This is a genomic window from Cognatundibacterium oligocarboniphilum (assembly GCF_013377855.1).
In the GTDB taxonomy this organism is placed as follows: domain Bacteria; phylum Pseudomonadota; class Gammaproteobacteria; order Burkholderiales; family Burkholderiaceae_D; genus Undibacterium; species Undibacterium oligocarboniphilum.
Genome location: NZ_JABXYJ010000008.1, coordinates 52,645 through 110,315, shown reverse-complemented (window position 1 = coordinate 110,315; position 57,671 = coordinate 52,645). Strand labels below are relative to the sequence as shown.

The 57,671-nt window shown below is 45.5% G+C and carries 54 protein-coding genes (2 of these 54 only partly in view); 44 read left to right on the top strand and 10 right to left on the bottom strand.

The features are described 5' to 3' along the window. On the top strand, positions 1 to 1,907 hold the 3' portion of the coding sequence (locus HV832_RS17520) for a phage integrase family protein (protein ID WP_176804559.1). Its footprint begins 145 nt before the window's first position; the window shows 1,907 of its 2,052 coding nt (coding positions 146-2,052); the start codon falls outside the window, past its left edge; its stop codon occupies positions 1,905 to 1,907. Between the two features lie 94 nt (positions 1,908 to 2,001). On the opposite strand, the gene HV832_RS14425 is transcribed toward HV832_RS17520, so the two are convergent. Next, on the bottom strand, positions 2,002 to 2,415 hold the full coding sequence (locus tag HV832_RS14425) for a hypothetical protein (protein ID WP_176804558.1): 414 nt from the start codon (positions 2,413 to 2,415) through the stop codon (positions 2,002 to 2,004). Positions 2,416 to 2,452: 37 nt separating this feature from the next. Continuing rightward, positions 2,453 to 3,538 (bottom strand): ParM/StbA family protein, encoded by a 1,086-nt coding sequence (gene parM, locus HV832_RS14420; RefSeq protein ID WP_176804557.1) that lies wholly within the window; start codon positions 3,536 to 3,538, stop codon positions 2,453 to 2,455. Between the two features lie 544 nt (positions 3,539 to 4,082). Between parM and HV832_RS14415 the strand changes: the two genes are divergently transcribed. Both HV832_RS14415 and HV832_RS14410 read left to right on the top strand, forming a co-directional pair. After that, positions 4,083 to 4,766: a ParA family protein gene (locus HV832_RS14415; RefSeq protein WP_176804556.1), complete on the top strand. Its 684-nt coding sequence runs from the start codon at positions 4,083 to 4,085 to the stop codon at positions 4,764 to 4,766. A gap of 12 nt (positions 4,767 to 4,778) precedes the next feature. Then, complete coding sequence (locus HV832_RS14410) at positions 4,779 to 5,801, top strand: ParB/RepB/Spo0J family partition protein (RefSeq protein ID WP_176804555.1); 1,023 nt, start codon at positions 4,779 to 4,781, stop codon at positions 5,799 to 5,801. 92 nt (positions 5,802 to 5,893) lie between these two features. On the opposite strand, the gene HV832_RS14405 is transcribed toward HV832_RS14410, so the two are convergent. Further along, positions 5,894 to 7,228 (bottom strand): replication initiation protein, encoded by a 1,335-nt coding sequence (locus tag HV832_RS14405; RefSeq protein WP_176804554.1) that lies wholly within the window; start codon positions 7,226 to 7,228, stop codon positions 5,894 to 5,896. Positions 7,229 to 8,695: 1,467 nt separating this feature from the next. On the opposite strand from HV832_RS14405, the gene HV832_RS14400 reads away from it, so the two are divergent. The 20 genes from HV832_RS14400 to HV832_RS14305 all read left to right on the top strand — a co-directional run bounded on the left by HV832_RS14400 (position 8,696) and on the right by HV832_RS14305 (position 28,496). Then, complete coding sequence (locus HV832_RS14400) at positions 8,696 to 9,817, top strand: ATP-binding protein (RefSeq protein WP_176804553.1); 1,122 nt, start codon at positions 8,696 to 8,698, stop codon at positions 9,815 to 9,817. Between the two features lie 92 nt (positions 9,818 to 9,909). Then, positions 9,910 to 10,131 carry a hypothetical protein gene (locus HV832_RS14395; protein ID WP_176804552.1) on the top strand — a complete coding sequence of 74 codons (222 nt, stop codon included), beginning with the start codon at positions 9,910 to 9,912 and terminating at the stop codon, positions 10,129 to 10,131. A 155-nt stretch (positions 10,132 to 10,286) separates the two neighbouring features. Then, positions 10,287 to 11,198, top strand: a complete 912-nt coding sequence (locus HV832_RS14390) for a hypothetical protein (RefSeq protein WP_176804551.1) — start codon at positions 10,287 to 10,289, stop codon at positions 11,196 to 11,198. A gap of 59 nt (positions 11,199 to 11,257) precedes the next feature. Further along, entirely contained in the window at positions 11,258 to 12,526 is a 1,269-nt protein-coding gene (locus tag HV832_RS14385) for a vWA domain-containing protein (protein WP_176804550.1), read from the top strand. A 224-nt stretch (positions 12,527 to 12,750) separates the two neighbouring features. Further along, entirely contained in the window at positions 12,751 to 13,797 is a 1,047-nt protein-coding gene (locus tag HV832_RS14380) for a TadA family conjugal transfer-associated ATPase (protein ID WP_176804549.1), read from the top strand. Between the two features lie 17 nt (positions 13,798 to 13,814). After that, complete coding sequence (locus tag HV832_RS14375) at positions 13,815 to 14,060, top strand: hypothetical protein (protein ID WP_176804548.1); 246 nt, start codon at positions 13,815 to 13,817, stop codon at positions 14,058 to 14,060. A gap of 315 nt (positions 14,061 to 14,375) precedes the next feature. Further along, positions 14,376 to 16,832: a VirB4 family type IV secretion system protein gene (locus HV832_RS14370; RefSeq protein WP_176804547.1), complete on the top strand. Its 2,457-nt coding sequence runs from the start codon at positions 14,376 to 14,378 to the stop codon at positions 16,830 to 16,832. After that, complete coding sequence (locus tag HV832_RS14365) at positions 16,829 to 17,578, top strand: hypothetical protein (RefSeq protein ID WP_176804546.1); 750 nt, start codon at positions 16,829 to 16,831, stop codon at positions 17,576 to 17,578. Before HV832_RS14370 ends, HV832_RS14365 begins: the two co-directional genes overlap by 4 nt. A 12-nt stretch (positions 17,579 to 17,590) precedes the next feature. Next, positions 17,591 to 18,679, top strand: coding sequence for a TrbL/VirB6 family protein (locus tag HV832_RS14360; RefSeq protein ID WP_176804545.1), 1,089 nt, complete (start codon positions 17,591 to 17,593; stop codon positions 18,677 to 18,679). Between the two features lie 9 nt (positions 18,680 to 18,688). Next, entirely contained in the window at positions 18,689 to 19,813 is a 1,125-nt protein-coding gene (locus tag HV832_RS14355) for a TraI domain-containing protein (RefSeq protein WP_176804544.1), read from the top strand. Further along, on the top strand, positions 19,810 to 21,666 hold the full coding sequence (gene traD / locus HV832_RS14350; protein WP_176804543.1) for a conjugative transfer system coupling protein TraD: 1,857 nt from the start codon (positions 19,810 to 19,812) through the stop codon (positions 21,664 to 21,666). Before HV832_RS14355 ends, traD begins: the two co-directional genes overlap by 4 nt. A 5-nt stretch (positions 21,667 to 21,671) precedes the next feature. Beyond that, complete coding sequence (locus HV832_RS14345; protein WP_176804542.1) at positions 21,672 to 22,145, top strand: hypothetical protein; 474 nt, start codon at positions 21,672 to 21,674, stop codon at positions 22,143 to 22,145. After that, positions 22,129 to 22,422: a hypothetical protein gene (locus HV832_RS14340; RefSeq protein WP_176804541.1), complete on the top strand. Its 294-nt coding sequence runs from the start codon at positions 22,129 to 22,131 to the stop codon at positions 22,420 to 22,422. The genes HV832_RS14345 and HV832_RS14340 overlap by 17 nt, the downstream gene beginning before the upstream one ends. A gap of 55 nt (positions 22,423 to 22,477) precedes the next feature. Further along, the gene (locus HV832_RS14335) at positions 22,478 to 23,059 is read left to right on the top strand and encodes an IS607 family transposase (protein WP_176804540.1); all 582 of its coding nucleotides are present in this window, start codon (positions 22,478 to 22,480) and stop codon (positions 23,057 to 23,059) included. A gap of 1 nt (position 23,060) precedes the next feature. Then, on the top strand, positions 23,061 to 23,318 hold the full coding sequence (locus HV832_RS14330) for a hypothetical protein (protein WP_176804539.1): 258 nt from the start codon (positions 23,061 to 23,063) through the stop codon (positions 23,316 to 23,318). Then, positions 23,315 to 24,706: a transposase gene (locus tag HV832_RS14325; protein ID WP_176804538.1), complete on the top strand. Its 1,392-nt coding sequence runs from the start codon at positions 23,315 to 23,317 to the stop codon at positions 24,704 to 24,706. Before HV832_RS14330 ends, HV832_RS14325 begins: the two co-directional genes overlap by 4 nt. Positions 24,707 to 24,718: 12 nt before the next feature. Next, positions 24,719 to 25,339 (top strand): IncC plasmid conjugative DNA transfer DtrJ family protein, encoded by a 621-nt coding sequence (locus HV832_RS14320; RefSeq protein WP_176804537.1) that lies wholly within the window; start codon positions 24,719 to 24,721, stop codon positions 25,337 to 25,339. A 149-nt stretch (positions 25,340 to 25,488) separates the two neighbouring features. Next, on the top strand, positions 25,489 to 26,358 hold the full coding sequence (locus HV832_RS14315; protein WP_176804536.1) for a hypothetical protein: 870 nt from the start codon (positions 25,489 to 25,491) through the stop codon (positions 26,356 to 26,358). Between the two features lie 58 nt (positions 26,359 to 26,416). Then, complete coding sequence (locus HV832_RS14310) at positions 26,417 to 28,141, top strand: ATP-dependent helicase (RefSeq protein ID WP_176804535.1); 1,725 nt, start codon at positions 26,417 to 26,419, stop codon at positions 28,139 to 28,141. Between the two features lie 31 nt (positions 28,142 to 28,172). After that, complete coding sequence (locus tag HV832_RS14305; protein ID WP_223827345.1) at positions 28,173 to 28,496, top strand: hypothetical protein; 324 nt, start codon at positions 28,173 to 28,175, stop codon at positions 28,494 to 28,496. 236 nt (positions 28,497 to 28,732) lie between these two features. Here the strand turns inward: HV832_RS14305 and tnpA are convergent, their stop codons facing one another. Next, positions 28,733 to 29,149 (bottom strand): IS200/IS605 family transposase, encoded by a 417-nt coding sequence (gene tnpA, locus HV832_RS14300; protein ID WP_176804534.1) that lies wholly within the window; start codon positions 29,147 to 29,149, stop codon positions 28,733 to 28,735. A gap of 21 nt (positions 29,150 to 29,170) precedes the next feature. Here tnpA and HV832_RS14295 point away from each other — a divergent pair, with 21 nt between their 5' ends. Next, the gene (locus HV832_RS14295; protein ID WP_176804533.1) at positions 29,171 to 30,412 is read left to right on the top strand and encodes an RNA-guided endonuclease InsQ/TnpB family protein; all 1,242 of its coding nucleotides are present in this window, start codon (positions 29,171 to 29,173) and stop codon (positions 30,410 to 30,412) included. A 32-nt stretch (positions 30,413 to 30,444) separates the two neighbouring features. On the opposite strand, the gene HV832_RS14290 is transcribed toward HV832_RS14295, so the two are convergent. Genes HV832_RS14290 through HV832_RS14280 form a run of 3 tightly spaced genes read right to left on the bottom strand, consistent with a single transcriptional unit; the run spans position 30,445 to position 32,335 of the window. Beyond that, positions 30,445 to 30,927 (bottom strand): bactofilin family protein, encoded by a 483-nt coding sequence (locus tag HV832_RS14290; protein WP_176804532.1) that lies wholly within the window; start codon positions 30,925 to 30,927, stop codon positions 30,445 to 30,447. 8 nt (positions 30,928 to 30,935) lie between these two features. Then, a complete protein-coding gene (locus tag HV832_RS14285; RefSeq protein ID WP_176804531.1) occupies positions 30,936 to 31,790 on the bottom strand; it encodes a hypothetical protein in 855 nt (284 codons plus the stop codon). Between the two features lie 29 nt (positions 31,791 to 31,819). Continuing rightward, positions 31,820 to 32,335, bottom strand: coding sequence for a hypothetical protein (locus tag HV832_RS14280; protein WP_176804530.1), 516 nt, complete (start codon positions 32,333 to 32,335; stop codon positions 31,820 to 31,822). A 622-nt stretch (positions 32,336 to 32,957) separates the two neighbouring features. Here HV832_RS14280 and HV832_RS14275 point away from each other — a divergent pair. The 10 genes from HV832_RS14275 (at position 32,958) to HV832_RS14230 (ending at position 44,240) form a co-directional block, all read left to right on the top strand. Next, a complete protein-coding gene (locus HV832_RS14275) occupies positions 32,958 to 33,272 on the top strand; it encodes a hypothetical protein (protein WP_176804529.1) in 315 nt (104 codons plus the stop codon). 234 nt (positions 33,273 to 33,506) lie between these two features. Further along, a complete protein-coding gene (locus HV832_RS14270; protein ID WP_176804528.1) occupies positions 33,507 to 34,775 on the top strand; it encodes a recombination directionality factor in 1,269 nt (422 codons plus the stop codon). A 41-nt stretch (positions 34,776 to 34,816) separates the two neighbouring features. After that, complete coding sequence (locus HV832_RS14265) at positions 34,817 to 36,070, top strand: metallophosphoesterase family protein (protein ID WP_176804527.1); 1,254 nt, start codon at positions 34,817 to 34,819, stop codon at positions 36,068 to 36,070. Between the two features lie 232 nt (positions 36,071 to 36,302). Next, positions 36,303 to 36,773, top strand: coding sequence for a hypothetical protein (locus tag HV832_RS14260; RefSeq protein ID WP_176804526.1), 471 nt, complete (start codon positions 36,303 to 36,305; stop codon positions 36,771 to 36,773). Continuing rightward, complete coding sequence (locus HV832_RS14255; RefSeq protein ID WP_176804525.1) at positions 36,770 to 39,130, top strand: hypothetical protein; 2,361 nt, start codon at positions 36,770 to 36,772, stop codon at positions 39,128 to 39,130. Before HV832_RS14260 ends, HV832_RS14255 begins: the two co-directional genes overlap by 4 nt. Positions 39,131 to 39,380: 250 nt before the next feature. Then, positions 39,381 to 40,064 carry a VirB8/TrbF family protein gene (locus tag HV832_RS14250; RefSeq protein WP_342354545.1) on the top strand — a complete coding sequence of 228 codons (684 nt, stop codon included), beginning with the start codon at positions 39,381 to 39,383 and terminating at the stop codon, positions 40,062 to 40,064. A 7-nt stretch (positions 40,065 to 40,071) separates the two neighbouring features. Beyond that, positions 40,072 to 40,842 carry a TrbG/VirB9 family P-type conjugative transfer protein gene (locus tag HV832_RS14245; protein ID WP_176804523.1) on the top strand — a complete coding sequence of 257 codons (771 nt, stop codon included), beginning with the start codon at positions 40,072 to 40,074 and terminating at the stop codon, positions 40,840 to 40,842. Positions 40,843 to 40,848: 6 nt separating this feature from the next. After that, on the top strand, positions 40,849 to 42,123 hold the full coding sequence (locus tag HV832_RS14240; protein WP_176804522.1) for a TraB/TrbI/VirB10 family type IV secretion system protein: 1,275 nt from the start codon (positions 40,849 to 40,851) through the stop codon (positions 42,121 to 42,123). A 40-nt stretch (positions 42,124 to 42,163) separates the two neighbouring features. Next, on the top strand, positions 42,164 to 42,925 hold the full coding sequence (locus HV832_RS14235) for a lysozyme family protein (RefSeq protein WP_176804521.1): 762 nt from the start codon (positions 42,164 to 42,166) through the stop codon (positions 42,923 to 42,925). Continuing rightward, the gene (locus tag HV832_RS14230; RefSeq protein ID WP_176804520.1) at positions 42,900 to 44,240 is read left to right on the top strand and encodes a TrbG/VirB9 family P-type conjugative transfer protein; all 1,341 of its coding nucleotides are present in this window, start codon (positions 42,900 to 42,902) and stop codon (positions 44,238 to 44,240) included. Before HV832_RS14235 ends, HV832_RS14230 begins: the two co-directional genes overlap by 26 nt. On the opposite strand, the gene HV832_RS14225 is transcribed toward HV832_RS14230, so the two are convergent. Continuing rightward, on the bottom strand, positions 44,206 to 44,499 hold the full coding sequence (locus tag HV832_RS14225; protein ID WP_176804519.1) for a hypothetical protein: 294 nt from the start codon (positions 44,497 to 44,499) through the stop codon (positions 44,206 to 44,208). The two genes, HV832_RS14230 and HV832_RS14225, sit on opposite strands and share 35 nt — an antisense overlap. A 285-nt stretch (positions 44,500 to 44,784) precedes the next feature. On the opposite strand from HV832_RS14225, the gene HV832_RS14220 reads away from it, so the two are divergent. The 10 genes from HV832_RS14220 (at position 44,785) to HV832_RS14175 (ending at position 56,568) form a co-directional block, all read left to right on the top strand. After that, a complete protein-coding gene (locus HV832_RS14220) occupies positions 44,785 to 45,327 on the top strand; it encodes a TcpQ domain-containing protein (RefSeq protein ID WP_176804518.1) in 543 nt (180 codons plus the stop codon). A 14-nt stretch (positions 45,328 to 45,341) separates the two neighbouring features. Next, a complete protein-coding gene (locus HV832_RS14215) occupies positions 45,342 to 47,090 on the top strand; it encodes a hypothetical protein (RefSeq protein ID WP_176804517.1) in 1,749 nt (582 codons plus the stop codon). Then, positions 47,087 to 48,376, top strand: coding sequence for a hypothetical protein (locus HV832_RS14210; RefSeq protein ID WP_176804516.1), 1,290 nt, complete (start codon positions 47,087 to 47,089; stop codon positions 48,374 to 48,376). The genes HV832_RS14215 and HV832_RS14210 overlap by 4 nt, the downstream gene beginning before the upstream one ends. A 17-nt stretch (positions 48,377 to 48,393) precedes the next feature. Beyond that, on the top strand, positions 48,394 to 48,870 hold the full coding sequence (locus HV832_RS14205) for a hypothetical protein (protein WP_176804515.1): 477 nt from the start codon (positions 48,394 to 48,396) through the stop codon (positions 48,868 to 48,870). A gap of 5 nt (positions 48,871 to 48,875) precedes the next feature. Continuing rightward, positions 48,876 to 50,633, top strand: a complete 1,758-nt coding sequence (locus HV832_RS14200) for a GspE/PulE family protein (RefSeq protein ID WP_176804514.1) — start codon at positions 48,876 to 48,878, stop codon at positions 50,631 to 50,633. 2 nt (positions 50,634 to 50,635) lie between these two features. Next, positions 50,636 to 51,724 carry a type II secretion system F family protein gene (locus HV832_RS14195; protein ID WP_176804513.1) on the top strand — a complete coding sequence of 363 codons (1,089 nt, stop codon included), beginning with the start codon at positions 50,636 to 50,638 and terminating at the stop codon, positions 51,722 to 51,724. Between the two features lie 64 nt (positions 51,725 to 51,788). Next, a complete protein-coding gene (locus tag HV832_RS14190; RefSeq protein ID WP_176804512.1) occupies positions 51,789 to 52,334 on the top strand; it encodes a type II secretion system protein in 546 nt (181 codons plus the stop codon). Between the two features lie 4 nt (positions 52,335 to 52,338). Continuing rightward, the gene (locus tag HV832_RS14185) at positions 52,339 to 53,292 is read left to right on the top strand and encodes an ATPase, T2SS/T4P/T4SS family (protein WP_176804511.1); all 954 of its coding nucleotides are present in this window, start codon (positions 52,339 to 52,341) and stop codon (positions 53,290 to 53,292) included. After that, entirely contained in the window at positions 53,289 to 54,743 is a 1,455-nt protein-coding gene (locus tag HV832_RS14180; RefSeq protein ID WP_176804510.1) for a hypothetical protein, read from the top strand. Before HV832_RS14185 ends, HV832_RS14180 begins: the two co-directional genes overlap by 4 nt. Before the next feature lie 190 nt (positions 54,744 to 54,933). Continuing rightward, entirely contained in the window at positions 54,934 to 56,568 is a 1,635-nt protein-coding gene (locus HV832_RS14175; RefSeq protein WP_176804509.1) for a hypothetical protein, read from the top strand. A 759-nt stretch (positions 56,569 to 57,327) separates the two neighbouring features. On the opposite strand, the gene HV832_RS14170 is transcribed toward HV832_RS14175, so the two are convergent. Together HV832_RS14170 and HV832_RS14165 are read right to left on the bottom strand one after the other, a co-directional pair. Further along, positions 57,328 to 57,474, bottom strand: coding sequence for a hypothetical protein (locus tag HV832_RS14170; protein WP_176804508.1), 147 nt, complete (start codon positions 57,472 to 57,474; stop codon positions 57,328 to 57,330). 6 nt (positions 57,475 to 57,480) lie between these two features. Continuing rightward, a protein-coding gene (locus HV832_RS14165) for a hypothetical protein (protein WP_176804507.1) crosses the window boundary here: on the bottom strand, positions 57,481 to 57,671 show its 3' end. The gene runs 301 nt beyond the window's last position; the window shows 191 of its 492 coding nt (coding positions 302-492); its start codon lies beyond the right edge, outside the window — the gene reads right to left on this strand; the stop codon is at positions 57,481 to 57,483.

Genomic DNA, 57,671 nt, shown 5'->3' with positions numbered 1-57,671 from the left:
ATCTGAGAATAGCGAAAACAACCCTGAAGTGGATTCGTGATCAATTGATGGTTGTGGCCAAGCGATCCTCGAAAGTCCCAAACCCCAGGGTAATTCTGATCAACCCGGATAAATTGGTCGTGGCAAATCAAAAACATTTGCCGACGCTGGAGGAATTCCGTGAAGAACGTGATCCCTATGAAATGTACGGAGAATCAGAACTTATCGAAATGTTCCAGGAGGAATTTGGAGGAATATCAGGCAAGGTTGATCGGAAAAGCACACGAAATGAACGGCTCAGGAAAAAGCAAATCGACGCCCTATTCTATTTTGAAAAATTGCTCGGCGTTGCTCCCACTGAAAGTGATTCATTACACGGCTGGTTAGACCCTGTACTGGCCGATCGCCTTCAAGTGGCTCAGATAGAGAACATTGGCCAGCTGATCGCCTTTGTCAATTCTCACGGATACCGCTGGTGGCGCTTGGTTCCTCGAATCGGCGAAAAGGCAGCTGCGCAAATCATTGCATGGCTCAATACAGAGTCTGTGCAAGAGTCAATCAAGATCCGTGTTGGTAAACGATCATCAGTTAAAAGTTCAGCTTTGAAAACGCTTGAGCCTGCTGAAGTGCGCGCAAAACAATTTGGTATGGTGCCAATTGAATATTTAATGCTTCCGGACCAGTTTTCAGGCGTTGCCGGCAAAAATCGCAATCCCAGCAATTGGACGAATATTGTTGACGATTACGATGCCATTCACAAATGGTTGAAAATCCGCACAAAACCCAATAGCCACACCTGGCGCAATTATAGAAAAGAAGCTGAACGATTTCTGCTTTGGGCTATCCTTGAAAAGCAAATCCCTCTGTCATCTGTCACCGGGGACGAATGTAGCGACTACATACTCTTTCTGAGCCTATTAGATTCAGACCCAAGCTCTCCCCCCGGCTGGCCATTTAAAATGCCCTGCAGCGCATGGACGGCCCCCCGGTTCCTGGAACGCTCAGATCCCAAATGGCGTCCCTTTGAAGGCAAACTTACCAATGCAAGCATTCATCAAGCAGTAACGATCGTGCGCTCTTTATTTTCATGGCTTCTCGATGTTGGGTATCTTCAACACAATCCATGGAAAAGTGTTCCCTTGACAAAGAAATCTTCACGTCAAACCGTTACACGTGCATTCTCGTTTTATGAATGGAATTATTTGCTAAATTTCTTAGAGAACCAGGAGCGTGACAGTAAGTACGACCGCATGAGATTCATTCTGATTTTTTTGCATGGCACCGGCCTCCGTTTAAGTGAGATTGTGAACGCTCGCATTTCTGATATCAAACGGGTTCAGTACGTGCAATCTGGTCTTAAACCTGATTATGAGTTAGTCGTAGTTGGCAAGGGAAATATAGAAGGGAACGTCACTCTCAGTGATAAATGCCTGAATGAATTAGATCGATATTTGCATAAGCGTGGACTTGAAAACCGCTTTCAGTGTCCGGAAAATACCTACCTCATTGGCAGACATCGTGAATCGGCCATGCGCAAAGGCAAATCAATTCTCGATGAGGACACTGAGGTTGTTGTGGATATTGCCGATGACAAATTGCAAAGTAGTGCAATCTACCAGTCGCTAAAGCAATTTTTCAAAAAGGCTATCTTACCGCTCAAGGAAGACATTCGAGTAGCCGAAGAGAATCAAAATTTTGAATATGCGTTTAGCCTTCGTGAGATGGCAAAACGAATTGAAAGTGGCTCTACGCACTGGTTAAGACATACATGTGCTACACATATGCTTGCATCTGGCGTGAGTATACAGACGATGCAGAGTAATTTACGTCATAAATCTGTGGACACCACAAGCGTTTATATCAATCAAGAATCATCCGTAAAAAATGCTGAAATCAATGCTGCAATGGATCTTCTGTACAAGCGTTAGTCCGGCATCTTTTTTCTCGATTTCGGCGCTCAATAAAAAGTAAGAGGGGAGGATTAAATCCTCCCCTGAACGATGGGCTTTGAAGCGCAGCTGCTCAATCGGCTAATTTTCTCAATTTATCTCTCAATGTCCCCTGCCCTTTAGCCACTGAACTTGCTGAATTTTCCTGATTAGCAATTGCTTGAGAATGTTTTTCAAATCCATTCATCATTCCTTCTTCATACACCGTTGAATCTATACTGCTTGGCATTTGATATTTTGGTTTTTGGAATGAACTTCCACCGCTATGATAGAAACAATTCTCTTGCGTGATCGCGAAAGACTTGTGCAATAACTGTCCATTCAGTGCGCCATAACCTAACTGCCGGGCAATATATCCAATATCGAAAATTTCTCTAATAAAATTTTGCCTTGAATATCCTTTCAAGCCTTCAATTTCTGCGATAATTTTCTGATGGATGGGGTCCAGCGAATCCAAATAAACTGTAAATTGCTTTTTAGTTTTCATAATCTTGAAAATCTAGTCTTTCGCGTTTTCGAAATTTTCAATCAACGGTTGCTGCCTCAGCCTCATGTGTGGACTTCACAGATTCAACGGCAACAAATGTAGCGTATTTCCACATACCAATGGCGTTTGAAAATTGCGGATGATTCGGGATAATGCATCGACCTTGGTAAATTTCAGAAAAAATTGCTGACCCAAATACCGACTGAAGCAATGCGGCCCCTCCACCAACGAACACTACAGCCCCCAGATCGGAGCCGTCACCAATCCGTTTAAGCATCGCATTTTGAATTGCAACCACATACTCTCTGCATACCGATTCAATCAGCTCTGAAATATCATGCAATTCACCAAACACCTCATATTGTTTTGTTCTAATTGCTTCCTCCACGTACTTAGACGGAGGTTCATTGTTTAAAGTGAAGTTGTTTTTCAGTTTGCTTGCAACTTCCTCTTTCAAACGGAGAACACCAATATTTTCGGTACCCGACCGGTCATAATAAATACCGTCAATGTTTTCCATGATCGTTGCAATGTCCAGTGTTTTACCACCCATATCAACGACAGCAATCGGCCTGCGAGAAATCAACTCGAAAGTTTCAATATTTTCTGAGCCATCACCATTGAAAACAATGTCAAAAACTGCTGCAATTGCCTCACTCATAACCCTGTTTTCGACAATATTAGCCAGCGAAATGTTTTTGGTAATGACATTTACTGGTTTGGAAATATTGGCTATTTTTGCGTTAATTAATTCAATGTTTTTCTTCCCGCCTTTGTAGTATTGATCTACGGGCAAGCCGGTTACCACATTCACCGCCCTCCCCCCCATACCTGATTCAACCAAGGCGTGATGAACAAGAACGCGATTCAAAGCAGATTTTGGATATTCAATGAACCTGGTATCCAAGTGTCGCCCAAGCGCGTTATCAGGAACCATAGTGAAAGTCTCGCCATCTGCAGCATAAACAGGGGCCTCTTTGTTCAAACTCGCAATTTGTTGCATCCCTCTTATGGCCAGAGACTTCACACTGACACATTGGTATTCATTATTTGCTTCATCAAATCCAAAACATACTTTCATAGTGTCGTGACCATCATCGATTGCAATCTTAACTTGATCCATTGTAGCTCCCTGTTGAAAGTTATGTAAATTACGTGAATCACTTATTATATAAGTCTCACATTTGCTAATATAGTCTATGAAACCTCTTATTGCAACTCTCTCACCTTCTCACTTTCAAGCTTGAAAGTGAACACCCTTCCAATCACACCTCAGCTGAACCACTCACAGTCAATCACCATTAACTGCGGCTTTCTGCGCAAACAATGCATCGACACATTGTAAATACCTTATTCACACCTTACTGATCTCCAAAACTAAACCAATACCATGCAAGCCTCTGTATTCGCGGGACATTAAATTTAATGTCATTGAAGTATTACAACGAATGCCAAATGCCGACTTTCAAGCTTGAAAGTCCACTCCCCCCGTTCGATACAGCTATTTAGAAATTGAATGAACACGGTTAAATCATTGCTAGTATTTGAGAATTAAAATATTATGCTCAGTGTATCTCTGAGGTTATATAAATTCGCATTTGAAGATGCGGACTTCGATCAATTGGTGTTGACTTTACTTTCAAGCTTGAAAGTACATTGGGGGAAAAATGACTGCAAAAATTATTGCCGTTTTTAATCAAAAAGGTGGTTGTGCTAAAACGCAGGATACAATGCAGGTCGCCGGAGAATTAGGGTTGCGCGGGAATCCTACTCTTGTAATTGACATGGATATCCAGGGAACGGGATCAATCTGGAGTTCAAATGCACCGTCATCTAAACCGTTTCCAGCGACAGTAATTTCACTGGCAAGCGCGGGGGTGAATATGCGAAACGAACTTTTTAAGCATATAAAGAATTACAAATACATTCTTATCGACTGCCCTCCTGCAATTGATTCGCAAATACCGTGGCAGGCTTTATTGCACAGCCATTTGGGAATTATTCCAGTGATGCCGGACCCGGCAAATATTTGGGCGTCAAATCTTGCTATTGATCTGGCGCGTAAGGCAATAGCTGAGCGTGAATTAAAACGAGCAGATGACTCACAAATTCCGCCACTAAAGGTAGCAATACTTCCATCGCGTGTAGGCCGCGGCACTGCATATAAAATATGCATGGAGCAAATTACTACTGATGGCGATATCAAAGCCATGAAGTCTATGTTAAGTGATCGAATTGCCTACGCCGAATCTCAGCTGCTATATACGTGCATAACAGCGATGGCACCAAAATCTGCTGCAGCAAATGAAGTTCGGTCAGTTGTTGATGAAATCTTGAAACTTCTAAAATAAAAGGGGTAGATTATGGCAAGCAAAGCCGAAAAGTTAAGACTGAACGCATCTAATGCGAAAGATGTTGCATCCAAATATGACAGTACAGTCCGTCTATTAAATAGTGGCAATGAAATCGTTCAGGTGAAGAAAACAGCGTTCTCTGAACCAATTCCAACAGAAAATAAATCTCATAACCTGCAAGATATTCCTGATTTACATAAGTTACAAAGTGATTCGTTATCAATCCCGAAAATGGCACCATATTTTGCTAAAGTGCCATATGAAAAAATTGATGCGAATCCGTTTAATGCACGGCAGGTTTACCACCCAGAAAAAGTTCATCAAAAGGCCCTAGAAATTCAAGCAGAAGGCCAATTGCAACCTGGTATCGCCACCATCCGTAATGGTAGATATGTGCTTGCGGCCGGGCACTACAGATGGAAAGGCATTGGGGTTGCAAAGTATCCTACTATGGATCTTATGATTCATGAAAACCTGACTGATCAAGATTTGTACCGAATTAGTTTCAAAGAAAATTCAGAACGTGAAGATCAATCAGCAATTGATAATGCCCTTTCATGGAAGAGTCTGCTTGATCAAAATTTGTTTCAAAATCAAACAGAAATTGCTGAATCTACCGGTATCTCACTACCAAACGTAAATAAGACATTAAAAATTCTTGAATTACCTCAAGCTGTGGTTGATTTTTGCCGGGAAAAAGGTGTCCAATATTTTCCACTAGGTTCGATGTACCAGCTGGTTTTGATTTCAAAGTTGACCGATACTCAAACGATCCTTGAAATTGCAGAGAAAATTTATAAAGGTGAATTGTCAAATACCGCGATTGAAGAAATGCGGAAGACATTAGAACACCCTAAACAGAGAAAGAAAAAAGAAAATCCAAGACAATACGAGATTGTGAGTGACAATCAGAAATGTGGATATATCAAAGACTTTGGCTCTGGCAAGATTATGTTGCAGGTCAATATTGCTGACCCGGTAAAACGGGCTGAAATTTTGAATGATTTAAAATCCAAATTTGAAGTCCACTAATGGAAAAAATAGCAGAGACATCAAAGATGTCCCTGCTATTTTTCTGATGGCTTTGGGTCCGGGGAATACTTTGTAGCAGTCAGTTAACAATCCTATTTCAGAAGCAGAGTGAATTTGATCAGTTCTTCTGGTGTTGGCTCACCCCAGGTCTTTTCAGCTAACCACTTGAAGAAGGGGATCATCTGTCTGTTTTGGCGTGAACCTGATTCATCTGGTACTGCTGCTGCCTTATTCAGCAACGTTTCGTTGTAGATCTGTATTTCTTTTTCCTGATCTGCAATATCCATTTCTTTGAACATATTGATCGCGTCATCAACCCGTTGCTTGTTGAATGCCTGCACAATTCCTTCTGCAGATACATCGACAGATGGTTCATCAACCTTGGTTTCTATGGCATTGTTGACCGACGCATAGTCGTTAGAACATGCAGCGAACAGGTAAGCGCCACGATTAGTAATTGGCGTTGAATTAGAATTTAGTCTCTGTTTGAGATATTCGATATTGGCTAGAATTCGATTAATCGGAAATTGCTTCCTCAGCTTGGTTGCATAGTGGCGAGTAATACCTAATTCCTCAAATTCCAAATTCAAATCATGCACGGTGAAAGGGGATTTAGTCATGTCATCCTCAATTTTAAATTGAGGTTTTACATCGATCTTAAACTGCAAAAATTGGACCATTCTTGAACCGTTTGTATCCTCAATCAGCTCAATCGAAATATCTGAAATTTGATTAATTTCGTTGATTGCTGGCACCAGTTTGATTCTCTTAAAAATCTTGTACTGGTTAAGGTAACTTTTATCATCGACTTCACCATGCAAGACTGTCCGCCAGAATTGCCATGTTTCTTTGTTTGAAAATTTGATGTCGCGATATCGGTTCACCCAATCATATAATTTGATGCCCGGATCGGTTGATAACAGTCCTTGAATATGGAGATTCAGCTTGGAATACAAGGTGTTCTGAAACAGCATGGGTTGAATATGAGGTGTAAAGGAATAAAACACCATATCACTATCTATTTTGATCCAAGGTAAGAGTACGCAGGACTCCCAGCTGAAGTTTTTGTCGTTATGCAGGACATCCCATTCCACCGTTAGCGTCTGCATTTTTTTTAGTGCATCTTTGAATGGTTTTCTATTTGATCCCTGGTAACCCATGTAATTCATAAGCTGAAGCCGGTTCACAGAAAACTCAATCGGATATTTTAAGTTGGACCCGGCTTCCTCTCGTTGCTTTTCCATTGAATCCTTTGCTTTCTTCAGCAAAAAATCAAATGCCTTCTTCTGCATACCAGTCATCACACCATTCCTGACAATGATGTGCGTCGCCTGTATCGGTTTTTTTAATATGTTAGGTGGGCCTGAGAACAATGTGATTTGTTCGTTAAATGCTTTATCTGGCAGTGAAGGAATGAGTACGCTCATATCATTAATCAGAAGTTATATTCTGCATGCAGATTGTCACCTTAACGCGTTGTTGTCAATGTTAGTTTTTGATTTTCGTTTTAAAAAAAACAGCTTAGTTGTTTACAAGAATATAAATACGTTTACAAACGTTTACAACATATAGGAACTGTAGATCGTTTATTCATGCGGGTTTCACGAGGGTTAGGTGATAAAAAACAATAGGGGACGTACAAAAATGAATAGGTGAGGGTTGTGGATAGAATAGGCTCGGGTATAAAAAAGAATAGATGCAGGCTGTGGATTGAATAGCCCAATGATTTTTGGGTATAAATAAGAATAGATGCTGTGGATAACTGTTGAAATGGGTCTGAAATTACCACATGTGAATTCAATAATAACAACATTAAATTGGCAAACGTCAGCTTTGGTGATGAATTTGAATAGGTAATTACATTTGAATCCCCTGTGGTTACAAATTTGAATAGGCAGCTGCAGAAATGCCCGGTGAAGGATATAAAAATGAATAGCTAACGTCAGAACTTCACAGCGGGTATAAAAATGAATATGCATTTGCAGATTTAGGCATCGTAAATCATCCCTGGACAAACAAAAAGAATTTGCGGGTATAAAAATGAATAGCCTATTGCTTTCAATAGACCTTTTGAGTCATAAAAATGAATAAGAAAATGCTGATTTTCCTTCTGGCGGTCATAAAAAAGAATAGCGTTCTGCAGATTTCTTTGTTAGGTGTTAAAAAAGAATAGTTTTTTGTAGAAAGACCCGCTTGAACCTTAAAAATTTTCGAAAGGAATGAATTATCAGCACTCTCTTATTCTTTTTTATCACCATTAGATTAATTCAAGGTTACTCAAATCGGTAAATTCAGTGACGGCCCTGTAGGAAAAGCTTGGCGGTGATAAAAAACAATAGCCTGATGCAGATTTCATTTTCAAAAGGTCATAAAAATGAATAGTGAATTGCCAAATTTCAACGCAAGGTGATAAAGAAGAATAGGCATATGCAGACCTTCGTTTGATGAGCTGGCCTGCCGCACACAGGAATTAGAAAATGCGTTTTCCGAAGGGATAGTCGGGTACAAATATGAATTGGTTTATGCATATTTCCCTTTTGTGGTGTTAAAAAATAATAGGATCAGGATGAAACCTTGATTGAGGATACAAAAAAGAATAGGCCAATGCATAAAAAAAGCCGAATTGTCGCCGGGCATTCTGCAAAATGCGTGCAATATGCAAAAAGGTATTTTTTTTTGACACCTATCATCTTTCAAATCAAATCTAGGTATTGTTGAAAGATAGAGTAAATAGGGGGCCATTTGAAAATCAGGCGTCTATTTATGTGTGAGAATTAAGCATCATCGTCGGTAAACCGGCATCGTTAAGCTTTTTGCTTATCTTTGGTACATTCAACCCATTGGGAATCTTTTCCCGATGGGTGCAGATTCCTAAATTCTAATAGGAGTCTCAAATGAGTAGCCAATCAATATCCACAGTCAATACAGAAATTGCCGAACAGATCATCAAGCGGTCGCTGAAGAATAAACGGACTGTACTGATGGTCGGAAGTCCTGGTATCGGTAAAACCTCCATTACACACGCTGTTGCTAAAGCAGTGAACTATGATCTTGTAGTCACGACACCCGCGATCAAAGATCCTACAGATGCGAAGGGTTTGGGCTTTCCTGCCCCTGATCATTCACATGCCAAGTTTCTTCCTCTTGGTGAAATGCATGCATTACTGACTGCCACACGACCTACCTTGTGGTTTCTGGATGATCTGGGTCAAGCCAACAATGCAGTGCAATCGTCGTATATGCCCTGGCTGTTGGAACGGGGAAGCGGAGGCCAATACCTGCCAGATTGTGTACATGTCATCGCAGCCACGAATGGACGCGAACATAAGGCCAATGTCAGTGGGATTCTCGAACCGGTGAAATCCCGATTCGAAACGATTATTCATGTGGTACCTGAATATGAAATCTGGCGACGTAACTTCGCAATTCCTAAAAATATGCCTGCTTTTATCCTGGCATATTTAGACTTCTGCGGAAGAACCCGCAATCCCGCGTTTAACAATTTCATTCCAACGGCGGATATGACAAATTGTGCCATTCCTAGGACATGGGCTAACGCCGGAGGATGGATTAATGACTATCTCGAAGAATGTGATGGGAGTGAAATCGAGTTGAAGACTACCAAGTCGCCACTCTTCCATTGCGTTAGCGGTGCCATCGGGATCGGCGAAGCGTCAAATCTCTGGAATTTCAACAGTCTGTATTATGATTTGCCAGCCAGTATTGATGATGTCATCGACTCACCGTTACAAGTCAAACTGCCTGAGAAAATTGAAACTCAACTGATTATCTGCAATCTGCTGTGTGCGCGTGCCAACGCAGATAATCTGCAGAATATTTATGCGTTTGCAAAAAGAGTGAAAGACAAATTTCCAGGCGAAATTATCGTAGCAATGCTCAACGATATTTTTGTGAAGCATCCGGCTTTAAGACAGGAACCGACGTTTCAGGCCATTATGACTTCTGAAGAATTCGGAATGGCTTTCACCGGGTATGCTGGTAAAGCTACGCGCTGATAATTGAATCGCTTTGCCCTCCTGGGTAGGGCGATTCCCATTGGATCAATCTAATGGGAATCGCCTTATTCACTTTTTCAACGGAGGGTCAAATGTCAATTACTATTCAATCAGTAGGTTCAAAAGCATCCGAAAATTTCTTGCGTTTTGGTGATATTAAAAACGTCGATAAAATTGAAATTTTTTGGCTGAACAAAACCATGTGTACACCATTTATGCAGCACCCAGTTGCGAGAAGGCGCGCTAAAAATATTTTGGATGAAATTAAGAAGCAACTTGAATCCTCGCTATTAGTGGGGAGGCAAGCAGGTTGAGTCCTATTACGACATGCTCAGGCATGTCGTAATGTGATTTTTTGCTAGGTAACTAGCATCGTCCTCTGCATAGCAGAACCATTTGTATTTTCACCCATTGGGAAACAACCTCCCAATGGAGGCATTGTTTCCTTTATAAAAAAAGGAATTTAAACATGTCTCAAAATGCAAAAATCAAAGAAAATGTGATGCTGGCCAGTCTGAATTTTTCAGCATGGACCGGCAGACGTTTTGATAACCGTGCGACCGCAACTGTAGAAAACAGTGTGCAGATTCGCAAGGTGGGCCGATTCAATAAAGCATTGATGCCAGGTAAGCCTGAATCATTTGATGCCATCCTGAAATTTGGAACCAATCTTCGAGAGGAATTCAACAAATGCACGCTTGAATACCAGCAGCTGGGTGTTCGGCTTATGCCTGTTTCGGTGTATATGGAATTTGCCGAAAAAATTCGTGCTAAAACGATTGAATACCACCGCCTGGTTGATACATTCATTGAAGAATATCCAGATATTGTCAGTGAATCACAATCACGACTTGGGCCGCTTTTTTTGGATGAGGATTATCCAGACGTATTTGATCTGCGTAAGAAATTTGGAATTCGCTTCAGCGTTTTACCATTTCCTGATGCGGAACGTTTTGGTGTTTCGTTGCCCGAAATCGAGCTTCAGCGCGTTCGTAAAGAGATCGAGGACCATATTGACGATTCTCTGAAACTGGCACATCTTGACCTTCAGCGCCGTTTATATGAAGCCACTCTGCATTTAGCCCAAAGGGTTAACTCGGAGGGAAGACTCTACAATTCTTCCATTGAAAATCTTCGGGAAATTATCACTTTACTTCCCAAGTTGAATTTCACGGAGGATGAATATCTGACGGAAATCGCAAACCGCGCCTCACGCGAGTTGACGGTGTTCAATGCAGATGTTTTACGCACTGATGCCGCTATTCGTGCTGATGTTGGTAGCAAAGCCACCGAAATTGCAAAAAACATGTCGGACTATTTCGACATGCCTTTTGATAATTCATTGTTGCTTGACGTAGCGAGTGACCCATTCGCCGCATAAAGTTCAAACCATCAAACCTTAGACCCGGCTCTGCCGGGTTTTATTTTTGGGGGGTATTCATGTCCACAAATCAAATCGAAAAACGAATTCTCAATCAGAAGGTCAGACTCATCCTGGATTTCCCATACTGGGGGGTTGCAGCTGCCAATTTGGAGGTGATTGCTGATCCAGCCTGCAAGACATTTTACACAGATGGCGAAGTCATCGGGTATAACCCGGAATATGCCAGTTCTCTTGATGATGAGGAATTACTTGGTGTTCTGGCGCATGAAACACAGCATGTCATCAGCGGGCACTGTTTTCGGGGGATAGGTAAAAATCCGGAAATTTGGAACGAGGCCTGCGACTACCCTGTTAACAGTTTGTGTATTGAAAACGGGATGAAGTTGCCTAAAGGGATTTTGCTCAATCCGGAATACGGTAAAAAATTTGCTGAAGAAGTTTACTACCTGCTTTGCCAACAGCAAAATGAAACTCAATCAGCCAAACCCGATGGAAAGCAAAACGCGGGATGCGAAAATCAAAGCTCAACTGCATCACCACAATCATCTGGTGCCGATTCAAATACATCTCAAGGTGATCAGAGCGATACTGACCGCAATGAGACTACGCCAACAGACAGTTCTGATCCTGAAGGTTCCAAACCATCAGTTCAACCTTATATTGGCGAAGTACGTCAGAATCCAGATGAAACGCTTCCGGAGAAGTGGAAGCAAATTACTTTGGGTGCTGCGCGCATCGCTGCTGGCAAGGGCAAATTACCGGGCGGAATCAAACGGGCTTTCATGGAGGTTTGCGCTCCTGATGTTGACTACAAGAGCCTGACCTACATGTTTATGCACACGGTAAGTCAGAATGATTATTCGTGGAGAAAAGCAAATCTTACCTATCTGTATCAGGGCTTTTATGCACCATCCCTGACCGATGAATCGCTGGGGCCAATTGTGTTTGCCAATGATTGCAGCGGATCTGTCAGTGATTTTCAGATGGGCGAGGCATTCAATCTCATCAAGCGATTGCATGCCGACACCAGGCCAGAACGACTCACAATTCTGCATTTTGATGACAAAATCAACAATATCGAGGTTTACGAAAGAAATGACCTCATCGATAAAATGGTGCCTATCGGAACAGGAGGTACAGACTTCAGACCCATTTTTGAACAGATCAGCACGGATGATTCACCAATTGCCGGCCTGATTATCCTGACCGATCTGGAAGGGACATTCCCAGAAATCCAGCCAGAGTATCCAGTTTTATGGTTGTGTAACAAACGCAACGTCACCGCGCCCTTTGGACAAACCGTCTATTTGGATACAAGAAACTGATCAAACCAAAACACCAAACCCCACCTAGCGTGGGGTTTTTTTTCGTCAAAAACAAATCTGACTTGGGAAATTCACCATAGAAATTTCCACCACGGTGGAAATTTCTATGGTGAATTTCCCATGTTGCTCAGTCATTAAACGTTTCGCATTGATATTGATAGCTCTTTCCGAAAATTCTTATCAGTTTGATCGCGGATCATAGGAGAAAAATTAACTTCACTCCTATGCATACCAGACCCATTGAGCGAGCATCGTTTGAGCAGTTCACGAATGCTATCGCAAGTTTAAATCCATTGATTCAGAACCATGATATTTCCGAAATCATGGTGAATAACCATGAGTCTATCTGGATAGAACGTAATGGAAGAATGGAGAAAACCGATGTGGTGATAGAGCCGAATTTGGTTCGGATGGCGATCATCTATTTGGCCTCTGGTTCAGGAATTAGTGCAGCAGTGGGTGGAACAGCATCAGGGATCGTGAACGCAGCATACGAAAACTTGCGTATTGCTTCAATCATGTATCCAACCGCCATGGACGGCGACGCGATTTGTATTCGCAAACACGGTAAATCGAACTACGCCCCAGAGCAATATGTGGAATTTGGGTCATTTGATAGAACCCGTATTGCACAAGAAAAAAACCGGGGTGAAGAAGAAATCCAGATAACACCGCATATAGAAAATAGTGAACTGATTGCGTTTATCAAACAGGAAATCAATAAAAGAAAAAATTTTCTGATCGCAGGCGGCACAAACGCGGGCAAGACTTCATTGCTCAATATGTTTATGGGATTTATTCCAAATTCTCAAAGAGTCATCACGATCGAGGATACCCGCGAACTCGAAGTCAAAGTACCGAATAAGGTAAGGCTACTTAGCAATCGTTCACAAGGGGTCACCTCTCAGCTGCTGGTTGAGCAATGCCTGCGCTTCCGGCCGGATCGTATTGTGGTGGGTGAGGTGAGGGGCGGGGAAGCTAAGGACTTTTTAGATGCCCTCAACACAGGTCATGACGGTGGCTTTGCAAGCCTGCATGCCAAAAATGCTGATCTCACGCTGTCACGCTTGGAGAACCTGGTCACTCGCGGATTGCCTTCAGGAATTAGCATGCCTCCCGAAGTCATCAGACAGGATATCGCCAACTGTATTGACTATGTAATCCACTTCCAAAAATCCCCAACCAGTTCGTTTCGATATCTGAACGAAATGATTCAGTTGTTGAATGTTGTAAATGGCCGGTATGTCACAAAGCCAATTTTTAATGTGTGAATGTAAAGGAGAAAAAAATGTTTGACGGAATCTCAGTAGTAATGTGCCAATTCATTGCCTTCCTGATCGGTCCTTGGGCATGGGTGATCGGTGTCAGCGCGATTGCTCTTGGCGGGCTCGCGTTGGCGATGGAGGAAGGAAAAATGGCAAAGCTTGTTGGTACTGCATTGCTGGGTATTGGTTTTGTGGTTGCCGCTCCGAAGATTATGGATAAGTTCATTCCAGGTTCTGTCGGTTCTAACTGCGCATCGATTAGCCGTTGAGATGAGAACTAACCCTGTTTATAGCGTGAGCAAACCCAAAGAGCGCTTTGGTACTGACCAGAAACTGGCCAATTTCATTATGTTCGTTGTGGCCTTGTTCACGTGGGTTTCCTTCAGTTTTGTTGTTTTTGGCTGTTCGGTGGCCATCGCGGGTTTTGCGTTGCGAATAGCATCAAAGCGCAGCGAGAAAGATCCCTACTGGTTTCGGCTCACCTCACCATACAACAGATACGGCGACGAATATTTTCCGTTGCCTGCCAACACGCTCTCAACGAGATTTGAACGCTCATACGGGTTTTGTAGAGGATCTAAGCTGTGAAAAAGAAAGTCAATTCACTGACTGAATTATTGCCTTGGAATTGTCCGGTTACACCTGGATTAGTTCTGCAAAAAGACGGTTCACTTCTCTCGTGCTACGAAGTGGGCGGGATTGACATCGATCAGAAAAATGCTGATTTTGTTGACGGCGCACTGAATAACTTAGATATTGCATGCTCGCAATTTGGTGATGGTAATACCCTCTGGTGGCGGGTTGATCATCGTCGCACAAAACCAAATATGCCCGGTGAAATGACAAACAACATTGCGAAATATGTCAATGATGTTCATTTGGCGTCGCTGTCATCTGGCAAATATTTTGAAAATAAAAATTACCTTTCTGTACTGAGTACGCCTGCGAATGGTCTGGATAAATTTTTTGAAAAGGTAAAGCTTCATCTCGATAATGAAAAGGGAATATTTTCCTCCATTCTGCAAGCCATTAAAGAAACCATCTTTTCGGGCAATGTGTACGCGTTCCAGGCCGAACAAGTGGCCAACCATATCAAAGAATTCGAATCGACATTAACTTCCTTCGAGGGAGCCGTAACCAAACTCGGTCTAAAACGGATGGAATTGACCAAGCAGTTTGCCTTCTTACATTCGACGGTCAATTTGGCCACACCTGCCCGGGAGGTCATGTTTCCTGAAACGATCCTGGATAACGCATTGTGCGAAAATGAATTCGTCCCCGGTAAAGCAATTCTCCTTTTTATATCTCCCTACGGTAATAAGTATGTAGCGGCAGTGACCTTCAAAGAGTTATTAAGTATAACAACCAGCGGTATGCTGGATTCCCTGTTGACCCTCGATGAGGAAATTTCGATTAGTACGATGTACAGGGTGCTGGGGAAAGGTACAGCGCATAAAATCATTTCGAGTTTTCGGCGCTATTACAATCTTTCTCAGATCAATTTGAGAAACCTGTTGCGTCGTGCGATGAAAGAGGATGAGGAAGTCGATTCAGGGAAAGTTCAATTGGCGAATGAGGCCGATGAAGCGTTAAAACGAATCACTTCTGAAAATCTCCAGTTTGGCTATGCCAATACCACCATTCTATGCTTTGGTGATACCCAAGAGCATTGTGAGAGAGTAGTAGAAAAGGTTGCGCGTGAATTGGGTAATTCACGCTTAAGTGCTATTCTCGAAACGACCAATGCGTCAGCCGCATTTGCTTCAACTTTGCCGGGACAATGGCGCGAACAAGAGAGACTTCATCTTATCTCGACGCCCAATATGTCAGATATTGCCCCTCTCCGCACAACCTGGCCGGGTGATGATCAGAATGATTGGCTCTCTAAGCAATCAGGTGAGCCGCAATATGCTTTGACTGTTCTGCCAAGCCGTTTTAAAACCCTCACTAAAGTCAATTTCCATGTCACTGGAGGATCTGGTAATTTAATGACTATCGGACCGACGGGTGGGGGTAAGTCTGTTTGGCTGAATTTCTTGACTTACCAGACAGACCGATATCGTCCAAGACGTTACACATTTGATCGCGAGAGATCATGCCGGATTCCTACGCTATTGAATGGCGGTCGCTTTATCGATGTCACCGGGATTTATGAAACCGCGACAAAAGCCAACCCACTGTGTCTGCTCAAAGACAGGCGTCATATTCCATTTGTTACGAACTGGATTATCTACGCCATTGAAAGTTATGGCGGATATGAGTGTTCGGCAACCGATATTACTGAAATCAGCACCAAAGTAACGTTGTTCGCCGGCTATTCTCCGGACAGATATCGCTTATTAAATTTTGCAGGATTACTGCCACAGCATTTGAAGGATCAACTTGCACCATGGGTTGAAGGAGGCAAGGATGCGCGCTTCTTCGATCATGTGGAAGACGCCTTTGAATTGACGGATGAGGTCTGTATTGAAATGGGTGATTTGATGGACAATCACCCTCAAGCTTGTGCGCTTGCCATCGATTATTTTTTCTACAGAATTTATGACTCGCTGAAAGACGAAGATCCTCGTCCGACCTATATCAAAGTTGAAGAGGGTTCATTCTTCCTGACGCATCCAGTTTTTTCCGAAAAACTAAAAGCGGCTTCCGTGACGCTGAGAAAACGGAATGCCAGCATCTGGTTGGCCACACAGTCGCTTGAACAGATCCGGACTGCTCCTGGGTTCCGCATTCTTCACGAGAATTTTAAAAATAAAATTTATTTGCCAAACGAATCGGCAAGTGAAAACTTGTATATGGATATTTTTGGATTGACTAGAACTCAATTCGACGCCATAAAAAATGGCACGCCCAACAAAGATTATTTATGGGTGACTGCGGATGTCAGCCGCTTATTTGAGGCGAGGTTTCCGCCTGAAATCATTGCAGTAACCCGATCTGATGAGAGAGCACAAAATATTTTTGATTCCTTTTTTTCCCGACGAGAGCCGGGTTGGGAAAAAGCTTATGTCAACGCAATGATACTGGAGGGTAAAAAATGAAAACGAACAAAACGTTTAGCTTGGGCATTAAAACTTTGGTTTTGATGCTTTCTCTGAGTGCCTACTCAAATGCGTTTGCATTAGTTGTTTGGGACCCAAGTAACTGGGTTCAGAACAATATCTCAGCAATGACAGCGGTCAAAAATGAACTCAACACATACCGATCGTATATCAATCAATTAGTCCAATTAAAGCATTCAATCCAAAACATACGAGAAATGGGACCGGAAGGAATTGCTGCTCGGGCACTTGGTGTTGAAAATGAACTCCGCGCGATGCGGGAGTTGAAAAGCGCTAGTCAGCAGCTGTATGCCACTTTGCAATCGAATGGGGATTACGTTACCGGGATACAGCGAATGGTCAATGTCTCCGCGATGACATCCGAGGCATGGTTAGCCCGTGAACAAAAATTAATTCGACAACGCGACGCTAACGCAACCTATTTGATGAAACAAGGTGAATCGCTGACCAAGACCATTGAACAGGCTCAGAAAAACCGTGACAAAGTGCTTTCTGATAACGCAATTGAAGGCGGCATGCTTGAAACCGCACAAAAAACCAATGTTCTGTTAGGTGATCTCGGTGCAATGCAGGGTGCGATGTTAATGACGATGAAAGCCAACACCGAGGTGACATCTGCCAACCAGGTTTTGAAAAATAATGAAGATGCTTCCAAGTCTGATGAAGCCAAAAAATGGGTACAAGAACGGGTCAAGGCGCAGGATTCCTCTTTGAAGTATGACTAACAAAGTGAATGTATGTTGAAAACTCTTTGGAAGTATCACAGGCTGGTTGTTCTGTGTTTTGCTTTAGTTGTGGCTATTGTCATGCCTAGAGTGCATGCCGACATTATTACTGACGTAAATGGAAATGTTGTTTATAACACTCCTGATACAAATATTAGTGATAGTCCATCGTTTGATATCGGGAAGTCGATCAGTGAGGGGATGAAGAAAGTGGTGGACGCGTTTCGTAAGATTCGCGTCGATGGCATAAACGTTTCAAATTCCCCAGGGATCAGAAAATATTCGTTGTTGTTCGCATGGGGATTTGGTGTCATTGCATTGGTTTTTTCAGGGATGAAAATTGCGCTCGGTGGCCATCATCATGCAATCGAAGACTGGTTGCTGACGATGTTGAATATTGGTTTTTTTGCGGCGTTACTGATACCAGGAAACTATGCAACCATTGTTAGTGCCCTATCTGGATTTTCCGATGATTTAGCTTCGTCGCTAATGGACTCTCACGCCAATCCAGCACAATTGATGGTGAATATGTTTTCAAATATATTCAAAGGTATTCTGAAAAATCTACCTCTGACCGTTCCTCAATTTTTAGCGAATCTTCAATACACCCTGATCAGTTTATTTTTAGCCGCAATTGCAATAATTTGCGGATTGGTTGCTTGTTTCTTCTTTGTTTTGTACTCAAACATTGGGAATGTACTGATGGCAATTGCCTTTGCACTAGGGCCATTGTTTATTGCCATGGGCGTGTGGAGCGTTACAAAGCCATTTTTCGATAAGTGGCTGAATTTTATGATAATCGCAGCTTTCTATCAAATCGTTGGAGCTGTGATGATGGGATTGATTGTTCAATCAGCCATCATGCCAACAGGGGCAACTGACAGCTCAGTTTCATCAAGTGCATACATCATGTATGCCACATTTTCAATGGTCGTTCTGGCCTACTTAGCTTCCATGATTCCAGAAATTGTTAATGCATTATTGCCAGGCAGCATTGGCAGCATTTCAAGAGGTGTTGCGGGTGCAGGTAATTTGGCTGGCAAGGCTGTGAAGTTAGCAAAACCATCGGGTGGAGGTGGTGGTGCCGGCGTAGCGAAATAGGGAATGAGCATGCAAATTCTTTCAGTCGATGAACTCTTACATCTGAACAAAAAAAAACTTGACCTCATAGAGTTTTCGTCAGATACAGATTATCAAAATGCCTGCCTGCCATTAATCAAAATAATGGCGCGATGGTTCAACGCCTTACCACTCGGTTCTTCTTATTATGATGAACCTGGTGGTGCATTTCGATGCTGTGTTGAGTCAGTCTATTTTTCAATACGTCAGGCAAAAAGTGCAATATTCACCTCGCACTTGACCTCGGAGCAGGCGCGCATGTTGGAACCTCAATACCAATATGCCGCCTTCTTATCTTCCATAGTCAGCTGGATAGACGAACCATTCCGGATCTTTGATGTTTCGGTCAATGGTGAATTTTTTAATCCTTTGAATGATTCGGATTTATCCAGTTTTTTGGATGGCAGTCAAGAATTTGTGCTGGAACGTAAACCAATCGAATTGCAGCCATCCAGACAGCGAACAGTCGTGTATTCGTCGCAGATATTGAAGCCCTATCTGCAATATCTCATGCCGGTGGTACAGGAGTCGCTATTTGAGGCGATCAACCCTGAAAGGCGCGCAGTCAGTAATGAGGGGGTACTTCAAAAAGTAATCCGCAAGGGATTACTACAGGCTGAAGAATTCGAGCGAAAATCGAAAGACCTGCTGGTGACTCCAGTATCGAGGGACGTCAGCACGTCCAAAATGATGGAGCAGTCTGTAGAAGCATCGGTGAGTCCAATCATTCCGGAGAGTAAATCAGAATCTGTACAATCACCAAAAGTCAGCAAGGTTCCGGATCAGGGGAGCGAATCTCCCAAAATGGAAGAAAAACAAATCCGGCTGAAGCTATCTTCTGGTGACGCTATTCCATCAATGTCCAAGCAATCTCAAGACGTTCTGGCCGCTGTTGCAGCAGATATGCGTGAAGGAAAACTCGATTCAAATTTGGTTGAATGGATGTCGAGTGGTCTCCGCATTCCAAAAAAATTCTTTAAAGGATTTGGTCGATCATTTCAAACCATCATTGAAGACTTGAGAGTGCAAAAAATTATCGTCGGGAGTGACGAAAATTCCGTTTTGATCTGCACTGCAGTCGGAGATTTGATATTACCAAAGGGAGAGTCCGAATGATAAAAAATTGGTTCCGACCTTTGTATGAGCTGAACGCATTGATCTTTTGGTCGATAGCTTCACTGCTGATGCTTGTTAGCCATTTCCCGTATAAATATTTGGCATTGATCGTCATGCTCACTATGACTGGTGTACGTGGAATTACAGTCGAAAAGATGTTGCGCTTCCGGTTAAGTCTGTCCGTCAAGTATCTGCAAATAATTTTTGTTAAGGATCTCTATCTCAAAAGTGATGAGGCCTTGAAGCAAAAATGTTTGTATCTCGGTGAAGGCTATGAATGGGATCAGGAGAAGGCGCAACTCAGCAATGATTTACTCGGCATGCCGAAAGCGGATATCCCCGCAATTCCTGGCTGGTTACCTGATCCTTTGGTCCAGCATTTAATGCCGAAAAACATCATTCTTGATAAATGCCCGGTAGATATTGGTAAGCCTTGGATCAAAGCGCTGTCAATCAAGATTGGCCCTGTTATCTGGCCATTGAAGGCTATAGAAGGACATACCTTAATTGCTGGTACTACCGGCGCGGGTAAAACACGTACTTACGAATTAATTTCGACACAAATAATCCGCATGGGTAAAGGTGTCGTCCTGATTATTATTGATCCAAAAAATGATCAGGATTTAAAGAATCGCGTTAAAAAGGAATGTAAGAAGGCCAATAAAAAATTCCTGTATTTTAAGCAGGCTGAACCCGGTAAATCTATTCGACTTAATCCATTAGCCAACTGGAACCAACCGAGTGAGATTGCAACGCGCATTTCACAGTTAATGGAAGACGGGCCATTCAGATCCTTTGCGCATCTGTTTATCGACCGTGTGGTTAAGGGTGAGTTGTATGTTGGCGATCGTCCGAATCTGAGGTCGATCTTCGGTTACGTACAAGGCCGGGTTGATCCATTACTGGAAAGATGTCTCGTTAAATTTTTCACAGACCTGAAAGTGGTGGACTTCGAGTTGAAGGCGCGCGGTGGAAGTGCCGGCAAGTCGAGCACGACCTACTTGGATGGGTTGCTGTCACTCTACAATGTGACGGTCGCAGACCACAAGAAAATGGGGAGAAATGTTCAGGTTGAAGCCATAGACGGCCTGATGGCAACCTATACACATGACCGGGACCACTATTCCAAAATTATCGCAACATTGCTTCCCTTATTGCAGATGTTGGCTACTGGTGAAACGGGACTGATGCTGGCACCAGATGTCGATGATCTGAACGATACGCGAGAAATATGGGATACACAGCGAGTCATTAATCAGGATGCCGTTTTATATATCGGCATGGATTCACTATCTAATTCAGAGGTCGCAAAAGCGGTAAATTCGATGATACTCGCTGAAATTGCTTCCGTTGCCGGTGCAATTTATAACTTCGTTGAGGAAAAAAATAGAAAACAGATTTACCTTCTGATTGACGAAGTTGCAGAAGCGATTAATGAGCAGGTAATCCAGGTGTTGAATAAAGGCCGCGGAGCGGGATTCAGGGCGTTTGTGGCATTGCAAACCATCAAAGACCTTGAAGCGAAACTCAATAGTGCGCCAAAGATGCTCCAGGTTTTGGGCAATTTGAATAACCAAATAATTTTACGATTGGAAGATTCTGAAACTGTTAAATGGGTCATTGAGAAAATGGGTGAAACCAAAATCTCAGAAATGAACACTGGTTATAGTCAAGGAACCGGCACTGAACAACATATTTTCGAATTCAGTGGAAACATTTCTCGATCAGAGAAAAGGGAAAGAACTTCGTTAATTCCAAAGGAATTGATATTGGGACTCCCCAATCTCCAGTATTTCGCCCGCTTCACCGGTGGACACATTTCAACAGGCACCATTCCAATCATTGAGGATTAAGATACATGTACGATCAGCTCGGTTTAGAAAATCAACGTTACCGGATTTTCACCTTATATCCTGATTTGTCTAAGGCCTGCGAATCCGCAATTTCATTTATCGGAACAAAATTTCCGGGTGAAAAAGACGTATTGATTCATGAAATGTTGCTGGATGCATTCAATGGGTTCAAAGCGGCTTCTACGGGCGACAGCAATCCACGCCACCAATTTATTTTAGGTTTGTGCGCGCGAGCCATCTATTTATACCGGATTCGTTACTGTGCCAATCTGGAGCTGCCGGGAGATGTCTGGACACCCATGGAGCAGAAAATTACTGACTTTGAAAAATCACACGATCATGTCACGGTACTCAATGAACCAGACCCTCAGTACATCGATCAAGAAAGTGCTTCTAAATTATTTGCTGCAAGGATTTTGCCAGGATATTTGTACAGAGAAGTATTTTTATCGGATTCCTCTTATGACAATGCCGCCTGAACCCAATTCTCAAAAAGTGGATTTACCCGAGCCGGTTCAATCCAACTACCTGCGTGATTTGGTCGATGCAATTTTGAATATTGACAACCAACAAGCGAATGACTGGCGAACTCAAATCAGGGATGACAAAGATCCGCAATTTTCCAATGCAAGTGATAAATGGAAATTTGCGGTACTGTCTTTGACTGAGAAATCTCCTGCGATCTGCGTACTCGGAATTTTAGGTTGGTTATACCTGAGTATTTGGGCAATTTTAAAGCTGACAATATTGATCTAGTTGGAGGTTTTAACAGATACTTGAAACCTGTGTATATCTGTCTACAATTGGCTAAATGGAAAAGCACTACAACATCAGTGACTTCGCTCGACGGATAGGTCGGTCAGCTTCTACAGTTCGCCGCTGGGAGCGAGATGGTCTGCTAACGAGCAAACGACTACCTTCTGGCCATCGCTACTTTAATGAGGATGACGTTCTCAGCATTCTTGGCAAAGCAGATGAGAAGCGCCTGACGGTGGTCTATTGCCGCGTATCCAGCCACGGGCAGAAAGATGACCTGCAATCGCAAGTCACGGCAATGGAGCAGTATTGTCTTGGTGCAGGTATTGCCGTCGATGAGTGGGTGCAAGAGATCGGTGGCGGCATGAACTTCAAGCGCAAGCAATTCCTGTCGCTGATGGATCGGATTGCCGCTGGCGACATTAGCCGCCTGATTGTGGCTCATAAGGATCGACTGGTGCGTTTCGGTTTCGACCTACTCGACCACATTGCCAAGCGCAGCGCCTGCGTCATCGAAGTGGTCAATCAGGAATCGCTGTCGCCACAGGAAGAAATGACCGAGGATTTATTGTCCATCGTCCATACCTTTTCGTGCCGACTGTACGGCATGAGGAAATACAAGCGAAAGAACGACTGAAATGACATTTCCACTTGAACAGTGGTTTGACATCACTAAGCCAATACCAAAAGCCGATGCCGATCTGACTGAGGCGCAAATGATGCTGTATGCGCTGAAGGACGGAATGGACCCAGATTGCGCAGAAGCAAAACGGCAGTACCGCGAGATGCGCAAGGCCGTCAAAGAACACAACGAAAAGTTTTCGCCACCAGAACCGTACAGCAGCAAGGCGTCAAAGTTGCGTCAAGCTAAACGAGAAAAAGAAAAACAGAAGTGAAAGTCACCCGCACCATACTTGCCGATGTGCCAGCCCAGCTTGCAGCGATCTGCAAAACGGCAGGCTACCTCCGCGCCGACATCTGGCGTCGGTATGGTGCGCTCGGTAATGTCGGCGTATCGGCCTGTGCCGTGCGCACAGAGATTGTCGAGAAGAGGATTTACGATAACCTGCACATCGACGGGACTATCCGCGCAGAGACAACCAAGGATATTGTCAACGACATACTGACCTACAAGTCGGCTGCGAAACTGAAAGTTCGGAAGGCTATTGCCAAGCGCACTACCGTCGAGAACGAGCGCAAACGCCTTTACACCCTGCTCAAGCGCGATGAGTGGCTTGCTGACCCGTTTCTGCACCGGCAGATGCGCAAGCACTTTCGCCACGGCAAGTCAGAGGTCGCAAATCAGTTTATCGTACGCTCTGACAAGTATTCGACCGAAGTGGTCGATGACAAAATGGTGATCACGGTCAGGATTGCCAAGAAATATGGCGACAACGTCGTGCTGACCACAACCTCCAGTGGCAAGAATGTTGACCTGTCTGGCAGCAATCTGCGCATCATCGTCAAGGACGGCTTCGCCGAGATACACTACGCCACAGAGAAAGACGTTGGTCGTGCGTGTGGTGATCGGGTGCTGGGTATCGACAAGGGCTACACCGAGGCTTTTACTGACTCCGATGGCGATCACCACGGGCAGAACTTCGGCAAGGTGATGACCGAGTACAGCGACAAGGTTGCTGCCACCGGCAAGCAGCGCAACAAGTTGCACGCACTGGAAAAGAAGCACCGCGAAGTTGGTCGCATTGCCAAGGCTGACCGAATCAAGAAGAACAACTTGGGGCGCAAGAAGATTGCCGCTCGCAAGGAAACAACTCAGAAGCGATTGCGCACCATCGCCTATCATGCAGCACATTCGATAGTTGATAAGGCAGCGATTGTCGCTTCTGAAGATTTGACCGCCGTCATTGCATCAAAGCATCAATGGAAGCGGTTCAATCGCAGGATGAGTGCATGGGCCAAAGGCGTTCTCGCTGAGGCTCTTGATTCTGTATGTGAGCAGCGTGACGCCAGGCACACCTTGGTGAATGGCGCTTATACGTCGCAAACGGACTCGACCAATGGCTTGCTGGAAGGCAAGCGCGAAGGCGACAAGTTTTACCGTGCAAACGGGGACGTTCTCCAAGCCGACCACAACGCTGCTCTGAACGTGCTTGCACGATTAGACGACCGCGAGATTTCTCGCTTTACACCGTACAAGGAAGTGCGTCGAATTTTGCTTGCGCGTTCTCCGGCGCAACTGAGCGTCAAGAGGGTCGAGTTGGGTACGAAAGTACGTCAACCGACTGCGGATAAATCCTATGCGCAGATATGCGCAACTTTTTAGGAGCAGGTTACTTTGGCAGCGAACAGCAGATTTTTTTCACATATCCGGATTTGGATTATTGCTATCCCGATCATTATGGTGACCGTTATGCCATTGGTGGATTTGGATTGGATTTATACGGTCAGTAGCACAGAGAAGGAGTCTAATTTTCAACTCTTTGGCGATGAACAATATGAGCGGATTGAACAAGATACGCAAAGTCAATTCGTGAATTGGTGGATGAAATCGGGTATTTATCAAAAAACACTCGATGAACACCGAACCGGCAGCGACAGCTTTACGGTGGGTCGTCCCGTTAATGGATTTGTAAATTCCTATTTTGGTAATCTTTGGAAAATGATTTACCGGGCGCAGTACCGATTACACGTTGCATACCAATGGTTATTAGGTGGTGCAATTTTTATTGCTGCATTTATGTTTGACGGATGGCAACAAAGAAATATTAAGCTAAAAACTTTTGGATATAGCCATCCTTTGAAATTCCATGTGGTGACCCATGCCATGTTCCTGATACTCGGATTTTCTGTCACTCTGTGCTTCATACCCATGTCAGTAACACCCATGTTCATGCTCACCGGAACCACAGTTATAGCTGCACTTGGCTGGAAAATGATGGAGTCATTCCAAGCCTAAACTCATGACAGCGTTTTTGCCTCCATCTTGATGGGCGTTGGTCGCAGTCAAATCGATCAAATTAGCTTGGTTTTTATATTGCTTTCGGTTGCCAAGGCCAAGAAAAAATAATTGAAGATGTCAGTACACAATTTTTACTGGAGAAAACAATGAACGAACAAAACGATCAAAAAATGGTATCCCAAGACCCTGAACATGTTTCTGCAGAATCAGATATCGGTGAAACTCAACAAACCGATGCTTTGTTGGGTGGCATTTCTGAAGAGGAAGTGCAAAGCGCTGCAAAGGGCTTTGAAGAATTAGCCAATGCAGGTTTCCTGACTGAAGAGCAGGCTCAAGAAGCCACCAGAAATATTGCAAATATTCGTAAGCGCTATAGCGATTTATCGAGCCAGCAACAAAAGAAAATCATCCGCAACCGGGTCAACAGCGGTGTAAAGATGATGGACAGCACGCTGCCAGGGAGCACGGCTGTTGTGCGGCAAATTACCCTGAATCACGGCTCACTGAAAAATCTGTTCGGCCAGTTTGTGCCGTATCTTGATCGGGCGATCGTAAATATGCGGATGTTTGGTGAGGAAAATTTCGGTAAAAAGAACAATGTCGAACGTCTCAATGCCCTGAATGAAATGGTTACGACATTCTATGAAAAGACCCAGCTTGCGTTGCAAGAAGCGGAAAAACTGAAGAATGAAAAGATGGCCGAAATGGAAGATAACCATATCACTCCATTTAATCCAAGTGTTCCGCTCCCGGCCTTGCTCAATCACGAAATTCATATCCATTCTCAATTGTCGATGAAGCATTTGTTGGCATATGAAAATTTCGACAAATTACTGAATATTTGTGCCTGGCTAGAATGGAACGAGTTGCGCACCCCGAGCGAAATTTCCAAGACCATTCGACCACTGCAGAAAATGGCCTTAGATACCGGTCGGCGCGGATACCTCACGTTTGTTGACCTTCTGCACAAACGTGCCGACAAAGAAACTACCAATGATTTGTCGATCGCGGCGTAATCGTTTCATAGGGTGTTGCCCTCACGTGGTGGGGGCTTTTTTTTGCAGGATTGAATGTATGCGTTACAGAGATTCCATTAATGAGCTGAATTCAGACCAGAAAGAAGTCGTTATGACAGCCGGGCACTGTTTAACGATTGCTTGTCCCGGTTCAGGAAAATCCAAAACAATCGCCACCAAAGCGGCCATGCTGTTAGAAGAAACGGATGGCTATATCGGGGCGGTAACATTCTCCAAAGATGCGGCTATCGAATTACGTGAGCGAATACTGCATTTGTGCTCCCCCTTAGCCGCCAAGCGATTAATTATTGGTACCTTTCACGGTCTGGCATATAAACAATTGGGTTCCAAAATTGATATTGCCAGTGAAGGGGATAGGATTCAGTACATTAGAAATGCCATTGAGGATTTGGGCATTACCCTAAGCTATAAAGATGCTTTGGCAGAAATTGATCGGATCAAATCCCAGGGCGACTTACCAACTCCGGATTCATCCCACTATAAGATTTTTGAGAATTATCAAAAGCAGCTTGAGGCGAATCGCAAAATTGACTTTTCAGATATGGTTACCATGTCTCTGAATAACATGGAAACGGGCCGGTCTGAACCATATCCTTTCAGTCATTTGCTGGTGGATGAATTTCAGGACACTGACAAAATGCAATTCAAGTGGATCATGACGCATTTTAAGAAAGGTACGATTGTCACGGTAGTGGGTGATGATGACCAATCGATCTACGGCTTCCGATCTGCACTTGGCATTCAAGGAATGGATGAATTTAAATCGCAAACGCATGCGCGAAAAATTATCCTTGGCATTAATTACCGATCACGGCCAGAAATTTTGCAAGCTGCGGACCGCCTGATCCAGTTCAATCAAATCAGGGTATCAAAGGATTTGGTTGCCAACAAAACAGCCGGGGGGAAAATTGTATCCAAAATGTTTGCAACCCCGGATGCGGAAGCAACCTACATAGCAGATCATATTGGGGACATTACGCAAAGTACCAATGCAGTCTTATCCAGAAATAATCGGGATCTCGACGTCATTGAATCACTTTTCAAGGCTTCTGGAATTCCATATTTCAGACCTGCAGATAAATCACTGTTTAGCTATGCCGAGGTCGCACTGTATTTCGGAATTCTGGAATTACTCGCCGGCATGAAGGTTGACGTTGGTGTTGACAGTATTTTCCGCTTTGTCGATATGGCCGATTCTGATCGGAAAATCTTGTCAGGTTTGAGACTCAACAACTTCAAAAAGAAATCAAAAGCAGAGTTATTGGAAGAGGGCGTATCGGAGTCCGGTGCAACGATCTACCGAAACTTTGCTACCCATTTCGAAGAATGGAAAAATTTATACAACCGGGGCGCATTATCGCTCATGATCAACGGTGTTGCAGACTGGCTTGTTGAACGCATACCCCTGAAAAAGGAAACCTCCAGGAGAGTAATTCACGCGGCATGCTTGGCAATTGATCGATTAAACGATGACATTCCATCGCGCATCCGTTTCTTGAAGGAGTCAAAAAATAATTCAAAGGATGAACACTATGTCTTATTGAGCACCTTCCATGGATCTAAAGGACTGGAATGGGATAACGTCTATCTTGTCAGGTCAGAAGCCACCATCTGTCCGAGTGAATCGACACCTTTAGAGGAAGAGAGAAGGCTCTATTATGTGGGCACCACCAGAGCCAGAGAAAAGCTGACGATTACATGGACTGCCAAAAACCATTGCAGTCAGTTTATCAGTGAACTTGCTATTCCGGAAATTGCTTGATTTAATATACATTTTTAAAAGGAGAAAATTAATGTCAGACGCAGAAATGGAAACTACAGCACAGGAAATGACGATTTTGAAAGCGTTGGGCATCTATTTCGGATTGCTCATAGGATTTTTTGTTTTGGTGGAACTCAGTTTTGCTTTCACTTGGTTTCCCGGCATCATTCCGCTAGTGTCGTATTTTGTGTGTGGTTTCGTTCTCAATCGTATCGTCCTACGTGGACTGGTGGAATGGCACCCGGTCCACAATACAGTGGAAAATGTCTCCAGTGGCAAACTGAACTTTCTCATTTTCTGGCCATTTGCATACCCTGTTCTTTTTTTCAAGTTGTCTGTCGTTAAGCACCTCTAAATGCGCTAAACGCGCCTGTAAGACAAANTTTCTCATTTTCTGGCCATTTGCATACCCTGTTCTTTTTTTCAAGTTGTCTGTCGTTAAGCACCTCTAAATGCGCTAAACGCGCCTGTAAGACAAACAAAAAGGGTGAGGTATGCATACCTCACCCTTTTTGATCGGTTGCGCGGCAAACCTCGTCCTTCAGGGCGGGGTCAAGAGCGCGGACGGCGAAGCCGTCCGGTTTGGTGCGTCTAGTGTGGTGTTTGCTGCTGTTCGATGTACTGCCGGATAACGGCAATCGGTGCGCCACCGCAGCTACCGGCAAAGTAGGAAGGCGACCATAGCGCACCGCCCCATAGCTTCTTGCGGATGCTCGGGTAGTTCTTCTTCCGAATCATGCGGCTGGAAACGCCTTTTAGGCTGTTGACCAGATTGGAAACGGAAACCTTGGGCGGGTAGTTCACCAGCAAGTGTACATGGTCATCCTCGCCGTCGAACTCCACCAGCTCCGCTTCAAAGTCCCTGCAGACGCTGGCTAACATGGGGCGCAGGTCGTCAAGAATCTCTTTTGTGAAGACTTCGCGGCGATATTTTGTCACAAAGACCAAATGCACGTGCATCAGGAAAACGCAGTGTCTTCCGTGTCGGATATCGTTGTCATTGCTCATAGACCAAACTATAATTGAAGTATGCAACGCTTACAAGCCTACAAATACGAACTGATGCCCAACGGCGAACAAGAGCGCGATATGCGCCGCTTCGCTGGGTCATGCCGGTTCGTCTACAACAAAGCGCTGGCAATGCAGCAGGAGAACCACGAGGCGGGCAACAAGTTCATTGGCTACGTCGCCATGGCGAAGCAATTGACCGGGTGGCGCAATGGTCCTGACACACCTTGGCTGAAGGAAGCGCCGTGTCATCCGCTGCAACATGCCTTGAAGGACTTGGAGAAGGCATACAAGAATTTCTTCGAGAAACGCGCCGACTTTCCAAAATTTAAGCGCAAGGGTAGCGGTGATACTTTTCGCTACCCCGACTCGAAACAGATCAAGCTCGATCAGGGTAATGGCCGCATCTTCCTTCCCAAGCTCGGCTGGCTGCGTTACCGCAACAGCCGCGATGTGCTGGGCGAGGTGCGCAATGTCACCGTGAGCCAATCGGGCGGCAAGTGGTTCGCGTCGATTCAGACGCAACGCGAAATCAAACAGCCGCTGCCAACCGCGACGACGGCCATTGGCATCGATGTCGGCATCTCCCGGTTTGCCACGATGAGCGACGGTGCTTTCATCGCGCCGCTCAACAGCTTCAAGAAACATCAGCAACGCCTTGCGCGCTACCAGCGCCGCATGAGCCGCAAAGTCAAGTTCAGCAGCAACTGGAAGAAGGCGAAGGCCCGCGTCCAGAAGATTCATACCCGTATCGCCAATGCCCGGAAAGACTTCCTGCACAAGACCACAACGACGATCAGCCAAAACCACGCGCTCGTATGCATTGAGGATTTGCAGGTACGGAACATGTCCAAGTCTTCCAAGGGCAACAGCGAACAGCCAGGCAAGATGGTGAAGCAGAAGTCCGGCCTGAACCGCTCCATTCTCGATCAGGGGTGGGGTGAATTCAGACGTCAACTGGCGTATAAGGTGGCTTGGCACGGCGGTATGTTGCTGGCCGTGCCGCCGCACCACACCAGCCAGACATGTCCGGCTTGCGGCCATGTGTCGAAAGATAATCGGCAAACACAAGCAAAATTCCTGTGCGTCGATTGCGGTTACGAAAATCACGCCGATATGGTCGGTGCGATCAATATTTTAGAGCGGGGATACCGCTTGTTAGCCTGTGGAGAGTCGGAGCAGTCAGGCCGCTCGAAGAAGCAGGAACCCACCGAAGCGACTCGCAAATCATCGCGCAGCGCCGTAGGAATCCCCGTCCTTTAGGGCGGGGAGGATGTCAATAAATGCCGCTAATCCTATACTGATCGCTTAGAAAGCGCGTGTACGTTCTCACTGGTGTTGAGGGTAGAATCCAGTGCATGATTCAGAATCACTTTTTCAAGTGATGTTTTGACCAGCTTGGCACTCAATTCACCAGTGATGTCCACGTCGTTACCATAATAGGCTTCTCCAGTACATTTGCCCCGGATATGCAAATCCCCGTCCGCGCGGGATACGCCTTCAACTGATCCATCAACGATAATGTTATCGACGTGAATTTCCCCTTTAACGCAGCCAGTGGGGGAGATAAACACGGTCAATTTCTGATTGGCTTCAGCTGACTTCAAGATGGAGCCTTCATGGGTGCCATCGATACGGAGATTCGAGCGAAGCAGAAGAACGCCATTGGATATCATATCTTCCGAAATGATGCTGGTGAAATGCACATCAACTTGGGGAACGGATGGTTTAGCAGTGTTGACAACTTCATCCTTTATTTTACGGCGGAATAATTTCATGACTGCTCCTAAAAAAGTTTTTGAGAATTCACTTCATGCTTGTCAACAGAAGGTGGTTTTGCATTTTCCTGAGACTTGGCTTCAGGCTGTGCCCGTTTAAAAATACCAGACTGAACCGGACGCGAAACTGTCAAATTCGCGTTAGCAGTCACCAAGTTGGGGAGGTTGGCAGGAGGAACCGGTTGAGTCAGGCCAGGAGAATTGACAGCGACGCTGGCAGGAGAAGTGACCTGTTTGCTTCCAGCATTGACTGGGGTAACGGTCCGGGTATCAATGGTTTTCGGCTTGATGGTATTCGGTGCCGGCGTGCTTGGTTTGATTGTCGCGTTGACTGGCAATACTGACGTATTGGTTTTAGCAACGATGGGCGCAACATTTCCCTTTTTCTCTACCACCGGGCTTGATTCAACCGTCAGAGAGACGCTGGCTGGTTGAATTTGGTTTTGACTTACTGCGGGTAGCACCGGTGCAGTTGAGTGTTGAATCGGTACCGATGTATTGGTTGCAGCTGCAGATGCTGTAGCAACTACTGTTTCTGTGGTTGATGATTGGGTGATGGTTTTAGTCGGCGCTTTGACGCTTGTAGTCTCGCTGTGTTGAATGCCAGCTGAATGCACATCCTGATTTTGCTTATTCGTGCGAAATTGTTGATATCCCAGCGCGCTGACTGACATCAGCGTCATCATGCCAAGGCCGATGACAGACAATTTAAGCCAATCACGCTTCTGTGGATTTTTCTTGATCATTATGTTTGACGAAGACGTTTCCTCGATAGTGGCCCGGCTCGGAAACACAGGCAGCTTGGGGTAAACTGGCGAAACGCCTTCAGGCAGAACAACATAGTAGTTAAATTGGGTACGCATATTTTTTCAACGTAGAATGTGTATCAGTTTTAGAGAACTGCTAATGTCCGCATTGACCCGTCACGGTAAAAATGTGGCTCTGATTTACTGGCAATATCGATCAAGGAATTGATCCTGGCATTGAAGCCCTGCATATAATTGACCCGCAAATTATCAGGTTGCCCACCAGCAAACTGTGCAGCCGCCAATGATGTCATTAATTCATCAAACATCACAAACAATCGCAGCAATCTGGCCGCATCTCTCCCGATAACCTGAACATGAAATTCAGTCCGGTCAAAGTTAGTCATCTCTTGCTTTTGAGTTGAAATCCAATTTTTCGCATTTTTGACGTACTCGCTCAGTTCATCCAGCCCTGCATGGATAGCCTTACGCTTGCCATCCCTTGCGCCTGTAATCTTGACTTCAAGGAAATAAAATCTCTTTTTCAGGATTTTGATTACTTCGTAATGGCAAAGCCAGATCGTCTCGTCAGAACGGATTTCTGTAGTGAACCCTTCAAGTCGGCTCAGACCGGAAAGATGATTTGTTTTAGTAGTATTCATATTCAGCGTTGAGCGATTCAATTATCCATATTGTTATATATGCAGAAGGGGAGAATTATTGAAAAGAGCGCGAATATAACCTTCCATTTGGTTGCAAACTGAATTTCTATCAGCCATAATGAACTTACTTCTGCTGGGAAACTAGCATCGTCTAAGTAGCCACTGCTACTCACAAGCTGAATCATTCAGCAAATATAGCGGCTCCATGCTGCGGGATCGACAGGCCGGCTCCTGTTCTGTAGTCCGTTTCAAATCTACGAGACTTGCCATCTCTCTTTTTTTCATAAATCTTCCAGATCCTAACGCATCATTGCGAGGCGTCTTTAGTCCATTTGTCAGCCATTAATTTGGTGATGAATGTTACTCAGACAGTGAAGTAGAAAATAATGGTGATCCTGCCATCTGAATTTTTCAGATAAAGGAAACTTCGCGGGTGTTAAAACCTCACCCCTTGTTGTACCCAATATGGCCATTCGGCTATGCGTCCAAAGACGCCCCAACCTCAATCAACCCAATGGGTTGATTGAGGGATGGGTTTTCTCATTATCCATAGTCAACTACCCGCCCAAAAGCGGGTTTTTTTTTATCTATCTATCTATCTATCTATCTATCTGGAGTAGTCATGACTGCCTTCATCTCTCTTTTTGTGATTGAATTAATCTTGTTTTGGTATGCAATCAGCATTTACTGGAAATACCGATTCAGAATTTTCAAAAACAAGGATGTTGAATCCTCCTTTCTGATGCGTACTGGAATGACCATCGGTGCCGCAGTGCTGATCAACTTTCTGGGATTTGCCGTGATTATGTTCGCCTCTGTCTTTCTGATTGAGGTAATCAGGTCACAAACAATTCTGGAATTGGATCAGAAGGAAAATGAAAAACAGAAACTTAAAAAGCAGGCGATTGAGGCAAGTGAGCCTTTGTCGCCAACATAAGCGTTATGCGCTTTAACCAATCCCGCCTAGTGCGGGATTTTTTTTGGGTGTACTCAACATGCAGAAAAAAATTTCTAAACCCAGAGCCATAATTTCAACCCTTGTTGTGATGATGGTTACCGCGTTGCTTCTGACTCATCCGGTGTTGGTCAGTTTCATCGCAATTACATTGGCCGGAATTGAACTTTTCGTTCGCGCCAAAATTAAACCCAGCGCAAGGATAAGGAGTCCAAAATGACTGTGAGTAATCGTCCGGTACCGCGTTCCATAGTCGATGAGTTGCAATTGACAATGCAAGTTGTTGGTCGCATTCGTCTCGGGAAAAAGGTATTGACCAAAGAACTGGCCGGCAATCAACGTGCTGTCCACATTTATGACCAAGGTCTCAAGGATGGCCTTTCTTACGATCAGATTGAACAACTTCTGGTCAAGGAAACATCCAAAAAAAATCCTCTCAAAATGGAGAATACTCAGCACTTCACATTCTCCCAAAAGGATTTTCATGATCCAAACGCCCTACACGAACTGAATCGCATGTACGGGGAAGATCGCGGCAACGGAAGACTGGTTTACAGCATTCCGATTCGCTTTACCAGTGATGATCCCTTGTCGGTTATGCCGCATCGTTTTGCGATGTATTCTACCAAGGGCGTGATTTACTTTAGTGAATACTCGAATGAAGGAACACGGCATTGCATGCGGTATCCAACGCCACCTACTTCTGCAACGGCAACCCGGATAACTCGCTCGTTCGGACCGCGCCCAAAAGAATTCCGGATGGATGATGATATTCCGGATGGCATCTGCAATTTTGAAAATTGTCCCCAATTTCAGGCCAAGCAATGTCGGCTGGATTTGTCACTGCAATTTTCAATTCCAGGAATTCGTGGTGCAGGAGTTATCCAAGCGAATACATCCAGTACCAATTCGCTCAAGCAGTGGCATAAAACGCTGAGTTTTGTCAGCCACTTGCAAGGTACGCTGAGAAATACGGAGTTCACGCTTACCAAAATTTGCATGGAAGTCCCGTATTTCAGTGAACGTGGTCTGGAGAAATCTAAGCAGTGGGTAACCGTTCTGGTTTCGGATATTGATACCTGCAAAGCCTTGGAAGAGTATTGGCTAAATCAACAGCTTGATTCTTCAGATGTCGTTCATAAGGCAGTAGCTTTGCTTGAAAACGTACCTGGTGAATCAGAGTCAGATTCGAGTCAACCAGCTACGGCTGCTTCCGATGTTGAATTGGATGAACGCCATGAAATGCTGATGCAATTCTTAGCCAGCTTGAAAGCCGCGAATCTGACACCGTTGGAAAGGGCGGTGAAAGAGTTACGGGCGTATCTCAAGTATTTCGGGGAATCGCCGGCAGTGTTCAATCAATATGCAATACACAAACACGGTGATAACTGGGCATCAGAACAGAAAATCGTTGAGAAGGAAATCCTTCACATTTCAACTTTGACTGTCTCTGAACTTCAGCATTTGCTGTCGCCATTCAAATAAACCCTGTGCCTCTTCGGAGGCACTTTTTTTCAGGAAAGAAAATGGATGATCTCATTCAAACCATTCGTTGCTTGCATTTCTCTGATACGCATTATTGCAACGAGAATTTACTAGAGGCAGAAACTTGCCTTAATAGCGTTGTTGAGGTTGCGGAAACCTCTAAACCAGATGTAATCGTTCTGTCTGGCGATTCCACTGAACATCGGTTGGAAGTGCATTCTAAGCCGGTTCTGGCACTGTCCCGGCGCATTAAGCAACTCTCAGCTGTTGCTCCGATGATAATTCTGCAAGGTACGTTTTCTCATGAACCGCCTGGCACCATCGAAATGTTGGGCTTAATGAGCAATGTGCATCCAATTGCCGTTGCAAATAGAATTTGCCAGATCGCATTGACACTTGATAACCAATGGATATTTTCAGTCGGTGCAGTGTTTGCTGATGGCGAACTGTACTTACCGTTGATTCGGCTGGTGGTTACTTGTGTTCCGACGATCAATAAAGCTAACGTGGCAGCGCAGCTTGGTGGTGCTGCAGCAGACGTGGAAACAGGTCAGGCTATTCAAAACTATCTGACTGGCTGTGGTGCCATGAACCAGCTGTTTGCCGCGAAGGGAATCCCTACAATGGGAATTTCTCACGGCACGGTTCGTGGCAGTGTGTCCGAACATGGTGTGCCGATGAATGGCCCAGATCATGAGTTCACCACTGATTCCCTGTTTGATGCGCAATGCAGTGCATTCTTACTGGGTCATATCCATAAACATCAGTCGTGGGATCGCTTCGGACGCAAAATAGCTTACCCGGGTTCTGTTGGCCGATTCCATCACGGCGAAAAGGATGACAAGGGTTTTTTGTTCTGGTCTGTCTCAGCGCAAAGTGCCAGTTTCAGCTTTATGAAGACACCGGCTCGTACAATGGGGGAATTCGATTTTAATGGCCCGCCGGACTACGAGGAATTAATGAAGGAAGCGCCAAAGTTTGCCGGCGGTTATGTTCGGATACGGTGGCAAATAGATGAAGAGCATTCGCAACTTGTCAGCATTGACCGAATCAAAAAAATATTTGAATCGGCAGTTTCGTTAAAACTGGAACCTCGCATTCTGAAAATCCAACGGTCACGTGCCGAAGGTATTAATAAAGAAAGCGGATTGGCCAATAAACTGAAGGTGTGGTGTTCACAAACCAATATCCCCAGCGAGCCATTATTGGAACGGTTTGCCGTTTTAACGCAAAGCACTGCTTCGGATACAGCAAATAAGATCATTGCTGATATTGCGGCGTTTGAGCAGGGCTAATCAGAGGCTTTCAGGTACCTTCGGGTACTTGAAAGCTTCTCTTTTCTTGATTCATTTTCAGAATCGCACGGATTAAATCGCAATACAATAATGAGAGAATTTCTTTGTAAGTCCAAAAATTTACAAAGCAGTTTTTTCCGCTAGGAAACTAGCATCGTCTAAAGCATCAAGCTTTTACCCTGATGGGGCATATCCCCATTGGGAATATGCCCCAATTTATTTTGGAGGCATAATGAAATTCAAAAAACCTTTACTACCTGTTACCGATGATTGGATTTGTGCTGTCAATCCCAGGTTTCCGCAAGTTGTATTCACCCCACTGATTCTTCCGGTAAATTTACCTGATTTTTCTCCGGACATTTCTGTTCTGGGAATTTTCGGGAAATTCATGGTCGTTGAATCTGATAAACGACTTTTTCTCATCCCCAATATCGATGTTGCATGGCTATTGTGGTCATTCGAAAATCATCTTGAATCACAGTTTTCAAATGATGAACGCATGGCGCTTACCGGGGCATCCGATGTCGCATTAATTCATTCCAAACTCAAAGGTGAACAGCAAAAGTTGCTGGCATGGCTCAACAGCTATATCCCCGCAACATCATCTGTGATGGAAATGGAAGATCCACAGGAAATTCCAAGCGTAGCATTTCCGGCCACTACGGAAATGCCCGAACCCATTTTTTTTGATGAATACCAATGAAACTTATCTCAACAGTCCTGGAAGGATTCAAGGGCATTTACGATGGCCTTGGTCTGAATTCCATATCCATTGATTTTACAGAGTTGCCACTCGGTCTCATTGCTATTGTGGGTCCAAACGGCATTGGAAAATCTACTTTAATGGATAACTCGCATCCGTATCGCATCATGCCATCACGCATGAAGTCCGCTGATACGGAAAAATACACGGTCAGAAATTTCAGCTTTTTTGATCACTTATTACCCGGTAAATGCAGAAAGGAATTTACATGGGAACATACAGACGGGAATGTGTATCGGTCTGAATTAATTTTCACGACGAAATCACGTGATACCGATGCCTATGTGTACAAGAAAGAGGGTACTCAGTGGGTTGCGTTCCGATCACCAGATGGTTTGATTCAATCGGATGGCAAGTCCACAACGCACGACGAAGCCATTGAATATCTTCTTGGTCCTCCAGAGTTATTCTTTGTCAGTCAATATTTGGCGCAAAACAGGAAAGCATTATCAACCTTTGGGAACGAAGATATGAAAATGCTGATGAGCGAAATGCTTGGTATTGAGAATATGAAAAAAGTCTCAAGGCAGGCGTCCGAGGTCGTCACTATCCTCACCAGAGAACTCGATCGTCGTCAATCAGAAGTGGCCAGATCCGTTCAGTTGGAAGAGTCATTCAAATCGCTACAATGCCAATTGGTCATTGTCACTTCTGATCTGCTGTCTAGCCGAGCGCAATTGCAATCTGCAAGTGAGCAAATCGATTCTACGGGTTTAATCATTCAGCGAATCGAGCAAGAAATTGCCGATGGCCGTCAGAATCAGTTGCGACTGGATGAACTCAGTTCCAGAAAACGTTCGATTGAGATGCAGCTTGAGCAAATCACTCAACAGAAGATAGCCGACGAAAAAGCGAAAGCTGCAAGTCAAGCGCAGATCAGCCAGCAGATTCGGATTCATGAATCTGAATTAGCCGATAAGCAGAAAATCTTGGACGCTGCTAAACGCTTACCTGAACTGAATTCAGAAATTGATTTTGCAACAAAATCTTTGACTGAAATTTCAGAAAAATGGGATCAGGCAAATGCCCAGCATTTGAAGAAGACAGAAATGGAAGCGGTCGTTACCAATCTGATTCAAAAGGGAACGACTGTTCGTTCAGAAATGGACAGCATGAATCAGCAGGCAAAATTGGCTTCGGAAGTGCCATGTGTCGGTATGCAGGTGAATGGTACTTGCCAGTTGCTGTCACATGCCCATGATGCAAAAAAACGTGCCGAAGTATTGTTTTTCAAGCGGGATGAAATCAAAGAAAACTATACCAAAGCAGTTCATTCTTTGAATTCGCTGAAGTTGGAACTCAATGATTTAGGACAAGTGAAGGCCGCCCTTGATCTGGCAAAGCGTCAACTTGACTTACTGCGGCAAGAACAGTTGAAATTGAGCACGCTGGCTGGCAGAGCGGGGCAGATCAATTCCGTTGAACAGGCATTGTTGAACGCCAAAGGTATGCTGAACGATCTGTTGCTGCAAAAAAAGCATAACGAGGACATTTTCACTCAGAACAAGCAGAAACTGGTTTCTGATCTTGAAATACTGAATGCGGAATTGAAGTCTCTGAGCGCTTTGGATCGCACGCAGGAATTCGAAAATGCAAAGCGAAAGCTTCTGGATCTGAAAAATTCTCTCGCAGTTCTGAATGGCCAAGTTGAAGCGAAGGTGACAATGAAAGCCAAACTTGAAGTCGAAATTTCTGTTTTGGAAAAGCAAATCGCCAAAAAATCGATCCTGGAGCGTTGTATTGAGGAGCTGTCCACGGAAATTGCATATTGGCGGCAACTTGCTTCAGGCTTTGGGATCAACGGAACGATTGCTCTTTGTGTTGATGATGCCGGGCCAACCTTGTCAAGGTTAGTCAATCAGCTACTGGCATGTTATGGGTCTGAATTTTCAATCGAAATCCAAACGCAAACCGATTTAGCCAACGGTAATAAACGTGAGTCATTCGAAATCGGTGTGATTACGACATCGGAAGACGGCGAAATTAAACCTGCGAAACCGCTCGATTTTATGTCAGGCGGACAAAAAGTTTGGATTAACGATTGTTTGTGCAGAGGTATTGCTTTATATGTCAGACTGAACCAAGAATTGAAATGCAAGACTTTGTTTTCTGATGAAACTGATGGTGCCCTGGATGATGAGCGCAAACGACAGTTTATGCAGATGAAAAAGGAAATTCTTCGTTTAAGTGGTTGCGAGCGTGAAATCTTCATCAGCCATTCACCGGCTTGCGTAGATTTTGCGGATGCAATCATTGATTTAAGGGATTACGTCAAGCCGAAATTATTGTCAGCTTAAGAATTCCTTTTTTAAATCACTCGACCCCAGTTAATACTGGGGTTTTTTTTTGGAATTGGTACTTGGGAAATTTGCCACGTAAATTTCCACCCCGGTGGAAAAAAGTATGGTGTATTTCCCATGATTGCCAATTTTCTGGCGATGGCAGATTGGAATCTTTGAATGAAGAATAAATATCCTTCCCTTTTGTGAAAAAGTAATTGGCTTCCCACGATTACAGTTACAGCATCGATCAATCTCCTATTCAAATATGTCTGCACAGAATGAAGCACCGAGCGAGTTTCCTGGACACTACAGTAAATTTGCAAAAGTTACACAACTTATGTTTAACAGAAATGCCAGAGATGCCGTGGAAAAGTCTCAATGGAAAGTGGCATGTTTTGTCATGGCATTTGTGATCGTTGTGTTGGCATTCACAATCAACACAATGCTCCCACTCAAAAGTGTGAAAATTTATCGTCTGGAAGTTGACACGCTCGGAAATGAAAAGGTAGTCCCCATGTCAGCCTCTACGTATACCCCTTCTGAAAATGAGGTGAGGGCGCGTTTGAAAGAGTTGGTTATTCGCATGTATTCAATCAACGACGCAAAACGCATGGACGCTGATTTAGCGAAGGCGCGGGTCTTGATGTCAGGGCAGGCCAAAGCGCAATTCACCGACCTCATCAATTCGGAAAAACCCTTCTTAAAGTTGGCAGAGCATCCAGACTATCTTCGAGAACCGAAGGTCAACGGTGTTTCAAAGATTTCAGATAAGGTATTTCTGATTGATTTCTTGCTGAAAGACCGTGTAGGCAGCAGTGGTCAAACGACCAAACATAAAACCATGACTGTTACCTATGAGGTCAAACCCCCAACCACCGATGAGGAAGTTCTTGGCGACAATCCAGCCGGGATTTTTGTCGTTTCCTTCACCATTTCAGACGTGAGCTAACCAAATCATGAAAAAGATTTACATCAGCCTGGCACTATTTTTGTCTATTTTTGGGATGTTGTCTCAAGGAATCTCTCATGCAGAGGTAACGCCACAGGCTCTTCCTACTGACTCCAGAATGGTGGTTGTGAAATACAATCCGGCGCAAATTGTGACGATTCTGACGGCCCCGTTTTATATGACTCACATCGAGCTGGAAGCCGGAGAAAAACTGGAGATTGACCCGGCTTTGGGTGACACCATTCAATGGGAGGTGGAATCCAAAGAAAATCATGTTTTTATCAAACCAGACGTTCAGAATATCAGAACAAATATGTCCTTGGTCACTAACAAAAAACGGACATACCAGTTTTCGCTGATTGCCTCCCCGGAAGGCGGTATTTATTATCAGTATGTGCAGTTCAAATATCCGGAAATCAAAAATCGACTCTTGGCATCATCACAGCCTGCTGACCATGTGGAGTCGCCACAAGATCAGCCAACTATCCGCGTGAAAGATCCTTCATCCCTGAACTCAAATTACAAAATTTCAGGCGACGCCAAATTCCGTCCAGATTTTGTACAAGATGATGGTAAGTTCACCTGGATCAAATTTCCATCTGACCTGACAGAACTGCCAATGATTTATGCCAAGGAAAATGGATCATATGTCGATGTGAACTACACCCCGAAACCAAAAAATAACTACGTCACTGTAACCAAAACTGCAGATGAATTTCTTCTCGTGCTTGACAAAGAAGAGGTCAGGATTACCAAGAAGAAGACAGGATTTTGGTGATCAAAAATGACGACTGACCAAATTATCGAAGTTGACGCAAAAGAGAAAATTCTCAAGGGTAAAACCCCGCGCAGAATTTTACTTTTCAGCGGCCTCGTATTCATCATTATTCTCATTGTGGTTGCCGTGATCTCAATGAATTCTGATCAGAATACCAAAAAAATCAAAGACGAAGATATCAAAGCGAACATAGCCAAGCAAGGTGCGCAAGACTCAGATAAGAAAATTGAGACTGTCGAAAATGCGCAATATAAAGAATATCTGGAAGCGGTAAAAGGGAATCGGGAAGCCGCCGCAAACAAAAATCCGGATCTGGAAAAGCTGCAAGGCAATGGCGTGGCCTCTAACAGCGATGTCAAAAGGAATTCTGAGTTTGGTAACAAGAACCAATCCTCCGTTCAATACGATCAGGAAATTGAATTGAGGCGCAAACACGACGTGATTGCAGTCTCGCCTATATTCAAATCCGGCGCGGGCAAATCTTCTCAACGTGCAGCAAACTCGCTTGAGAGCGAACTGGCCATGATTAAAGCTGCAGCTGATGCAAGACCAATTCCGAGTACGCAACAGGATCAATTGAATGGTGCTTTGGCCGCGCTGAATGGTCAGCCAGTTCAACCCAAATCGCCTGTACAAACAGAACTTGATTTTAATGCGGCAGCTGCCGCCAAAAAGTTTCCAGAGCCAACTGGGATCGTTGAGCGTGCAAAAAGCAAATGTCTGTTGACTCCGGGCTGGCTGATTCCTGTATCCAACAAGGAAGCTATGAATTCCGACATTCCTGGCGAATTGGTGGTGATGGTCAGGGAGAATGTTTATGATTCGCTGGAAAATACTTGTCTGGCCATTCCTATGGGATCAAAAATCCTGATTACTTACAACCCCAATATCAGAGTTGGTCAGGAGCGTTTCAACACTGCGGCAACCATTTTGATTTTACCCAATGGCAAACGTGTGCCAATGATGGGGACGAATGCATATGATCTGCAGGGAAATGCCGGGATCGAGGCCAACGTTGACAATCACTATTTAAGGATTTTTGGAACCTCGTTACTGTTGGGGTTAGTGGGTAAATTGGCAGGTAATGATTCTGTATCCACCAATACCGCTAATGGCTCAAGTACGACTACGACAACGATTCTTGGGCAGGTTCTGAATCAGACGGCCTCAACCGTTTTGGAACGAAACAAGTTTATCGCACCGACTTTGACCAGAGATAAAGCGACGCGCTTCAACCTGATGGTGACGCGTGAATTTTACATGGAACCATATCGTGATTAAGTTCGCTGTATGCGTGTTGATCATTTTGTGGAGTTCGTTGGTGCAATCCTCAACAGTTAGCAGAGTTCTGTCACCCAACCGAATTTTGGTCAATGAGGAAGAATCGAACAGAGAAATAGTGCTCCCCGGAACGGCAGTGCAATATTGCACGAAGTACGAATTCCTGAGTTGGGCGCAAAACATTGTCGGAAAAAATGTTGCCTATTCGCAAAACCGGCCGTATGTGCAAATGGGAAACGAGTGGATTTCCTTGTCGGAATTGTTGGTTCGGAATGGTTATCTCTACGATCCGGAATTTAAGGATGCTCAGGAGCTATCGGTCGCGGAACGAAGAGGGGAGTGGGCCTGTGCCTCGAAGCACGCCATTATTCAGCTGGTAATACCAGACCCCGGCTTGGCAAAAGTGGTTGGCGCGATCGCTCTGGTTGAAAGTTCATTCAAGGGATATCCGTGGCCCTGGACGTTAAACGTCAATGGTCAAAGCTTATTTTTCGCAACCAGAGAAGAAGCATACAAAAAAATTTTGGAATTACTGCGTGCGGGAATTACCAATTTCGATATCGGGATAACGCAAATTAGCTGGAAGTTCCACTCCGGTTTATTTGAGTCGCCGTGGCAGGCGTTGCAGCCATCGACCAATATCCTGGCTTCTAAAAAAATCCTTGTCCAGCTGTACGGACAGTTAGGTAATTGGACGGCAGCAGTAAAGTGTTATCACGACTGTGTAAATCCAGCACGTGGCGGGCAGTATCTGCAAGCATTCACGGTCAAATATAATGAAATTGAAAATCTTAAAAGGTAATCAGATGTTTAAGTGCATAGTTCCTGTATTGTTTCTGTTTACATCTTCGGCCTACGCAATGGATGCCAATGACCCTTATGATTTCAATTATGTGGTGAACGGCAAAAATAACAGGCCGATGAATGTGTTTAACGACGGCGATACGACTTACATTCAGCCCAAGGATCAACAGTTACTTTTCATCGATAAATATCCAGTAAATATGCGCGGCCCTTATTACACAATCAAAGGTGTACCGGACGTGATCGAAGGTTACACCGGGGGTGATGCTTTCCGTATCGTTTGGCAGGGTGCCACCAAACAAACGATCGCCAATGAGCAAAACCGCGCTAACGGTGATTTAGCAGCGAAGACTTTCTCAGGTACCTTCGGCAGAATCGCTTTCTTAAATGGTTTGCCCCCCGATGTGGCGATCAATAATGCCCTCCCAGGTCAGCTACAATTGCGCGAGGCACTGAAGGCATTAGCTCCGCATGGATGGAGCGGTTCAGCAGACAGGGGGATTAATACCACCCAGACAGTCGCTATCAATTCGCAAAAGGGTGAATCATGGGTTGTCGTGCTTGACCGACTCATGACAGCTTCGTCAAGCTGGCTTGAAATGGATTCCAATTCCAAAACATTGTATTTACGGGAAGCACCGCCTAAAGGGTTTTCGATTGTTCTCGAAAATCAGAGTCAGGATAGGACTACTGCCAATGTGACCGTCGGTGAATTGCCAGAGGTTGCGGATGCCACTTCGAAAGCATCGCAGGTCAATTCCCTCGCAGATACAGATCGCGTGCTCGATACTGTTCATGTGAAAGAAATTGCACAGTCGAATGGTCAGACAGCCATTATCCTGAGCAATAGCAGCGATCATATTGAAATCATGGATTTGAATAGGAAAACGACTGTTCAACCGTCAAAAGTGTCAACGGTGGAGTACCGTATACCAATTCTGGAAAATTTCGAAATCCGGAATCAGTCAGGAAATGCGGTTGAGGTGAAGCGTGTATTCAACCATGTCCCACAGGTCAAACTCAATAATCAGTTAGGCTTGAGAAAAGTGGAAGAACAAAATGGAAAAACAATTTTTTCATTTGCTCATCAGCTGCCTGAAGTCAAGTTCATCAATGCCATGTCCCAAAGCAACAACTGCGTTTGGGTAAAGAATGAATGCACTATCAGCGCGGTGTCACCAGAGTGGAAAATATCAACACCTCAATCCGCAACACTGGTAGAAGTTGTTGATCAAGGCGTTTATCTCTGGCGCATAGCATCATCGAATCCAGGTAGCATCAGCAAAGCATCGCCAGAGTCTGAAAAACGATAAACAAAACCAACCCGAACCCCAAGGTCAAATAGCGAAGCGATTTCATCGTCCCTTCGCTATTTTCTATGATATAGCTGGTCAGTAAAAAGAATACGCCCAGCGACAGAGCGCTCAATGATTTGAAGCCGTACTCCAATTGGTCGAGCAAGCAAGCCTGAGCACAGATGACAGCAGAGACAAGCACCAAAATTCTTCCCAGCGCAGTTTGTAATTCGGAATGATCGACCAGCAGATCGATTTCCTTTTTGAGTTGCAGCATGTTTTTCTCCTGTTAAAAATCCCTTAGCGGATGAAAACCATTTTGACAGACATTCCCGATAAATCAAATTTCTCACCCGCGAAATCGCGCAAATGGGTTCGATGCTGAAATCCATTTGGATTTACACAAAAGCGGAGATATTTCGCATAGCTTTCATCATCAAAATTTCGAATTCTTCCTGCAACATATCAATCGAACAGAAGTATTTACGAATGACAGTTATAGATTGGATAGATGATGCACGCAACCTCTAAACTCATTTTTTGCATACTGACTTGCCTGAGTATGAATACTGCAATCAGCGGCACGGTGTGTGTTAAGAATAAAGAAGGAATCGGAGAAGCCTGGAATACCAGCAACAAGAATGCAAACCTCTTTCAATCAAATGATGATTGCAATGTCAGTCAAAAAGTGTCGGTTCAACCAATAGCCACAAATACTGGCTCACCTTCCAAAGTCAGCGACGTCAAAGAAATTAATATTTCCGAGAGTACCGGTGACAGGCATGCCGACCAAAATGCGGGAGCGACGGTCGATGCAGTGCTTCCAGTCACCCAGGTCCGCGACTGGGACACCAATCTGAGCGAAAACACTTTCCGGCAATTGATTGAGACGTGGAGCAAGCAAATCGGATGGGTCGCAGTCTGGGACGTGGACAAAGATGTGCCAATCGATTCTCCTGACCATTTTCACGGCAATTATAAGCAGGCAGTGAGGAATTTACTGGCTTCCACTACCCTCACTGATTTGTCGCTCAAGCCCTGCTTTTACAGGAATAACGTCACCCGCATAGTCCGCGAAACCACCAAATGTAATCTAAACGATTAATAAGAGATTCCACAATGAAGAATAAATTCCTTTTGCTCTCTGTTTGCACAGAACTTTTATTGTCGGGTTGCGTTTCGAAACCAATCAAAGACAAAGTTGATGTGCAAACTGCACAGGCAATCGATCAGGCAGATTTCTACCTGAAAAAGGCCAATCCTGTGAAATCTCGTCAGGAACGTGAGAGAGATCAAGAAGTCAACCTGGCCTATATTGCTGGCCGCTCAGTACCGTTGGCGAGAAGTGTTGCATTGCCGCGCGCGCTCCAGAAGGGCGTGAAAACAGCAGTCTTGTTTCCTGACAGCCGGATTTCACTCGCAGCCGCGGCAGAACGGATTATGCTGGCCACCAACATCATGGTGTCCATTGCACCTGATGTGTTTATTGACGACAGTATGCTGCTTCCAAAGAATCTGTCTTCACAATCCTCCAAGCAAACGGCTAACGCTCCATTGCCGATTGGCACTGCGCAAACATTGCCAGTGAACGGATCTCAACCACTGCCGCAATTATCTGCCGGCACTGATTTTGCCAATCCAAGTTCTGTTACCAAAAAGGAAGTGGATACGCCTTACAGCTTTGATTTTCCGCGTATAGAAGCGCCTTTATCTCAAATCTTGGACCTGATTACGGTGCGATTGGGGATTCGCTGGAAATACGATGATTCTACCAATACCATCAAGTTCTACCGCTTTGTGACGAAGACGTGGGAAACCCCGTTCACAAGTGCGATGGGTAGCTATTCCACATCCTTTGACGCCTCTGCAGGCGGATCGACAAACTCCAATGTCATCAGTCAGAAGCCAGGTGCATCCCCGGTTAAAAACGAAAGCCGGGATGTCAATGAATTGACGTCCCTTGTTGAGAGTCTAAACGCATTGGTCACCAAATCCGGTGTGGTGATCCCAAACAAAGCCTCTGGCACCATCACCATTACCGATACAGCCGATGTGATCGATTCGGCAGATGCAATCATCAAGGCAGAGATTGGAAACGCTTCTAGGGAAGTGACTTTCAAAGTCCAGACTGTTCAGGTCACGACCAATAATTCAGTTGAAAACAGTCTCGATATCACAGCCATCGCAAACGCAGCATTGCAGAATCTGCCGAATTTGAATGTCACGTCCAGTCCCGCGGCAACCCTGACCAATACCAATGCTGCCAGTATTGGCGTGAACGTATTGTCAGGAAAAGCAACCGGATCTGCCGTGGTGGTAAAGGCATTGAAAGACTACGGAAAAGTCTTTACTTCACAGGAAGTACCGTTGCGCGCTAAAAACCGCAAAGCAATTTACTACAACATTACCAACACTTTCAGCTACGTCAGTTCGACCACACCCGGCACAGCATCACTCGCAGGCGGCGGTGGCACGCCAGGAATTTCAACGGCACAGGATCAGGTCGGTCTGAAAATGATGTTGTATCCGAAGATTTCTACTTCGGATAACGTTGATCTGACATTCGCTATCGATCAGAGTGCTTTGCAAAATCTGGTCGTCTTCACCTCTGGTTCCGGCAGCACGATGCAGTCGGTGCAGCTCCCGAATAAATCGGCAAATGGCCTCACCCTGCAGGAAGTTTCTATCAGAAATGGTTCTACCCTGATTCTGGCTGGTTTCGAAAAGAAAACGCACCAGTATGACCAGCGCACCCTGGGCGACGGCGTTCCGGGCATCTTGGGTGGTTCGTCCATTGCCTCAGAAGAAAATGTCATCACGCTGGTACTCGTATCAGCCGCCATTTCCGACAATGGTAGGGTCAAATGATTTTTACAGTTGATGACAAATCGCTGGCGACTGGCCTTGACTGGTCAGTCATGATCAGTTCCGGATCGATCGCCAAAGAGGTCCGCGCTAAAAAGGGGAAGTGGTATTGGAACTCCGTTGCTTCGTTTGCCTATGGCATTTTACCAATCGAAGACAAGGTTACGTCTAAAAACAAACCCGTATTTTCAGCGGCGATTGCTTTTGCATCAGCGCATCCCGAAGGTGGCGCGCTGGCGGTATTGACTGTGCCGGGGTCTGAATCTATCTTGCTTTGTGGTGTATTTCAGGGTCGTCCGGTAAAAGGTTTTGATTCTCTGCTGGAACCCAAAGACATAGCAGCGCATATCGAAGCATTCCAGCACTCATGCGGCGATTCCGGCTTCAATATTTATGGCGATGTGGTTGGTATCGATTCCATCGAATACACCATTCACGAATTGGCTAAGGCTGCCACGGAATATGCTGAACTAAAGAAGGTTGGCAGTAACTACGTTAATCCGTTGACTTTGGTGTTGGCAGCAGTAGCCCTGTATTTAGCCGGTGATTTTGGTTATCAACAATTTGCAAAGTACCGTCAGAAAAAACTCAATGAGGAAATGGCGTCGAAGCAAAAATCGGCACAACAGATTTATGACGAAGCTCTTGCACAAAAGAAGAAAGATTTTGTATTGCTGGCAGCTGATGTGCCGGCATTGAATCGCCTGATTTTAAGCATTCCATCGTCCATTGGTGGATGGGATGTTAATAAATTTGAGTGTGGGATTTCAGGTCAGAAATTGGTGACCTGCGATATTTCACTGCGCAAGGGTAGCAACAGTGAAGCCAATAACAAATCCTTTTTAGAGGCTGCGGAACCATTCAAGTTCAAAAACGTGATTTTCAAAAATGATCTGCAAACGATCAGCGCCTTGAAAGAATTCAGTAGTTTGCCATTCCTGCCGATGGGTGATTCTCTGGCGGCGGCAGAACCGATCGCAGCCTCAAATATATCATTTCAGAGCGTTCTGCAAAAAGTGTTCGCCGTGGGTGCGCCTGGCATTGGTGACTACAAGACCATCGCGCTTAATGCCACCTTTGATGAGTCTCAACTGACTGCCCCGCCATTGAAGTCTGCGCCATGGAGTGCCAATGGCCCATTGCGGATGACGGAAATATTTCAGAAGTTTCCGAAGACGGCCATTGTCGAAAAGATTGCCTACAACGTGAACAAAAATGCGGAATACGGCATCAAGCAGTCGATGGTCAAAGTGGAAGTGCAAGGTCAAAATTTTTCAAAACCTAATTAATGAATACCGAGGGTGTTATGCCATTTTTCAAAATGATCATTGCTTCTTTCATGCTGGTGTCCACCGTTTCGCATGCGCAACAAACCTTGGGTGACATGCTTGATCTGGAATCCAAGATTACTGTCTCCAAAATGAAGGAGGAATTGGCCAAGTCATCCGGCGAGGTCAAGCCGACCATTTTGCCAAAGTTAGATGCCCCAGTAAAACCCGTTCATGTCGAGCCGCGCACCGTAGCGATTTTCGGTGTCAGTCCAGATTACGAGGGCATTATGGATGTCAATGGCTCTATGGTTCCCGCTAAAAAGGGCAGTCTGATTGATGGAAGACTGGTTACGGATATCAGTGTCAGTGGGATCACTCTGACAGAAATCGCCACACCCAAGCGTAAATCCTCGAAACACTCTAAGCCGGTGAAGCATTCAAAAACGGATAGTCAGGTATCGCAAGCAAAGCAACCTGTATCCCGTTTTTATCCAAGGCTCATCACCCAATAACTGACATGCTCACACAGTTCAAAAGAATGCTAGAGAAAAAACCGGCACCAGCCAGCAATGTATTCCTGCATCCTAATGCTCCGGGAACCCCAATGACCAATCCGGCACGCAACAGCTCTCTATCGATCACACCGATCGATTATGAGCATTCCGACGAATTACCTGATTTCGAGGAAAAACTGTATGAACTGATCGATATGTCTCCATCGGTCAGATTTAAGCTGTGCCCGGTCAAGGTCAATGGAACCGGGTTAAAGTTCTCAATCATTTGTCAGCGATCTGAAGCCAATTCTGATTTGGCACGTGAAGTAGAACGAATGCTCGTTCTCAAAGGATTTTCTGCCGCAAATCCCTTATACATTGCCACTAACCAGTCCGTGATGGCTGAGTTGGCCAGGGATGCAGTCAACAAGGTCTCAAAAGCAAAGAAGACAGCGAAATCGGGCATGATGACGCGCGATCAGGAAACGGCGCTGTCGCACATGTTCGAGAGTATTGCGGCGTTTGCTATTGCCAATACTGCCTCAGATATCCATTTTGAATTGAACGACTTTCAGCCAAACTCGCGTGTTCTCTACCGTATCGAAGGCCAGCTGACGTCACCCCGCAAATTTTACCTGCCGACAGCCGATCTCATGGATACGGTAGCTTACCTCTTCAATGTCAGAGGTAAATCCCCAAGCGAAAACACCTACAACTCCAACAAGCCACAGCAATGTCAAATTCCGTTTGAATTGGACAAAAAGAAATTCCTGTTCCGCTGGGCCAGCAACCAGACAGCAAAAGGTTCCAAGGTGGTTTTGCGGATGTTGGCGCAGGATGAAGCCACTTCGATTCGATCACTGGAAGAATTGGGATACCTACCCGGCCAAATCGACATCATTTCGCGGGTCATTCGCAGGTTAGGTGGCGGTGTTGTGTTGGCTGGTGTGGTTGGCTCGGGCAAATCGACCACCATGCAAACAATCATGTGCATGCTGCCTGAAACATTCTCTAAATACACTGTAGAAGATCCGGTGGAATACCTGATGCCGGGCGTTGACCAGTTTTCAGTCTCCCGCAATCTGAGTGACCAAACTTCTGACCCCTTCATCGCGGTCAAGCGGCAATTAAAACGCATGGACCCGGACGCTGTGTTGATTGGTGAGATTCGCGATCGGGAAAGTGGCGGATTGTTTAGGGACATTGCGGAATCAGGGCACCGCGCATTCTCTACAGTCCATGCGCCTTCCGCTCTGGACATGGTAACGATGCGCTTAGTGTCAGATGAAATCGGCATTCCACGTGACATCATCGCAACACCTGGATTCTTGAACCTGTTGATGTATCAGGCGCTGGTTCCCAAGTTATGTCCTTGTTGCAAGCTCCCCGCGTCGGACGTCCACCCAAAGGAATACCTGCAACTCATTGAGTCCTTGTTCCAATTGGATATTTCGAAAATCTACGCAAAGAACGCGGCGGGTTGCGATAACTGTAAACGAGAAGGACTGCCTGAACTTAATGGCATCAAGGGCAGGATGGTCGTGGCCGAAATGGTGGAATTGGATGCGGTCATGCTGCACATGATCCGCGAAGGAAAAAATCTCGAACTCAAAACCTATGTAAAGCAGTTGCAGACAGCGCGCTTCGATGAGCCTGACACAACAGGTAAGACGGTGATTGAGGTTGCTATGTATCACGTTGCTCAAGGGACTTTCGACCCTAAGTCTGTGGAAGAAAAGTTTGGCGATTTCTTGCAGTATCAGCGTGAACGCGGAGCCTGATCATGGCATTCGATATCAATTTCAAAATGACAGTATGGGAATTCAAATCCCTGCGCGGTGAGTTCTATCAGGATTTGTCTCAAACGATGAAATCCATGCCGGGTGTTGCGATTGTGACCGTCATTGAACGTTATGCCCAGCGCTATGCGAAAGATACCATCGGCAAAATGTGCGCGCACTGGCTGAAACAGATCGTGCATTTTGGGCGGTTTTCTGAAGCGATAACCGGCACGGTTCCGCCACAGGATCTGGCATTTTTGGCGGCAGCAGAAAAGTCTGGTGATCTCACTAATGCGCTCGGCTATCTGGGACGGAACATTATCGCGATGGATAAGGCCAAGAAGGGTGTCATCTCGACGCTGGTCGCCTCGTTCTTCATGTTCTTGATTTTCCATGTCTTTCTCGGAATTGAGGCATTCATGGTCTTACCCAAGTTAGAAGAGGTCATGAAAACGAATATCGATATCAACCAGCTTGGAACGCTAGGCGCTACGCTGTTTGGTATCTCTCATGTCGTCAAAGCCTGGTGGTGGCTGGTGGTGTCTGTTGAGATTTCCACAGTTGTTCTCGTTTATTGGTCTATGGATAACTACACCGGAAAATTCCGCAAGTGGCTGGATGATCACGTCCTGCCTTACCAGTTGTACCGGGATTTTGTCGGTGCCGGTTTTGTCGTGAATGTCGGTGCGTTGACCTCGATCGGAGGCAGCCAGATTATGTCTTTGAATGACTCCATTAGCGCTATCCGCTTCAAGAGCAAGTTGAGATGGCTGAACTGGCAAATCGATGAAATCCAAAATAATTTGCTGATCAGACCCAACTCGAAGGCGGAAATTTTCAATACCGGTATCGTGGCCAAGAAAATGTACTTCCGGATGCTGGACATCTCCGACTACAAGGAAATGGATGAAATGCTGCCTGATGTGGCGCAGTTAATTATGGAATGGGCACCGGTAGAAGCAAATAAAAGAGCGATGACGCTCCGGTTCTCAATGCTGATTCTCTGCATTGCCTTGATGTTGTTTATTTACGGTGGGACAGGGGATTTGATCGATCAGTTCAAGACATTAGTCGAACTGAAGAACATGTAAGTGTTTGGGTAGTAGCAGGGCAATAGGTAGTAATTTTTTTAAACTTAAGTGAAAAGGGGAACGTATGAAACAGCAATACATGATGGCAGCAGGTAAGAAAATGAAGCAGGCAGGTTTTACAATGGTTGAATTTGGATTGGTTTTGGTGATCGGTGCAATTCTGATTGTAGGGATCTTTTCCAAATTTTCAGCCAATACATCAGCCACGCAAACCAATCAGTTGACAGGCGATCTGACAACGCTCATGGGTCAGGTGAAGTCTTCCTATGCGAATAACTATTCCGCAGTGACCAATGCCAAACTGGATTCTGGCAGCTTTTTCAAGAACCTGAATTCGCTGAACGACAATGCCGGCTCCGTCACTACCAATCTGGGCGGCGGTTCGTTGACGGTCTCTTCCGGCACCGTCAACACTGCTGGTGATTCAGTCTCTTATGTTGTTACACAGTTGCCGGATTCTTCCTGCGTGCCATTCGTGACGGCGATGTCCAAAACTGTCACGAAACTGTCAGTCGGCACCAATGTGGTGAAAGCGCCGGGTACCAATCCCGATCCGTCACAAATCAAATGCTCTGGAGACAACAACTCGATCACGATGTTAGTGCAGTAATGGCATGATTGTTTCTGTCGATTCTGAAATGATCGAAGCAGCCAGTCACTTTAGTGACTGGCGCATTTACCCTGACAATATGCATTCCTGCGTCGGAATGGTTGGAAAGAAATGGCTCAATTTTGCATTGATGACGCCCAGGATGCAAAATTTTGTGCAGCTTTTTATTGATGCCATCAAGCAGCATGCAGGATTGGATTTTTCTGTTCAGTTTCAATCTGGCCAGTTGAATCTGAAGATTCGATTAGCCCGGTTTCCCGGCTATCTTGCGGGTCGGTCTATGAGTATCAACACGCCGGATCTGGATCGTCTGACGTCGAATAAGGACGTCAAGGATCTCGTTCTTAGCAGTGTATTGAATATTCAGGGTGGGCTGGTTATTTGCATCGGAAACCCTGGTACCGGTAAAAGCTATTTTGCCCATGCAGCCACGCGTGAACGGCTCAAGCAGTACGGTGGTCATTTAGTGGTGATCGGTGATCCATTAGAGAGTCCAATTGGTGACGATGGTACTTTTGTGGTTGGTACCAATGGGTATGTGGATGAAATTGATGTGAGTGAGATTGGTGCGACGCTGGGCCTGAAAATGGCTTTGCGCAGTTATCCGGTCGGGATCAAACCCTTGCTGCTGTTCAGTGAAGTACGGTCTGACACCAATGCTTTTGATCTGGTCAATGCGGCAATCAATGGCTTCACTATTTTCACCACTACGCACGCCTCCACGCCGGACGCCTGCGTCGATCGCTTGATTTCCTGGTGTGTCAAAGGGGGTGTGGATATCGGGCTGGTGCGTAACATGCTCGCGCAATCTCTTTTCGGAATTACAAGTCATAAATTTGAGCATGGTCAATTTACGATATACGCCTACCCCTGTCTGGAAGAAACCCGAAAGCGTATTCGGGAAGGACTACCTTTACCCTTTAAATCCACTGCCGCAATGAAATTCTCCAAATCATGAACGCTCAAATTCGCAATTTCAAATTGTCCAGCATGCGCGCGCGCTCTAAAAATCAGCGCGGCTATTTTCTGATTGATTTGGGTTTGGCTCTGTTGCTGGCGACCTATTTACTCTCAACGCAATTCTCGCAGTTGAGTCAATCCATCACAAAATCGATGGCGACTGCGACCGGTCAATATATGGTGGCGCTCCAGACTGGACTAAATCGCTATTACCTGACGAATAATGCCGCTATACAGGCTGGTAGCGGTGTGGCAGGCTTTGTGAATCCACTGAAGCCGACAACTCAGGAACTCAGAACTGCCGGGTTTCTTGATTCAGGCTTTGGCCTGATCAGTCCTCTTGGTTTGCAGTTCGTTCACGAATTTAAAATCACCGGTGGTCCTTGCCCGCCTAATCCGTCATGCACGGTGAACGGACTATCACACTCGTCCACTCCGTACACTGATTCAGCCGGTTCGATCCGAAATGATGTTCTGTCCCAAGTTGTGTCCACCATTGGCAATGACGGTTCTCAATCCATGGCCGGCTCAGGTGGTGCGATGACAGGCTACGCGAGCAATTACAGCTATCCGGCTGCGCTGTATAGCACAGTGGAAGGAGCGGTTGGTATTCGTATCGGTGACAATTCAGGCATTGGCAGTTTGCTAAGTCAGTTCTATAAGCTGGATGGTTCCAGAAAACTGGCCGGCCCGATGGATGCGAATGGTAATAACATTCTCAACATCAACGACTTATCTTCTGCCGGTACTGCCACGCTGAATAACACGGTGATCAATGGCAATGCAGTCATCAATGGCAGTCTGATGTTGCCCGGTCCCGCGGCGGCCGGCTCTGCCTGTGTTGCTGGCGATAACGGGAAACTAAAAACCAATGCGAACGGATCTGGTCTGGTCATTTGTAATGGCAGTCAATGGATGCGGGTAGGGGATGCGGTGACCGGAATTAGTGCTGGCTCGGCCTGCTCGGTTGGTAATCAGATTGGTACCGATGCCAATGGGATCGCTTTCGTTTGTAATGGTAGCTTCTGGTACTCCTTATCGAATTTTGCCAGCCTGGGGAATGCTTGTTCTCCAGCTGGCCGGACAGCCACCAGCCTCACCACCAATGAACAATTGATTTGTAAAAATGGCCAGTATATTCGGCTGACCAGTCTGCTGAATGCGAATGTCCAAACGGGGAATCACATTGCTGTACAGGATGGTTCCATCGTGCAGAAACCGACCTGTGATCTGGGTGGCGTTCCAAATTACTCGCTGGTTCTTACCCAGTCTGCGGTGGATGTTTCTATCACGCCACCGTATCAGGCGACTTATGTTGCCGCACAAAATAATGGTTCAAGCTGGACTGTCCTGCTCAGGCTGCAGAAATCAGCCGCGGATGGTGGCGGTACAGTTTCTGGCAATAATTATGGTTTGTCGGCAGTCATGACTGTGGAATGTAGCTACTGAATATCCCTGTCGCTCTTTTGGGTTCTTTGTCGTCCTGGACGCAAAGAACCTTTTTTTTTCAGTCGCCCCGATTTGTGAGAATAGATATGGGGCAAATTTTGGCGCACCTTTCACATTTCTGTTGCCTTTCTCACGTTGTATCTTTACTTGGTGGTTTGATTCAATTTCAATTCAAATACAGGATACCAACATGCGTCTCAAGAAAAATCATTTTGTCAGTCAATTAGCGGCCTCTGTGGTCGCAGTAAGCCTTGCGCTCGGACTCGCTGGCTGTGGCGGCGGCGGTGCCACGGACTCTCTGGTTCAAAATGCAGGGCAAGCCTTGTACACAACATCCAGTGCAACGCTTTCAATGAATGTAGGTGATACCCAGTCGTTCCAAGTAGGCGGCGGTGGCGGTGGTTCCAAATTTACCAGTTATTCTGTGACATCCTCAGATTCATCGATTGCAGCAGTCAGCATGAATGGCAACAGTTTCACTATTACAGGCAAGGCAGCTGGTGCTGTGGTGGTGGCGGTGAAGGATAGTGCGGGGGCGGAAGTCGATATCAAGGTGACGGTCGGTGCTACGACCAGCCTGACACTGCTTGCACCGGCCTCTGTCAGTACCGCTGTGGGCGCTTCAAATTCTTACACGATTTCTGGCGGTGCAAAGCCGTACACGGTGGTCAGCAGTAACGTTGGCGTGGTTTCAGCAAGTGTTTCCGCAGACGGCAATTCCGTCAATCTGAACAGTCTGGCCGCGGGCGGCGCTCAGATTATCGTTTTTGATGCTAAAGGTGCGTCAGTCAACCTAAATGCCGTTGTGACCGCGCCGGCATCTCCAGTCGTCGCGCTCTACACGACCGCGCCGGGCTATATCAGTCTCTCGACCAATGGCGTCATTCCTGTGTATCAGATCGGCGGCGGCACACCTCCTTACACTGTCAATGTCTCGGCACCAGACATTATTTCTATTGGTAATTCCGGAAACAACTTTACGGTTACGGGCAAGTCGGTAGGCTTCGGGATGGTGACCATCCGTGATGCCGTCGGTGGTTTGGCCTCTGTGTCAGTCAGTGTGGTGTCCGGCCAAGTGTCGATTCCGTTCTATACCACGGCACCCGGTTCAGTCGTCATCAATCAATCTTCTTCAGCAACATATACCATCGCTGGCGGCACGCCACCTTACACCGCGGTATCGAGCAACCAATCTGTGACGGGTCTGAATATGCAAAACGGCGCATTGACGGTTACTGCGCTCAATTCTGGTTCGGCAAATATTTCTTTGCGCGATGCTGTAGGTGCAACGACATCCTTCTCTGTCACCGTGCCTGCGTCGCCAACATCGACCTCTGTCGCACTGTATAGCACGGCTCCGTCGAATGTGGTTTTGCAGACAGCGACTACTTCCACCTTCAACGTGGCTGGTGGTACAGGCCCATACAGCGCGAATTCCAGTAACCCGAATGTCGCGGTAGCTTCATTGAATGGTCAGGTTCTGTCGATCAAGGGAATTGGGGTAGGAACAGCAACAGTCGCAATCAGCGATACCCTGGGCGCAAACATTTCTGTCAATGTCAGCGTCACCAACCCCTCAACGCAGGTTGTTGCGCTGTACACCACCGCACCGTCATCCATTGTGGCAAAGGTCGGTTCGACGTACACCTATTCTGTTGCTGGTGGAACTGCACCCTATACGGCCGTATCCAGCAATACCGCAGTTTCGACCACATCCATACTTGGCAGTACCCTGACAATCAATGGTGTTGCAGCAGGGACGGCCAATGTGGTCGTGACGGATGCCACAGGCAAAAACCTCACGATTGCTGTCACCGCGCAATAAAACAGCAAACTCAAACTGAAAGGGCATGTAAATCGGCGTCGTTATCGCTGATTTACGTGCCCTTTTTTTAAGCACAATTCAAAGTAGGGCGATTTTACGTGGAACCTCATTCTTGGGTGCAGGAGAAAATATGAAATATTTAAAAATGGATTGGATGCAGCAAGGTTTTACCTTGCTCTTAGCATTGTTGCTGATCAGTTTCAGCAATTTACTGCATGCGCAAACGACGAACAACAACACGTCTTCAACCTGTGTCCCGTACTCGATTCCGCTGGCCGGCGTCCCTTGTGACTCTGGATACACCGGCACCAAGTTTCCTATGCGTACCCTCAGTTGCCCGTCCGGAAAAATTACCGATGGTCTGACCTTCGATACTTCTAATTGCCAAAGAATTGGATCGCAGGTTGACGTCAATGCCACCAATTGTCAGCTGACGCCTACAGCGGTAGGGTGTATGTCCGTCCCTACATTGCAGGGCTGTCCAGCTGGTTCGCACTGGACAAAACAGGGAACCAACATCGCCCACTGCGTTTTGGATGATCCGGTTTGCCCGGTCGGTCAACAAGTCACGCACGACAACAATGGAAATCCTTCATGTATTCCGATCGTCTGTCCTTCAAATCAGGTTTTGACCGGATCGACTTGCGGTTGCGCTTCCGGATCAAGCTGGAATGGTACTGTTTGCGTGGCCATCCCAGTCTGCCCCTCAAACTACTCCGTCACCGCTACCTGTCCAAACGGCGGAATTGGCAATCAGGTTCAAAATATCACCTTTACTCCGCCAACCTGCGTGAAATCGGTGACGGTGGATAATAGCGGCTGTTCTGCGCCGCCTGTGGTTTGTCCTTCTTCGACCACCAGTGCCACCAGTTGCGGCGCGGGATATACCGGGACAGCCTTTGTCACCACCAGTTATTCCGGCGCAAGCTGCACACCGTCCACCTCCACGGACAGAAGTGGCTGTACCGCCGTCGCCACCTGTACACCCTCTACTAGCACGCTGGCAGGCCCTTGCCCTTCCGGATATACCGGACTGGCGTACCAGACGACAACAGTCAGTTGCCCTTCAGGATCAAGTTCGACCAGCGCCTGGGATATGAGCA

Excerpts from the sequence above, each read along its gene's own strand:
- HV832_RS14425 (WP_176804558.1), bottom strand. The coding sequence starts at position 2,415 with ATGAAAACTAAAAAGCAATTTACAGTTTATTTGGATTCGCTGGACCCC.
- parM (WP_176804557.1), bottom strand. The coding sequence starts at position 3,538 with ATGGATCAAGTTAAGATTGCAATCGATGATGGTCACGACACTATGAAA.
- HV832_RS14415 (WP_176804556.1), top strand. The coding sequence starts at position 4,083 with ATGACTGCAAAAATTATTGCCGTTTTTAATCAAAAAGGTGGTTGTGCT.
- HV832_RS14410 (WP_176804555.1), top strand. The coding sequence starts at position 4,779 with ATGGCAAGCAAAGCCGAAAAGTTAAGACTGAACGCATCTAATGCGAAA.
- HV832_RS14405 (WP_176804554.1), bottom strand. The coding sequence starts at position 7,228 with ATGAGCGTACTCATTCCTTCACTGCCAGATAAAGCATTTAACGAACAA.
- HV832_RS14400 (WP_176804553.1), top strand. The coding sequence starts at position 8,696 with ATGAGTAGCCAATCAATATCCACAGTCAATACAGAAATTGCCGAACAG.
- HV832_RS14395 (WP_176804552.1), top strand. The coding sequence starts at position 9,910 with ATGTCAATTACTATTCAATCAGTAGGTTCAAAAGCATCCGAAAATTTC.
- HV832_RS14390 (WP_176804551.1), top strand. The coding sequence starts at position 10,287 with ATGTCTCAAAATGCAAAAATCAAAGAAAATGTGATGCTGGCCAGTCTG.
- HV832_RS14385 (WP_176804550.1), top strand. The coding sequence starts at position 11,258 with ATGTCCACAAATCAAATCGAAAAACGAATTCTCAATCAGAAGGTCAGA.
- HV832_RS14380 (WP_176804549.1), top strand. The coding sequence starts at position 12,751 with ATGCATACCAGACCCATTGAGCGAGCATCGTTTGAGCAGTTCACGAAT.
- HV832_RS14375 (WP_176804548.1), top strand. The coding sequence starts at position 13,815 with ATGTTTGACGGAATCTCAGTAGTAATGTGCCAATTCATTGCCTTCCTG.
- HV832_RS14365 (WP_176804546.1), top strand. The coding sequence starts at position 16,829 with ATGAAAACGAACAAAACGTTTAGCTTGGGCATTAAAACTTTGGTTTTG.
- HV832_RS14360 (WP_176804545.1), top strand. The coding sequence starts at position 17,591 with ATGTTGAAAACTCTTTGGAAGTATCACAGGCTGGTTGTTCTGTGTTTT.
- HV832_RS14355 (WP_176804544.1), top strand. The coding sequence starts at position 18,689 with ATGCAAATTCTTTCAGTCGATGAACTCTTACATCTGAACAAAAAAAAA.
- traD (WP_176804543.1), top strand. The coding sequence starts at position 19,810 with ATGATAAAAAATTGGTTCCGACCTTTGTATGAGCTGAACGCATTGATC.
- HV832_RS14345 (WP_176804542.1), top strand. The coding sequence starts at position 21,672 with ATGTACGATCAGCTCGGTTTAGAAAATCAACGTTACCGGATTTTCACC.
- HV832_RS14340 (WP_176804541.1), top strand. The coding sequence starts at position 22,129 with ATGACAATGCCGCCTGAACCCAATTCTCAAAAAGTGGATTTACCCGAG.
- HV832_RS14335 (WP_176804540.1), top strand. The coding sequence starts at position 22,478 with ATGGAAAAGCACTACAACATCAGTGACTTCGCTCGACGGATAGGTCGG.
- HV832_RS14330 (WP_176804539.1), top strand. The coding sequence starts at position 23,061 with ATGACATTTCCACTTGAACAGTGGTTTGACATCACTAAGCCAATACCA.
- HV832_RS14315 (WP_176804536.1), top strand. The coding sequence starts at position 25,489 with ATGAACGAACAAAACGATCAAAAAATGGTATCCCAAGACCCTGAACAT.
- HV832_RS14310 (WP_176804535.1), top strand. The coding sequence starts at position 26,417 with ATGCGTTACAGAGATTCCATTAATGAGCTGAATTCAGACCAGAAAGAA.
- HV832_RS14305 (WP_223827345.1), top strand. The coding sequence starts at position 28,173 with ATGTCAGACGCAGAAATGGAAACTACAGCACAGGAAATGACGATTTTG.
- tnpA (WP_176804534.1), bottom strand. The coding sequence starts at position 29,149 with ATGAGCAATGACAACGATATCCGACACGGAAGACACTGCGTTTTCCTG.
- HV832_RS14295 (WP_176804533.1), top strand. The coding sequence starts at position 29,171 with ATGCAACGCTTACAAGCCTACAAATACGAACTGATGCCCAACGGCGAA.
- HV832_RS14290 (WP_176804532.1), bottom strand. The coding sequence starts at position 30,927 with ATGAAATTATTCCGCCGTAAAATAAAGGATGAAGTTGTCAACACTGCT.
- HV832_RS14285 (WP_176804531.1), bottom strand. The coding sequence starts at position 31,790 with ATGCGTACCCAATTTAACTACTATGTTGTTCTGCCTGAAGGCGTTTCG.
- HV832_RS14280 (WP_176804530.1), bottom strand. The coding sequence starts at position 32,335 with ATGAATACTACTAAAACAAATCATCTTTCCGGTCTGAGCCGACTTGAA.
- HV832_RS14275 (WP_176804529.1), top strand. The coding sequence starts at position 32,958 with ATGACTGCCTTCATCTCTCTTTTTGTGATTGAATTAATCTTGTTTTGG.
- HV832_RS14270 (WP_176804528.1), top strand. The coding sequence starts at position 33,507 with ATGACTGTGAGTAATCGTCCGGTACCGCGTTCCATAGTCGATGAGTTG.
- HV832_RS14265 (WP_176804527.1), top strand. The coding sequence starts at position 34,817 with ATGGATGATCTCATTCAAACCATTCGTTGCTTGCATTTCTCTGATACG.
- HV832_RS14260 (WP_176804526.1), top strand. The coding sequence starts at position 36,303 with ATGAAATTCAAAAAACCTTTACTACCTGTTACCGATGATTGGATTTGT.
- HV832_RS14255 (WP_176804525.1), top strand. The coding sequence starts at position 36,770 with ATGAAACTTATCTCAACAGTCCTGGAAGGATTCAAGGGCATTTACGAT.
- HV832_RS14250 (WP_342354545.1), top strand. The coding sequence starts at position 39,381 with ATGTCTGCACAGAATGAAGCACCGAGCGAGTTTCCTGGACACTACAGT.
- HV832_RS14245 (WP_176804523.1), top strand. The coding sequence starts at position 40,072 with ATGAAAAAGATTTACATCAGCCTGGCACTATTTTTGTCTATTTTTGGG.
- HV832_RS14240 (WP_176804522.1), top strand. The coding sequence starts at position 40,849 with ATGACGACTGACCAAATTATCGAAGTTGACGCAAAAGAGAAAATTCTC.
- HV832_RS14230 (WP_176804520.1), top strand. The coding sequence starts at position 42,900 with ATGAAATTGAAAATCTTAAAAGGTAATCAGATGTTTAAGTGCATAGTT.
- HV832_RS14225 (WP_176804519.1), bottom strand. The coding sequence starts at position 44,499 with ATGCTGCAACTCAAAAAGGAAATCGATCTGCTGGTCGATCATTCCGAA.
- HV832_RS14220 (WP_176804518.1), top strand. The coding sequence starts at position 44,785 with ATGAATACTGCAATCAGCGGCACGGTGTGTGTTAAGAATAAAGAAGGA.
- HV832_RS14215 (WP_176804517.1), top strand. The coding sequence starts at position 45,342 with ATGAAGAATAAATTCCTTTTGCTCTCTGTTTGCACAGAACTTTTATTG.
- HV832_RS14210 (WP_176804516.1), top strand. The coding sequence starts at position 47,087 with ATGATTTTTACAGTTGATGACAAATCGCTGGCGACTGGCCTTGACTGG.
- HV832_RS14205 (WP_176804515.1), top strand. The coding sequence starts at position 48,394 with ATGCCATTTTTCAAAATGATCATTGCTTCTTTCATGCTGGTGTCCACC.
- HV832_RS14200 (WP_176804514.1), top strand. The coding sequence starts at position 48,876 with ATGCTCACACAGTTCAAAAGAATGCTAGAGAAAAAACCGGCACCAGCC.
- HV832_RS14195 (WP_176804513.1), top strand. The coding sequence starts at position 50,636 with ATGGCATTCGATATCAATTTCAAAATGACAGTATGGGAATTCAAATCC.
- HV832_RS14190 (WP_176804512.1), top strand. The coding sequence starts at position 51,789 with ATGAAACAGCAATACATGATGGCAGCAGGTAAGAAAATGAAGCAGGCA.
- HV832_RS14185 (WP_176804511.1), top strand. The coding sequence starts at position 52,339 with ATGATTGTTTCTGTCGATTCTGAAATGATCGAAGCAGCCAGTCACTTT.
- HV832_RS14180 (WP_176804510.1), top strand. The coding sequence starts at position 53,289 with ATGAACGCTCAAATTCGCAATTTCAAATTGTCCAGCATGCGCGCGCGC.
- HV832_RS14175 (WP_176804509.1), top strand. The coding sequence starts at position 54,934 with ATGCGTCTCAAGAAAAATCATTTTGTCAGTCAATTAGCGGCCTCTGTG.